Consider the following 52,836-nt stretch of genomic DNA (forward strand, 5'->3'; position numbering starts at 1 on the left):
TATTGAGTTCTCAAACATCATCGCTACACAACTCATACCCAAGTCCAAAGACTAGGTACTCGTTATGAGTAAAATTATTGTGTTCAGGGCCGTTTTCTTCTCGCCGCTTCAGCCAGAATCAAGTGATTCTGTGGGGCGCTGTCGGTCGCTCTGACTCACATAAAGTTACACAGCACGCCGAACAATTACAAATCCGCACGTCATACGATGTTTTGGATGCACTTGTTCTGACCCTGTTTTCGCAGCTTTCTGCAGGCTTTTAAAGGCGCTATTTCATCAGGCCCATCCAGCCAGCGATTCCTTTGCCAAAGGCATCTGCCTGGCGGATGTAGAGGGGCAGCAGCAAGGCCCAGCACCCATAGAGCACGACCAGCCCTGCCACGGCGATCCACGCTGCCAGCGTTCCGACTATCCAGGACCAGGTAACTAGACCGGCTCCTACAAGGAAGAGAATGACTACATACACGTTGCGCCAACGCATGAACTCAAGAAGAGTAACCGCGCAGGGAAGCAACAGGGCGAACGCAATCAGCGACATACCTAGGTCATTGTTCGCTAGGGCGAATAGCGCACTCGCCACCAATGCAACGATTATCCCCACTGCGCTATTTAGGATCGTCGCTTGCGCCCACGCTGCACGCGTGCCGCCGAGTATGACGTATTCACGCAAAGAGTCGCGCATAGTTCCAAAGCCGAAGACTAAAACCCAAGGCGCAGTCACCACGAAAGCTATTAGCACCTGTTCCGCCCGCGACGCACCTGTCAGTGCGGTCCCTGCGGTAACCAGACAGTATGCCACCCAGGTCCAGGCCCACATTTTAAGCTGCGGTCGATAGACAGCCTGGGCTAGCGGCCGTGGAGAAAATCGCCCGAGACTGCTGTCCCCGTCGCTTCCGACCAGCAACTCGGAGAGCGTTGTCCTTTGCGGACGGGGACTAATAACAAGGCGGATGATTAGCCCCACTGCAGCAATAGCCAAGGGCCACCACTGCGAGTGCAAGGCAGCTGAGGCGCCGAAGGCCAGAAAGCGCAGGCAAGCAATGATCTTCTGGTCGCGATTCCACACCGTGCTGCTCAGGCTGATCGCACCGTACTGCGCAAAGCCATTGCGATTGCCGGCGATGAGGCTGGCTGCAAGGAATGCGGATACTAAACCCCACAGTGTGGACTTGTCCGCGACTAGTTCCGGTAAGAGAGCTAAGAATACGAGCACACCCCCTTCGATAAGGGGAGAGTGGAGCTGCCAAAAGAGTCTCATTCTTTGTCCCCCAGTGCCAGAATCGCCTTCTCGAGGGTGACTTCCTGGGCCCGCAGTCCCAATTGGACTGCCTGATCAAAGACGCTATCGGCGAGGTTGGGACGCGCATCGACCACCGCGCGAGCTCCCAGCTGCGTGGACTCGCGGCTTAAGACGGGAACCTTTAGGCGCCCGAGTGCCCTGTCCAGCTTTTCAGCTGGCCCTGACAGCTCCACTATTGACTCCACGAAGTCATCCACTGGGCCTGTGATCGGCGTCGAATCAAGGAGACTGACCGTATCGAGCAGCCCTGCCACCTCGTTGAGATGATGCACTGAGACGATGATGGTACGGCCGTGCTCTTCGCGGAGAACCTCATAAAATACTTCGCGGCGCTGGGGATCGAGGCCGAGATAGGGTTCGTCGAGAAGCATGATCGTCGCCCCAGAGGCCACGGCGAAGATGAAGCCCACCGCAGACTTTTGGCCACGTGAAAGCCCGGAGTAGTTCCCCTGGGGTAGAGCAAACTTTGTCACCAACTCATCGGCACGGTCTTGGTTCCATTGCGGCCAGCGCGTTTTGCCGACAGCGAAGATCTTCTTGACGTTCCAGCCTTCCGGCAGGGGATTGTCAATTCCCATGAGTACCACGCGGTCTAGGACGTCCTGATTATCAAAGGGAAGATCGCCGTCCACGCGGATATCAGGGGCGGGGATCTGCCCAGCAATCTGGCGCAGCAGGGTGGTTTTACCACGCCCATTGGGGCCCACGAGGCCATGGGTGAGGCTGTGAGCGAAGGAGAAGTGGGGGGTCATAATCATGAGTAGAGTCCTCTGCTTTCCGCTACGCGTTCTAGTAGCTCGTGGAGCTGGGGTTTGGAGTAATTCAGGCGGACGGCCTCATCGACCAAGGGGGCGAGATATTCCGCCGCGAAGTCCTGCCGCCGACGCTGCCGGATAAGCTCGCGGGCCTTTGTGGCAACAAACATTCCGATGCCACGACGCTTTTCAAGGATGCCTTGGCTGGCCAGCAGTGCCAGGCCCTTGCGGGCGGTAGCCGGATTGATGCTGTGGAAGGCAGCCAATTCATTCGTGGAGGGCGCTTGCGCCCCCTCTGCTAAAGACCCATCGACGATGGCGTCTTCGATGAGGGAGGCAATCTGCCGAAAGAGCGGCTGTGCTGAGCTATCCACGCCCCTGGCCTTCCTTTGCTGAATTCTGCATTGCGCAGGTTAGTTAGTTGCGTAACCAACCGTATAACATGCCCAGGGGTTCCGCAATGGTCAAGAGAGGTTTCTCTCTGGCTCTGAGCAGCGTGTTTTCGCAAGGAGATCGAAGTTTTGTGACTAATGAGGCACACTGGAGATGTAAAAAATTACTTAGAACAATTAGGAACGGAACTTAGGAGCCATGCTTGAGCGCACAATTGTCTTTGTTGACACCTCTTATTTACTAGCCAGCTTTTATAACTCATGGGAGACAGGAGCCCGAGCACAATTAGAAATTGACCTGCCCGAGGTCGTAGCCACCTTGGACAACATGATTGTCAATCAACTCGACAACAGTGTCCACCGTCAGTATTGGTATGACGGCATCCCCGATAGCGGGCCACACCGCTATCAACGTGCGCTGCGGACGTGCAACGGCGTACAGCTGCGCACCGGTCAGCTCATTGAATGGGGCGAGCGCCGCGCCCAGAAGGCAGTAGATACCCGCCTCGTCGCCGACATGGTGGTCTCCGCGATGCGGGCGCAGGTCACCGATTTCGTCCTCGTTTCCGGGGACGCGGATATGATTCCGGGGGTTGAAGAGGCCGTCGATAATGGCGTGCGCGTTCACCTCTACGGTTTCGGCTGGGATTCCATGTCCTCAGCGCTGCGCCACGCCTGCGACACCACCACGATTTTGGATCCGCGGGAGGACTTCGCCGACTGTATGGAGCTACAGGTTCTGGAAGGTCCCGTACCTCCCATCGTGCCGGAACACATTGCCTCCCAGGAACCTGTCTCTGAGACCGATTCGGAAGAAGCTTCCGAGGTAGAGGCGGCTTTCGCGGCGGAGACCGAAGCCGAGGCCCGCGTGGAGGCGCAGATCGAGGTTGAGGCAGAAATCAGCGGCGCAGTTAGCGAGCCTAGCGCTGCGCCGGCGCCGAGCCCTGCAGATCTCGCGGCAGGCCGAACTGATGCGCAGCCAGATGGGACTGGATTCCCCCTCGAGTCTGAAGCTGCGGATCCTGCCGAAGAATCAACCAGCACCGAAGAAGGCCCCGGCGAGGAAAAGTCTGCCGCGCCGAAGCCCTCCATGATGGCGCCCCGCCGCAAGCTAAGGTCAAAGTACGTGCCGCTGCCGGAGGAAGTGTGGTCCTCGGCGGGCTTTCAATCGCCCTTCGACGTGGGGCAGCAGTACGCCTCGTGGTGGTTTGAAAACGCAGCAAACGCCGAGCAACGCGATCAAGCGCACATGCTTTCTGGCGGCGGACTCCCCCCGGAGATCGATCGCCCGCTGCTGCAATTTGCCTGCGAAACACTGCACGAATACACGCTGACGGAATCCCAGCGCGTTAATCTGCGCGATGGATTCCACTCCGGAATCCGCGGCGTGCTGATTAACGTCCACCGCGAACTCTAGGGCTTACTACCCGGGGACCTACTACCCCGGGGCTTCTTAGCCCTAAGACTCTTTGGAGGCCTCCTCGGAGCCAGGCTCGATCTCTTTCTTCTTTGCCATCTCCGCACGGATGGCATCGAGGCGAGCGCTGGCCTTGAAGTCATTGCCGGCGGCGGCGATCTCATGAATACGGTCCCCGCCGGTGGCCTCGTGCAGCTCCTGGGCGCCTAGCGCGTCCGTATAGCGCTTTTCAATCTTCGCGCGCACCGCGTCCAAGGTCGGCGTGGACTCATCCGGCTTTAGCTCGTTGAGGGAGTCCATGGCCTTGGCGCTTTGCTCCTGCATGGATGCCTGATCAGCCTGCGCGAGGAGCTGATCCACCTCAGTCAGCTGCTCTTTCAGGCGCGCCTCCGACTCCTGCTGCTGACGCTTGGCTTGCTCCGCGGCGTGTTGGGCGGCAGCGTGCTGGGTCTTGAGACCCTCGAGCTCCTGCTCTACCGCTACTAGCTGGGAGGCCACTACCTCGGCAGCTTGGTTGTACTCGGTGGCCTTCTGGGGGTCCTCTGCCTTATCTGCCAGCTCGAGCGCGCGCTGGGTCTGGGCCTGATAATCCTGCTGCGACTTGAGCAGGCGGTTAATCTGCATCTCCAGCTGGGACTTGCGGCCAATGATCTCTGCGGCATGCTCAGAGATCTGCTGATGCTGCTTCTTGGCGCCTTCTACTGCCTGTTGAATTTGGACCTTGGGATCAGCGTTCTCATCGATCTTCTGATCGAAAGAACTCATCATGTACTTCCAACCCTTGCTGAATGGGTTTGCCATGAATAACACTCCTTGAAAGTAAAGAAAGACGCTTTCTAGCGAGTTTAGCGGGACTCGCTAGAAAGCGCCGTGCACTTTCGCGGAACTGGCGGGGCAGAACTTAGAGCTTGTGAGCCCTAGGACTGCTAGGACTCAGAGTTTTGCTCGGCGACCTGGCGGCGCACCTCTTCCATATCCAGGCCCTTGACCTGCCCAATGAGATCCTCGAGCGCTGCGGGCGGCAGTGCGCCGGCCTCGCGGAACACCAAGATTCCGTCGCGGAAGATCATCAGGGTAGGAATGGACTGGATCTCAAGCGCGGCCGCAATGCCCTGGTTGGCCTCGGTATCGAGCTTGGCAAAGGTGGCATCCGGGTGGTTCTCGGAGGCCTGCTCGTAGACCGGCGCGAAGCGCTTGCAGGGCCCGCACCAATCTGCCCACGCATCGACCAAGGTAATGCCCTCGGCGGTGACGGTCTTCTCAAAGGTCTGTTCAGTGATGTCAACGGTTGCCATGTTATGTGCTCCTTAATTCTCTTTCTTCGTTTTCTTCTTCTTTCTAGTCAACGGTACAGGATTCGTTTTTAATCCTTTCCCACCCTTGTCGGATACCCCTATGGGGTATAGGATCGGATCTTGCAAACGAGAATCACAAGTGAAGCAATATGGAAGAGAAAGAGAAGAAGATGTCACTCAAGAACTACACAGTCAAAGGAATGACCTGCGGGCATTGCGAGATGTCGGTCAAGGAAGAAGTCGGCGAGATCCCCGGGGTCACCGCAGTCACCGCAGACCACAACACCGGTGCCGTCACCGTGGACGGTGAGGGCTTCAGCGATCAGCAGGTCGCCGCCGCCGTCGCCGAGGCCGGTTACACGCTCGAGCAATAACTCCGAGCAACAGCCTGGAAATGGCCGGCACCGTACAACATCTAAAAGGAGCAAGCCCCATGAGCAATCTTGTCCATCTTGATCTCGGAGTCACGGGGATGACCTGCGCTTCCTGCTCATCACGCATCGAGCGCAAGCTCAACAAGGTTGATGGTGTCAAGGCCTCGGTCAACTACGCAACGGAATCAGCTTCCGTGGACTATGACCCCGCCGCCACCAACCCAGACTCCCTTGTCGAGGTCGTGCGCGGCGCCGGCTATGATGCCTTCCCCGTCGCAGATAACACAGCCACGGAGCATAACGCGGAGGTGGACGCCGAGCCCTCCGCCGCCGAAAAGGTGGACGCTGCACGCACCGCCGAGTCCCGCGACTTAGGCAGGCGCACCGTGGTCTCAGCTCTCCTATCTGTGCCCGTCATGGCCGTCTCCATGATCCCGGCCTGGCAGTTTATGAACTGGCAGTGGGCCGCAACGATTCTGGCCACCATCGTCTTCGTCTTTGGCGGTGCACCCTTCCACAAGGCCACGTGGGCAAACTTGCGCCACGGCGCTTTCACCATGGACACGCTCATCACCATGGGCACCTCGGCGGCCTACTTTTGGTCGCTCTACGCACTGTTCTTCGGGCATGCGGGCATGCCGGGCATGAAGATGCACATGAGCTTTGCCTCCAATGACGCCCACATGGATCATATTTATCTCGAGTCCGTGGGCATGATCATCACTTTCCTGCTGCTAGGGCGGTGGTTTGAACTCAAGGCCAAGGGTCAATCCTCCGCGGCTCTGCGCTCCCTGCTCGACCTAGGGGCCAAGGATGCCTCACTGCTGCGCGGGGGCTCAGAAGTCCGCGTCCCCATATCGCAGCTCCAGGTCGGGGATGTCTTTGTGGTGCGGCCGGGGGAAAAGATTGCCACGGACGGAATCGTGCTGGCCGGTGCCTCCGCCGTGGATGAATCCATGCTCACGGGCGAATCCGTGCCCGTCGAGGTCAAGGAGGGCGACAAGGTCACCGGCGCCACGCTCAATACTTCAGGCCGCCTTGAGGTCCGGGCTACCCAGGTCGGATCAGATACCACCTTGGCCCATATAGCCAAGCTCGTCACCGCGGCCCAGTCCGGCAAGGCACCGGTGCAGAAACTGGTAGACCGCATCGCGCAGGTCTTCGTGCCCATCGTCATTGCGGTTTCTGCTTTGACGCTTGTGGTTCACCTCTTCTTCGGCGGTCTCGCACCGGCTTTCGTGGCGGCGGTGGCGGTACTCATCATCGCTTGCCCCTGTGCCATGGGGCTAGCCACCCCCACCGCCATCCTGGTGGGTACCGGGCGCGGCGCCCAGCTGGGGCTGCTCATCAAGGGCCCGGAGATCCTCGAATCTACCAAGAGGGTAGACACCATCGTCATGGATAAATCGGGAACCGTCACCGAAGGGACGATGTCCGTGGCCGCCGTGCATGGCCCAGTCCTTGAGGCCGCAGCTGCGGTGGAGGCAGGATCAGAGCATCCCATCGCCAAGGCGATCGTCGCCGCCTGCCCCGAGGCCGCCCGGCCAGGCCACGCCGCACAGGACTTCACTTCCCGGGCAGGCACAGGCGTCGAGGCCACGGTCAACGGCCAGCGCGTGCGGGTGGGACGTGCTGAAGGCACGCTGGATGGTTTCCAGCAGGCCTTCTCCGCCACCGAAGCTGCAGGTGGCACCGCCGTGGCCGTCTACATCGATGACAAGCTCGCCGGCATTATTGATGTCCGAGATACCGTCAAAGACACTTCCGCCGACGCGGTTGCCCAGCTGCGCGAGTTGGGCCTCGATCCTTACCTTCTCACCGGGGATAACGCCGGCGCCGCCCAGGCCGTGGCCAGCGCGGTGGGAATTGATGCCTCACATGTCGCGGCGGGTGTGCTGCCGCAGGATAAGGTCGACTTCATCAAGCACCTGCAGGCCTCGGGCAAGAACGTTGCGATGGTAGGAGATGGCATTAATGACGCCGCCGCGCTCGCGCAGGCCGACCTCGGCCTGGCCATGGGCGCGGGCACCGACGTAGCCATCGAGGCCTCCGACATCACGCTGATGAATAACGATCTGCGCTCGGCTGGCGACGCCATTCGCCTCTCGCGCCGCACCCTGCGCACCATCAAAGGAAATCTATTCTGGGCCTTTGCCTACAACGTTGTCCTCATCCCCGTGGCCGCCATTGGGCTGCTCAATCCGCTTTTTGCCGGGCTGGCCATGGCGCTAAGTTCGGTATTCGTGGTGAGCAACTCACTGCGGCTGCGCGGCTTCCGCCCGCGCAGTTAGCACAAGTCGCGGTTTATTGTGCCCAAACCCCTCCCCTTGTGGGGGTGCTTCGGGCTACGGTATAGGGCATGCTCTCTCGCAGTGAACGCCTCGACCGGCTGCCCGTAACCGCAAAACACAAGAAACTCCTCGTCGGCTCCGGCCTTGGCTGGGCCCTTGATGCCATGGATGTGGGACTCGTCTCCTTCATCATCGCCGCTCTCGCGGTGCATTGGGATTTGGGTGCCCAACAAACCTCATGGATTGCCTCGGCAGGTTTCGTCGGCATGGCCATCGGCGCCACCTTCGGCGGGCTGCTGGCTGATAAGTTCGGCCGCCGCCACGTCTTTGCCATCACCCTCCTTGTCTACGGCCTCGCCACGGGTGCCTCCGGTTTGGCCACAGGGCTCGTCGCACTCATCGTCTTGCGCTTTATCGTCGGCCTCGGCCTCGGTGCGGAGCTACCAGTGGCCTCCACTCTCATCTCTGAATTTGCCCCACGGCGGGTACGTGGCCGCCTCGTAGTGATTCTGGAGGCCTTCTGGGCACTGGGCTGGCTGCTAGCCGCTCTGATCGGCACCTTCGTCGTCAGCGCCGGGGAAAATGGCTGGCGCTGGGCGCTGGCGATAGGCATGGTCCCGGCCTTCTACTCCGTCTACGTGCGCTCCAAACTGCCGGAATCGGTACGTTTCCTAGAAAGCCGCGGCAAGGATGCCGAGGCCGAGGCGGTGGTGCGGTCCTTTGAGGAGGGCGTCGACAAGTATGACGATCTGCCACCGGTACCGCCAGAGGATATCTCCGCCCGCTCCATCTGGAGCAAGGCCGTGCGCGGGCGTACTGCGGCCCTGTGGGTGATCTGGTTCTGCGTGAATCTCTCCTACTATGGCGCCTTCATCTGGATCCCCTCGCTGCTGGTGGCGGATGGCTTCTCCCTGGTGAAATCCTTTACCTTCACGCTCATCATCACGCTCGCGCAGCTGCCGGGATACGCGGCGGCGGCCTGGCTCATTGAGGTCTGGGGCAGGCGCATTACGCTCGCGGTGTTCTTGATTGGTTCCGCGGTGGCCGCCGGCTGCTACGGCTTTGCCTCCTCCGACGCCACCATCATCGCCGCCGGCTGCCTGCTCTCCTTCTTCAACCTCGGCGCGTGGGGCGCCCTCTACGCCATCGGGCCGGAGCTCTACCCCACCTCCTTGCGCGGGTCCGGTACGGGCGCGGCGGCCGGCTTTGGGCGGATTGCCTCCATCATCGCGCCGCTTATCGTGCCGCTCATCTTCGCCTCTTTCGGCATAGGCTGGCTCTTCGCTCTCTTCGCGCTCGCCTTCCTCATCGCGGCACTGGCAGCCTTCGCGCTTCCAGAGCAAAAGGACAAGGCCCTTGCTAGCTAGGGGTGCACTGGTAGCGTGGATTGCGGTGATGATCGCGCTGACCACCCTGAAACCCTTCTATCGCATTGGCTACCTATGGGTGCCAGAAAAGCAGCGCGTGCGCCAGCTCGAGCTTGTTCCCCTCGATGAGTTCTCTAGCGGCAGTTGGTTCGCCCCGCTATTTGAGTACGCGGGTAACACCGCATTCTTTCTCCCCTTCGGGCTGCTCGTTTTTGGGCTCACCCAATCCGTACGCAAGACCGTCGCGGCGGGCTTTGCGCTCAGCGCCGTGCTCGAGGCCGCCCAATACGCCTTAGCGTTGGGCCGCAGCGACATAGATGATCTCCTCTTCAACACCTTAGGCGCGCTGCTAGGCGCAGTTCTGGCCCGTTGGGCAGGCCCGCGCTGGCAACGTATATGGCAGTGGCTTAGCCTTGGCGCCGCGGCCGTGTTCGCCGTGTTAGTCATCCTCGGCCCCAGGCTGGGGGATCCCGACCAGGTCAAAGAACTATCCGTGGGCCATGTTGACGAACTTGGAGTAGTGCAGCTGGTGGGCCACCTGCACGGTGTCGATAGGGCCGCCGCGGTGCTTGGCTAGGATGATGTCGGCCTCGCCCGCACGCTCGTTGTCACGGTCTTGAGAGTCTGGGCGGTAGAGCAGCATAACCATGTCCGCGTCCTGCTCAAGCGAGCCGGACTCACGCAGGTCAGCCAACTGCGGCTTCTTATCGGTGCGGGATTCCGGTCCACGGTTGAGCTGCGAAATCGCGATGAGTGGAACCTCTAGCTCCTTGGCCAACAACTTCAGCTGACGCGAGAACTCCGAGACCTCCTGCTGCCTGGATTCCACTTTCTTACCCGAGGACATCAGCTGCAGGTAGTCGAGCACGACGAGGTCCAGGCCGTGCTGCTGTTTCAGGCGGCGGGCCTTGGAACGAATCTCCATCATCGTCAGGTTCGGCGAATCATCGATGTAGAGGGGCGCATCCTGGATGCGGTTGAGCGTGTCATCGATCTTGGCCCAGTCCTCCGTGGATACCCGGCCGCCGCGCATATCCGCGAGCTTGACCTCGGACTCCGCAGAGAGCAGGCGCATGACTATCTCCGAGGCCGACATTTCCAGCGAAAAGATCGCCGAGGCCTTGCCGTGCGCCAGCGAACAGGAACGCATGAAGTCCAGCGCCAGCGTGGACTTACCCACACCAGGACGGGCGGCCACAATGACCATCTGCCCGGCGTGCAGGCCATTGGTGAGTTTGTCTAGGTCAATAAAGCCCGTGGGCACGCCGGATTCGATGCCACCGGTCTGTTGCAAGGCAGCGAGCTGATCAATGGTGGGATCGATGAGATCACCCAGGATCTGATAGTCCTCGGCGGTCTTACGCTGGGCGACGGCGAATACCTCCTGCTGGGCGCGGTCTAATACGGATTCGATCTCCGCATCCTCGGCGCCCTCAAAACCCAGCTGTACCACGCGCGTTCCCGCATCCACGAGCCGGCGCAGGACTGCCTTCTCCGCGACAATCTCCGCGTAATAGCGGGCATTCGCTGCCGTGGGCACCGTGGCCAATAGCGTGTGGAGATAGGGCGCCCCGCCTACTCTCTCAAGATTGTTGAAGCGATCGAGGCGCGAGGCTACGATGACCGCATCGATGTCGGTTCCGGAGGCATACAGGTCCAACATGGCCTTGTAGATGAGCGCGTGCGCTGGGTAATAGAAGTCCTCCGGCTCGAGCTCCTCGATGACCTCCATCACCGTATTCGGGCTCAGCAGCATCGCCCCCAGCACACCCTGCTCGGCCTCACGGTCTGAGGGCGGCTGGCGGAACTCGCCATAGGGTTTGGGCTCTGCCTGGTGATTGCGACGCGGGCGCGCCTGCGCGGAAGCAGACTCCGGCAGGACTGCCTCCGAGTCATCGAAACTGGCGTTCGTCATGACTATGGTCCCTTCTTCCTAGCGAAAGCGATGTATCTCCCCCACCCAAATACGTTCAGTGTAGCCACCGCACCGACAATCCTCCGCCTTTGGGTTCAACTGAGGTTTTTCATCTCACCGACATGGCACTCTCATTCGGTGTTTCCTCTTGAGCCGTTGCCCGTTTTCGTGCCAGACTCTTTCGCACCAGCGGCCAAAACACTACTAGTACGGCGGTGGCTATCAGGCTAGTCCAGGCCTGTGTGCGTCCGCTTTCTGAAGCCAGCATAACCAGGAGTATGGCAGCGACTCCGGCGATCAGGAGGATATTGAGCCACGGATGCAACCACACCTTCAACTTTAGGCCGGCGACTTGCTCAGGGCTCATCTTTTGCCGCATCCGCATCTGAGTCAGCGCGATGAATACATAGACGAATAATGCGACCAGGCCGGCCGAGTTCATAATGAAGTCGAATACTCCTGATTGGGGGGCGACGTAATTTGCAATGGTGGCAATAATGGCACCGCTAATGGAAGCTAGCAGCGCGTATACCGGCACGTTGCTCTTAGAACGACGGGCAACTATTTGCGGAGCTAAACCTTGATCACCGAGCGAGGCTAGCATCCTCGATGCGGAATAGAGCCCAGAATTCAAAACCGAGACTACCGCAGTAAAGATAACCATCTGCATGATCGCTGACGCCCCAGGCATCCCCAGCAGAGCGAATACGTAAGTGAAGGGGGCGGTTGCCACGCTAGTCGGTTCTGGGAGCTCGTTCCAGGGAACCACTGCACAGATCACCACAATAGATCCGACAAAGAATAGTAGGATACGCCAGATTACGGTGGATGTGGCGCGACGTACCCCCGTCGCCGGGTCTTCCGATTCTGCGGATGCCATAACCGCGATTTCGGTGCCGAAATAGGAAAAAATAACAATGGCTACACCGCTAAAAGCTACGCCTAGCCCGTTGGGGGCGAAGCCCCCATGCGCCCACAAATTGGATAGGGAAAACTCTGAGTCAGGCCATAGACCTAGGGCATAGAGGGTACCGCCGCCGAGGAATACCACGATGGCTGCGACTTTGATGCTTGCGAGCCAAAACTCGACTTCGCCGAAGAATCGCACCGAAAAGAGGTTGATTCCGACGAAGAACGCAATGAGAAGCATCGACCAGCCTATGGAGGGAATTATTGGCAACCATTCATGCAGTGTTTCGCCGCCGAGGATCGCCTCGTAGGCCAAGACCCCTACCCAAAAGTACCAATACAACCAGCCCACCAGGTATGCGGCCCAGTCGCCAAGGCCTTCGCGGGCATACTCCATAAATGAGCCGATCGCCGGCCGTGCAGCCGCCATTTCACCCAGCATTCGCATCGCGAGGAAAACTAAGACACCGCCTAGAGCATAGGAAACCACAGCGGCCGGACCCGCATTGCGAATCATGTTTCCCGAGCCAACAAATAGGCTGGCGCCGATGATTCCACCGAGCGTGATCATTGTGACATGCCGCGAGCGTAGTGCTTGCTTGGATGCTTGTGTCCGGATGTTTGTGTGAGAAGGTGAAGCATCTTTCTTCGTCATATTAAAAGTCCTTTGGAGGTCTAGGGAGATACTTAAGACAGCACGTAACGGATGTCGAGGTATTCTTCGATGCCTTCGATACCTCCTTCGCGGCCGAAGCCTGATTGCTTGATGCCGCCGAAGGGCGCTGTTGTTTCGGAGACAGCTGCTCGATTGATTCCCACCATTCCGGCCTCCAGGTGCTCAGCTAGGTAGCGCGCAGTAGACACGCTATTGCTAAATCCATAACTTGCCAGGCCGAATTCGGTGGAGTTGGCAACAGCAACGCCTTCTTCAATGCCGTCAAAGGTAGTAACGGTAAATACCGGACCGAAGATCTCTTCGCGGATGATTCTCGAGGTAGCCGGGACATCGACTAGCACTGTGGGCGGATAGAATGCTCCTGGGCCTTCAGGACAGTGCCCTCCGCACCTTAAGATGCTGCCATCGGCAATCGCCTCGGAGACGAGGTCGGCCACCCTATTGCGCTGGGCAACACTGACCAACGGCCCCACAGTTGTCTCCGGATCCAGACCATTGCCAAGGCGAACGGCACGGAGGCCTACTAGGAGCTTGTCGACGAATTCTTCAGCAATGCTGGAATCTACCAAAAACCGGTTCGCGGCAACGCATACCTGCCCACAATTTCGCAGCTTAGCTTGTAAAGCCGAAGCGACCGCGAGGTCAATATCTGCATCTTCTGCAACCACAAATGGTGCATTTCCACCGAGTTCCATCGAGGTACGCTGCAGGTTTTCAGCAGCTTGGCGTACAAGCTGCCGCCCCACTGGGGTAGAACCAGTAAATGTAATCTTGCGCAGGCGGGGATCTGACATCAATGTCCTCGCCAGCGCCTGCGCGTCGCTGGTCGGGAGGATGGATACCAAACCGTCTGTCACCCCGTGTTCCGGAAACACTTTGGCCAGTACTTCACCTAGTAGAAGTAAGGTCAGCGGCGTATCAGGGGCTGGCTTCGCAATGACTGGACAGCCGGCAGCGAGCGCGGGCGCAATCTTGCGAGCTGACATGGCCAAGGGGAAATTCCAGGGGGTTATCGCCAAGACGGGTCCGACCGCCAAGCGGGAGACTTTAAATTGGGATTCGCCACTAGGGCTATAAGCAAAGCGTCCGGGGATACGCACCGCTTCTTCAGCAAACCAGGAAAAATACTCGCAAGCGTTCGCCACTTCTGCGTGAGCTTGCTCTAATGGCTTTCCCATTTCCAAAGTAATGGTGCGCGCGAATTCTTCACTACGCTCAGCCAGCGCCTCAGAAACAGCATGCAAGACTGCGGCCCTATCCCGTGGCGAAGTCACTCTCCAGCTTTCCTGGGCTGCCACAGCCAAGTCGAGGGCGCGCTGAGCGTCTTCGACGCTGGCATCCGCGACATTGGCGATGATTGATCCAGTAGCTGGGTCTTGTACCTCAAAAGTGCTCCGTGTGGAGGATTCCTGGGCGTTTGTCCCCATCCACAAGCCAGTTGGAAAGTCGGAGGAAAAATAGGTCCGATAATCAGGCATGGTTCTTTACCTCTTTCCTGCGGGCTCGCCCGCATAGGCTGCGGCGGGCTGCGTGTCGAACTCATCCTGCAACGCTTGGGCCAGGACTCGCAGACCATCGCGCAATATGTCCTCGCTGATAACCAGAGGTGGCAAAAGGCGAATGACATTGCCATCTAGTCCGCAGACCAGTACCAGCACACCTGCCCGCTGGCAGACGGCGGCAACCTTCTTGGTTGTCATCGCGTCAGGGAGACCGTCGGAATTAACCAGCTCCACCGCCATCATGGCCCCGCTACCCCGAAGCTCTGCCACTTGTTGATACTGGGTCAACAGTGCCAGCTCCTCGCGAATGATGCCTTCAATCTGGCGCGCCCGACCAGCCAAATCAAGCTCTTCCATTTGAGAGATCGCTGCTAGGGCAGCCGCACATGCAACAGGGTTCCCGCCATAGGTTCCACCGAGTGCACCCGCTATTGGGGCATCCATAATCTCAGCCCGCCCAGTAACCGCAGACAAAGGTAGCCCACCGGCGATGCCCTTGGCCATGGTCATCAAATCCGGAACGACGCCTTCTCGCTCGATCGCGAACCACTGGCCGGTACGGCACATTCCTGCTTGAATCTCATCAGCGATGAAGACCACAGAATTGTCTTTACACCAATTAAATAGCGTCGGAATAAAACCTTGTGCCGGCACTACAAAGCCGCCTTCTCCCTGAATCGGTTCGATGACTATGCACGCTAGGTTCTCAGCTCCTACTTCCCGTTCGATGTGAGATATGGTGCGCTCCGCAGCTGTGACTCCATCTAGCCCATCGCGCAGCGGATAGGACATCGGGGCTCGGTAGACGTCTTCACTAAACGGGCCGAAGCCAGTCTTATAAGGAACGCTCTTCGCGGTCATCGCCAAGGTGAGGTTGGTACGTCCGTGAAAGGCACGGTCGAAGACCACAACGCCGCTGCGTCCGGTGTAGTTGCGGGCAATCTTCACCGCGTTTTCCACTGCCTCTGCTCCTGTGCTTAGAAGCAGAGAGCGTTTATCGTGGTCGCCGGGCGTTATATCGGCAAGCTTCTCAGTTACCGCCACGTATGATTCATATGGCGCAGACAAGAAGCACGTGTGGGTTAGATGACCTACCGATTCGCGGACGGCCTCGACCACTGCTGCATTAGAGGCACCTACCGATGTCACAGCAATCCCTGAGGCGAAATCGATGATTGAGTTACCGTCGGCGTCCACCAGAATCCCGCCATCGCCTTCCACGATATAGGCCGGCAGCCCCGGTGTCGCCGCCCGTGCGACACTGCCGTCGCGCCGCTGGGCTAGTGAGACACTAGCCGGCCCCGGTATCGAAGTCTTCAACTGGCGTTTTTGCGGGAGACGGTATTTTAGATCGTGCATAGAGAGTTCCTTTCTTGATGTGTCATCTCGTGCTACATCAAGCAGTATGCACGCACCTATAGGGGTACCGATATGACAATACCGGTAGACTTATAGAAAATGTTTGTACATGTCTGGCAGGTGACCCATGAAGGTATCTAAAAACTTGGAAGTCTCCCTCCCTGTCTCCCAACAACGACTATCGCTCAGCTGGTTACTCTCCGATGAGCGGCTAGGGCTTCGGCTCATCGTCACAGGTCAGCCTTGGTTCTGGTCTATCCAAAGCATCGAACTTCCAGACCCTGGAGAGTACATCGATGAAGGGGCAATCATCCTACTCACCGGCTTAGGATTCGCCGACGAACCTGAGCTCTTCTCCGGCTACGCCGAGATTCTTGCCAACAAAGGCGCGGTTGGAATTGGGTTCGGTACTGGGCTGCGTTTTGATCACGTCCCCCCTGAGCTGATCCGTGCAGCCCAGAGCAAGGGCCTAACGCTATTCGAGGTACCCTTACCCACTCCGTTCATCTCCCTTACAAAAAAGGTGCAGGACGAACGGGTACGACTGGCACGTCTCCAGCAAGAATCCTTACTCGCCGCGCAAGAGGAGCTTAACGTCGCCGGAGGGCTAGGCGTTCGCAAACTCATCCAGCAAGCAAGCTCCCAATTGCAGGCTTCGCTGTGCATCGTCGATAGCGATGGTAGGTTAATTAGCTCCCATGGAATAATGGCTCCGCAGGCCCTCAAGGTTGCCAAATGCTGCCTAGCCACCAAAAAGACAACCAGCAGTGCAGGAAACTACGAAGACTCCAATTATCTGATTCACCGCTTAGACGCCCATGGAGACCGGTTTCATCTACTTGTCATCTTGGCTGCCCGCCAATTCAGTTCCTATGACCGAAGCATTGTCAAACATTGTGCGGGCTTAGCCGATATCCTCGTCCAGCGTCCGGCTTCCCTGCGCAAAGCTCGAAGCGAACTCCACACCCTAGCGTTGGCGACGCTATTAGGAGAAAACTCCAGCAGCGAGATTCTGGCGCGGGTGTTCGAATCTGCCGCAGATACCACTGGGCGCGTGCGCGCTGCGGTTGTGTGCGGCGATAGCGAACACTTCCTGAATAGGGCCTTGACTCACTTCGATGCAGAATTGGCCGCAGCAAACCGATATCTCTTTAGCCTCGAGGTTGGTTCGGCATCGACACTGCTGTTATTCCGAGGAACACGAACCCCGGCGGAAATTCGAGAGTTCTTCGGCCCGAACGCCAAATCTTTACGCATCGCGGTTGGTGCTCCAATGCACTGGAGCACCTTGAACCTGAAGATAGTAGAAGATCTCACGGTCGCGGCTCGCACCCTTGAGTTGGGCACGCTTATCGGACCGCAATACGTCGGAACAAACTGGATCGCCCAAGCCCCAGTGCGCAAGGCCCTCGATGCACGGTCCAGACAAACCATAGACCGCCTCATCGAGCACGATACCGTCCATGACACGGAACTAGTAGCGACGCTCGAAGCTTATTTGCGCGCAGCGGGATCCTTAAGTGCTACAGCCAGTGCCACCCGAGTACACCGCCATACCATCCGCTCAAGAATTGAACTTATCGCAGAGATCTGTGAAGTCGACTTAAGAGATCCTTTCACCCGGGCAGAACTACTACTAATAATCCTCAGCAGAAGCGCTTAAGCGGCCACGGAGGGGGAGAGAAGCACTCACAGAGCTCGGGGACGACTTTATCCACAGCTTCAGGCTGGGTAAAACGAGCTTTAGGGTCCAAGCCCTCAGCCACCTCACATGGCTGGGAGTCCTGGACCCTAAAGCAGTGCTGTTGTCTATGGGTCTATATGACCGTCGCGTTATGCCTTACTTGGCAGCTGCGACCGAGAAGTTCACCTTGCCGAGAACGTCAGCGTGCAGCTTAAGCTCAACTTGGTAATTGCCGGTCTTCTTGACCAGGCCCTTCGGAAGATCTACGACGCGCTTGTCGAGCTTGGGGCCTCCGGCCTTTTCGACTGCATCGACGATATCGTGTGCCGAGACAGAACCGAAGAGCTTACCCTTCTCAGAGGTCTTGACCTCCACGGTAACGCCTTCGAGCTGTTCGAGCTGGTTGCGGACCTCACGAGCGTGGTCGAGGTCGCGGATTGCGCGAGACTCCTGAGCACGCTTGATGCCCTCGATCTGCTTTTCTGCGCCGCGGGTGGCTACGATAGCCAAACCACGAGGAAGCAGGTAGTTACGTCCGTAGCCGTCCTTGACCTCAACGACTTCGCCTGGGGCGCCGAGGTTCTCAACGGCAGCGGTGAGGATCAGCTTCATGATCCCTGCCTTTCAATTGAGTTAGTTATTCAGTGAATAATAAATGCGTGACAGATTTAGAACGGGGGTTCAGAATCAGCGCCTCCGAAGCCGCCGGCAGGCGGTGCGGAGTTCCACGGATCATTCGAAGGAGCAGACTGCTGCGGGGCGGACTGGTTTCCACCAAACCCACCTTGGTTGCCGCCACCGTAGTTATTGCCACCTTGCTGCGGCTGCTGGCCACCGCCATAGTTTCCGCCACCCTCACGAGGGTTCCGATTAACCTGGGCGGAAGCATAACGCAGGGAAGGACCGACCTCATCGACGTCAATCTCGAATACGGTGCGGTTTTCTCCCTCACGGCTCTGGAAAGAGCGCTGCTTAAGGCGACCAGTCACGATGACGCGCATGCCCTTGGTTAGGGTCTCTGCGACGTTTTCTGCCGCAGTACGCCACACATTGCAGGTCAAGAACATGGCCTCGCCGTCTTCCCACTGATTCGTCTGCTTGTTAAAGAAACGAGGGGTCGAAGCTACGCGGAAGTTGGCCACCGCTGCACCCGCCGGGGTGAAACGGAGCTCTGGGTCGGCGACAACGTTGCCGACCACCGTGATATTGGTATCTCCCTGTGCCATGTCTTTTTACTCCTTATCGGTTACGTGGTTTCTGTTGAACCCAGTATCCGCTATTTGCTGTCGGTGCGCAGAACCTTGGTACGCAGGATGGTGTCGTTCAGGTTCAGACGGCGATCGAGCTCGAGAACAGAAGCGGACTCGCACTCAAGGTTAACGACGGCGTAGATGCCCTCTTCCTTCTTATCGATCGGGTAGGCAAGACGACGCTTGCTCCACACATCGACGTTTTCGACTTTGCCGCCTTCTTTGCGAACACCTTCGAGGAACTTGTCTAGGGACGGGGTTACGGTGCGTTCATCCTGGTTAGGATCCAGAATGATCATGACTTCGTAGTGACGCACGGACCTCATCACCTCCTATGGTCTAGTAATTGTTTTCGGCCACATCACCTTTGCGGACATGGCAGGAGGGTACGTTGCGTCAAGCAACTTTTCCACAATAGCGCACGTGAGGGGCGAAAAGAAATCTAAGTGTTCGAGGTCGCGGCGAAAAAGATGGCGGCGGCGACGGGAATCACCGTGAGGAAGATCAGGGCCGCTATCCCCAACACGAGAGCCGACTTCTTATCACCGTGTTGCTGGAAGCGATAATAGGCCGCCAGCACGCAGAAGAAGCCAAGCGTGATGGAGACGATTCCGATGATAGTGGTTAGCATCGTTGAAACTTTCTTTCTAAGAGAGGATCAGCGCCACGATGAGCCGCGGCCACCTTATCTGAACTTAGCCCCAGCATCTGCCGGATGATGCAGACAGCGATGGCAATGATGAGGCCGTCGCGGCCAAGGACTGCCAAGTCCAACAGCTCGTGCGGAACCCCGTTGTTTCCGGCGCCCAGCATATGCCACATGAGTATTGGCCACACCGCGGCGTCGACAAGCATCCAGCTCAACAGGAGGCGCCACCTGGGCAGTGCCAAGACCGCCGGAATGACCAGCCACAGCGAGTATTGCGGGGACCATACCTTGTTGACCAGGAGAAAGCCGGCGACGATGAGATAGGCCAGCTCCGCTACGCGCGGCTGGCGTGGCACGAGGATGCCGAAGGCGGCAATGGCGGCACATACCGCAAGGAAAAGGACAATGCCCACTGCATTGAGAACGCTGGGAGGAAGCTCCACCCCCAGGTTCCGGCTCAGGATGGCGTAGATGGTGGTCCACTCCGCACCGCGGGTTTCGTTGAGGCGATAGAACTCGCGCCACGCTGCGGGATAAGCCAGCGCCACCGGCAGGTTGACAGCAAGCCAGGTGAAGGCACAGCTCAAGGCCATCTTTATAAACTCCACCCAGCGCCGATTGCGCCAGGCCACGACGAAGAAGGCGCCGAGCAAGAACAGTGGCCAGAGCTTGAAGGCCGTGCCTAGACCCAGGAGTGCGCCCGCCCACACGTAGCGGCCGCGCGAGGCGGCAAGCAAGCCGGCAACCGCGAGAGCAATGGAGGGAATATCCCAGTTGGTGAAGGCGTGAATGATGACCAAGGGGCTCGCGGCAACCAAGATGGTGTCCCAGGCCCTGTTCCCGGTGAGACGGTAGACCATGGCCAGGACGCCGACCCAGATGCAGGAAAGCACCGCGGCGGTCACCGCGAAGTACCAACCGGCGGCGGGAATGGCGAAAAGCTCCGCCACGGGATAGGTCGCGCGAGAAATCCAGCCCATCAGACCTTGGAAGAGCCCGGCTAAAACGGGGTACTCCATGTAGCGGGTGACATCGCCCTCTTGCCAGGAAAAGGCATAAGGGAAGCCGCCTTGATCCATGCCGCGCCCGCCGTAGAGCGGGATGATATCGCTGTAGCAAAAGGAGGTGTAGTTGCGGTTTCCGTCCCAGTTGAGCAGGATGGCACCGTCCTCGCCACGGCGGCCCCCTGCGCAATTGGCTTTGCTTAGGAATCCGAGGGCGAGAAAGCTCCAGCCCACCGCGATGATGACGCGCAGGGGCGTCCACCACCGCGCCCGGCCCACGCGTGCGTGGGTGCCCATCCTTCCCCCGAGAAACTCGATGACCCCGCGGGCGATGGGTTCCGCTGCGGCCGGCACCCGGTTAGCTGGGCTAATGCTGGCGGGCGACGGCTTGGTCACGAGGTTGCGCTCCTATCAGAAGAGATCTTGCAAGTTTCCCTGGGGTATGAGGTCCTCGATCGAGGGCGCCTCCGGAGCCGGGGGCAGCGGGTTCTCCGGCAGCTCGGGGAGGGGATTCTCCGCCGGCGGGGCACTCTCTTCCGCAGGAGGCTCCGCGGGAGGCTCCGCGGGAGTGCTCTCTGCGGGGGTCTGGGCGCCGGCATTGCCACCGGTGGAGGGGCTCGAAGGCGTAGGCGTGTAGTAGTAGCCGCTGCCCGGGCTTCCCTTGCCGTAGCGAACCGGATAGGCCTGCGGGAAGGTCTCGAAGTCCGAGTTAGCCAGGGAGTTATCGAGAACGTACTTCCAGATCTGGGTGGGCGAGTTGGAGCCGTACATGATTCCGCCCGAAGAGTTGAAGATGGCGGAGGTGTTATCGGCGGTGCCGACCCATACCGCGCTGGCAAGCTGCGGGGTGGCACCAATCATCCAGGCATCCTTGTTGTTGCCGGTGTTGCCTAGCTGCGTGGTGCCGGTCTTAGCAGCAGACTGCCTTCCGCCCGCCAGGGCACCATTAGACCAAGCGGCGATAGGCTCCATGGCGGAGATGACATTGTTGGCAACGTTGGCCGAGACGCGGCGCTCACCATCATCGTTGGGGTGCTCGTAGAGCACCTCTCCGAAGTTATTCTCTACCTTCTGCACGAAGTGCGGACTGTGCCAGACACCCTGGTTAGCCAAGGTGGCCATTGCCGTTGCCATATCCAGAGGGCGGGACTGGTACTGGCCCAGCACGATTCCCTCGAAAGGAGTCTGGCCATGCTCGGTCAGGGTGTCATCGATGCCGGGCAGGGACTTGGCAATGCCGAGTGCGTGCGCCATGTCGGCGGTGTCTTGGGTCTTGTTCTCCAAATCATCCTGGAGACGCAGGAAGGAAGTGTTGTAGGACTTCTTCAAAGCCTCCGCAATGGAGCAGCTACCGCAGCCCGTATCCACGTTGGTGACAACCTGAGAACCGGGCAGTTGATAAGGCTCAGAGGAATAAGGCGTATCAAGGCTAATTCCCTGCTGCAACGCCGCGGCCAAGGTCATCACCTTGAATATCGAACCGGTCTGCAGCGGCGAGTTGGCGTAGTCCCAGCCCGTTGCGTCATTCCCGCCGAAGTAGCCGCGCACAGCGCCGGTGCGTGGATCGATGGTCACGGAGGCCGCACGGGCATCATCCTGCAGGGAATTAAGCTGCGCATCGACCGCGTCGATGGTGGACTGCTGGACGTTCATGTCGATCGTCGTAGTGATCTTCAGACCGCCGGTTGCGACCTGATCCTCGGTAATACCGACGCTGGCCAGCTCGTTGATGACCTGGTTCTTAATGTGCCCATTGGCACCAGGTGCCTCGGAATAGGCGGAGTACTCGGCAGGATCACGCGTTTCCGGGAACACCATGGCGTTGCGCTGCGCGGGATCCAGTACTCCGGTCTCCACCAGCCCGTCGAGCACGTAGTTCCAGCGCGCTTCGGAGCTCTCCCTGTCTACCCAAGGATCAAGCACCGACGGGGACTGGATGACCCCGGCGAGCAAGGCACCTTCCTCCACCGTGAGGTCCTTGGCATCCTTGTTGAAGTAGGCATTCGATGCCGCCTGGATGCCGTAGGCATTGCGTCCAAAGTAGACCGTGTTGAGGTAGGCGTTGAGGATGTCTTCCTTAGACCATTCGTGAGTCATCTTGATGGAATAGATAAGCTCGCGAACCTTGCGCACGTAGGAGTACTCATCACCCACGAGGGTGTTCTTGACGTACTGCTGCGTGATGGTCGAGCCACCGCCGGCGCTGGAATCACCGGTGAGCTTGCCCAACACAGCGCGGCCGAGACCAGTGAAGGAGAAACCGGAGTTGGTCCAAAACTCACGGTCCTCTGCCGCCAGGACGGAGCTTTCCACGTAGTCCGGAATATCTTGGAGACCGACCTGGGTACGGTTGCCCTCCGGCGGGACGAGGCGCGCCAGCTGCGTGGTGCCATCACCCGCGTAGATGGTGGAAACCTGGTTGCTGACCAGGTCCTTAGGCTCGGGCACCTGGTACTGGGAATAGGCATAAGCAAAAAGGCCACCCGGTATGGCCACGAGTGCCAAAACGATCACCAGGAGGATGATCGGCCACCGTCGCTTCTTCCGTGCCTTAGACTTCGTGCTCTTGCGCCGCGATTGCGCCGCTGCTTCCTTTTCGGTCACTGTTTCGTGTCCTCATTCATTAACGGAACAAACTTAAATACCTGCAGCTTACTTCCTCCACCAGCATGGGAGAAACTAACACGCAGCATAGGCGGTGGCTGCGGTGAGCAAATGGTTCCAGTGACAGGCCGGGCAGACCTCTACCTCGTGCACCGTGAACTCGATTCCCTCCGCGACCATCCCGGCGATTTCTTCCTCGCTGCGCGCGCTGCCCGCACGCCGGCCCAGGGAGGAACCATAAACCCACAGCGTCAGCCGCAAGGGCTGCCCGCACACGGGACAGGCCCTATCCATGGTCACCCCGTGGTGACGAGCGGCTGCGCGCAACAAGAAATCGGCATCACACACATCCTCACGCTGCAATTGGCCTAGGCGCAGCTGCCGCAGGTGTTGCGCACGTTCCCATTCGTAGGAGACAACGTGCTTATAGGCAACAGAATTCATCGTGCCGAGTCTATCGAGTCCTTCTTTATCGATCCACCTTGCTCCTTTGGCCCCAGCCCATCATTTTTTGCTTAACCTCGTGCTTTGGGGCAGGTGACGCCGCATCAAGTACGGCACCTGCCACAGAGTTTTAAGAAAGCCAATCTAAGGAGCTTGAGCGTTGTCAGGAAAAGTAAAAGTAGCGATCGTAGGCGTGGGTAACTGCGCCACCTCCCTCATCCAGGGCGTGGAGTTCTACCGCGACGCCGATGCCAGCGCGCGCATCCCCGGCCTCATGCACGCCACCTTCGGCGACTACCACGTTGGCGATGTCGAGTTCGTCGCGGCTTTCGACGTCGACGCAGACAAGGTGGGCAAGGATCTGGGTGAGGCCACCCGTTCCTCCCGCAACTGCACCATCACCATCGCCGAGGTCCCCGAGCTGGGCGTGGAAGTCCAGCGCGGCCCCACAAAGGACGGACTAGGTTCCTACTATCGCGATTCGATTGAGGAATCGGATGCCGCGCCGGTCGATGTCGCCGCTGCCCTGCGCGCGGCGGGCGCCGAGGTCGTTGTCTCCTACCTCCCGGTGGGCTCGGAGGAGGCCGATAAGTTCTACGCCCAGGCCGCCATCGACGCCGGCTGCGCCTTCGTCAACGCTCTCCCCGTGTTCATCGCCTCCGATCCCGAGTGGGCGCAGAAGTTTGTCGACGCCGGGCTACCCATTGTGGGCGACGACATCAAGTCCCAGGTGGGAGCCACCATCACCCACCGCGTCCTAGCCAAGCTCTTCGAGGATCGCGGCGTCCGCCTCGACCGCACGATGCAGCTCAACGTGGGCGGCAACATGGACTTCAAGAACATGCTCGAGCGCAACCGCCTGGAGTCGAAGAAGATCTCCAAGACCCAGGCTGTGACCTCTAACCTGCATGACTCTCCGCTGGCTGGCAAGATCCAAGACCGCAACGTGCACATCGGCCCCTCCGATTATGTGCCCTGGCTCGATGACCGCAAGTGGGCCTATGTGCGCTTGGAGGGCTCCGCCTTCGGCGAGGTGCCGCTTAACCTCGAGTACAAGCTGGAGGTCTGGGACTCCCCTAACTCCGCCGGCATTATTATCGACGCCGTTCGGGCCGCCAAGATTGCACTCGACCGCGGTCTGGCAGGACCGATCCTGCCGGCTAGCGCCTACCTGATGAAGTCCCCACCGGTCCAGATGGCCGATGAGGACGCCCGCGCGGAGCTCGAGCGCTTCATCTTGGGTTCCTAAGAAGCACCTACGCACCCCCATGGAAAGATTATTTGCCTCTCAAAAGGAAAATTTTTAATAACCTAACTACCCATGGGGGCCTGTGCCCGTTAAACTGCAGTGCATGAGTGAACGAGCTGCGGATTCCCCCTCCAATTATGATGACGCCCTCGACGTCGCGCGCCATATCCAGCCTGCACTTAATAAGCTGCTGCTGATTTTCCAACGCACGGCTGAGGGCACCTCGCTGACCACCTCGCAGGTCTCTATCATGAATCAATTGCGTCTGCGCGGCCCATCCCGGGTGAGCACCATCGCCGCCGCGGAGCTCATCCGCATGCCCACCGCATCGAACGCGCTGTACCAATTGGAGCGCCAAGGATTTGTTGAGCGCCATCGTGACAAGAAAGACCGCCGCGGCGTACTGGTCGCCTTGACCGAGCGCGGGGAATCCGAGCTCGATGTGGTCTCCCGGCAGCGCGCGGAAGCGTTGGCGTCGATTTTGCGGTGGTTGGAACCCGCAGAGCTTGAGGAGGCCCGCGAGGTCGGTGGACTGATTTCGAAGCTGGCGGAGGTCTACCGCCCCAACATGACCAAGGAATAGGTTTCACGCCGAAATAGCCGCGGTAGGCACTGTGGGCACAGCCTCCGCCGGAGATTAACCGCAGCTTATAAGTCGGAATTTCTTTCTTTTTCACCCTAATGCGATAATGAGGCAAGAAATTTCTTTACTTTCCTCGTTCATCTTCCCCACCTCTTCTTCACCTCTTTATAGGTGCTTGCATTAATGGCAAAGAAAAACTCCGACACCGCCTCCGCATTTCTCCTCCAGATGGATCCCAGCGCTCCCATCAGGATTCTCGTCTCGTGGAGCCCGCACTCCACCGGGAATGAGGCGATAGAATTCGCCGCGTGGTTGGGGCGAACCATGCCCATCCAGGTCCGCGTGGTCTCCACGCTCTTCCAGCCCTGGGGCTCTACCTCCCTTTCAAAACTCGGCGGGAAGTATAAGAAGTGGTTCAAAGCGGAAGCCGCCGCCTGCGCCGAGACGGTGCGTCATGAACTCACCGCAGCCGGTATCGACAAGAAGTTCTGGGATAAGAAACCCTCCGTTTTGGTGGATGGGCCTTCGCGCCCGAACCTCCTCACGGAGATGGCCGCGGACTTCGGAGCAGATGCCATTTTGCTCGGCCCCAACCAGGCCGCCCCCAAGGGCCGCTTCTTCGCGGGTTCTACCGCAGATTCCCTCCTACACTATTCTCCCGTCCCGCTCGGGCTAGTCCCACGCGGTATCAAGCTCTCCAAGCACGGCGTAACTCGGGTTAACTTCGCCCTCACAGATCGCAGCGGGCTCGGTGGCATGGGCGATCGCGCCGATACCGAAAAGAACTCCCTCCTAGCCGCAGCCCATCTTGCAGATAGTTGGAATACCCCGCTGCGCATTCTGGCCTTCTCTGCCGATGGGCTCTTTCAAACCCCGCTCCACGACAAGATTGACATTTCCAAGCTGGCTTCGGAGTGGCGGGAGGATTCACTGTCTATGCTCGATCGTGCGCGCGATTATGTCCTCGATGCTTTCCCACAACTAGAGGTCACCTCCGCCATCGGCACCGGCAGCGGCTGGGCCGGTGCCGTCGATGCCCTGAAGTGGAAGAAGGGGGATCTAGTCTGCTTGGCCTCGGTACCCCAAGGAGCACTGGCCCGCGTATTCCTGGGATCTACCGCCACCGCACTCCTCCCACACATGCGGGTGCCGGTTCTCGTTCGTCCGTGTTATAGCTAAGTTATGGCTAACATCTATTCCATGACTCCGAAGCGCAATCGGGAACACCCCGAAAACGATCTGACCTCAGACGCAGACTATGCCAACCTGCGTCGGCCAGAGCCGCATAGTTTCGATGAACTAGCTGATCAGCCAGATCCTTTGCAGATAGCAGAGGCCAACCGTCGATCTACCCGCCAGGCCATTGCGTTCATGGTCATCTCCCTTGTCGCTTCCGCCGTCTTTGCCTTTGTCCTAGCCCTTATCATGCGGCTCATGGGCGGCCCGCTGTGTGAGAGTGGGGAAGCCACCTGGTTGTGCTCCCCCACTCAGCGCACCATCTGGGGTCTTTTGACCTTGATCATCCCGCTAAGCGCCATGATCGGTGACGCGGTAATCATGGTGATCAAGCTGCGGCGCTACCTGCGTTGGCGCGCCTGGATGGGAATCTTCTGGATCCTCGCCTTCAACTTCATGATCTGGACCATCAACAACATTCAGCTGATTCTCACTCCCGGCAGCTAGAACCCAGGCGGCCCTTCACCCTGCTAGGCCGGGCCAGCGGCGGCGCGTGCTACTTCCACGCAATCGGCCCGCCCGCAATGCTGAGTTGCCACGTGAGAGGCGCAATCGGCGCAGATGAGCACCTGACGGCGGCACGTATCCTCATTGATGCAGTTGTGAAAGGAGTTCGTGCCCTTCCCACAGTGCACGCAGTGTCCCAGCTGGATAAAGCCGGGATCCTGCACACCCTGCCCAAACTCGTGATGCATGCGCTTGTCGAAGACGTAGAGGGAACCCTCCCAGAGCCCCTCATTGCCGTACTTTTCGCCGTAACGCACAATCCCGCCGTCTATCTGATAGACCTCGTTAAAGCCGCGGTTTATCATCAGCGCCGAGAGAATCTCGCAGCGGATTCCACCCGTGCAATAGGAAACCACGGGTTTGTCCTTCATCCAGTCATACTTGCCGGATTCTATCTCCGCGATGAAGTCATGCGTGGTCTTTACATCGGGCACGACGGCGTTTTTGAACTTGCCTATCTCAGCCTCCATGGCATTGCGGCCGTCGAAGAACACAACATCCTCGCCGCGCTGAGCCACCAGCTCGTTGACCTGCTCGGGTTTAAGGTGCACTCCGCCGCCGACGATGCCGTCTGCATCGACTTTGATCTCCTCTGGAGAACCGAAGGCCACGATCTCCTCGCGCACCTTCACCGACAAGCGCGGGAAGTCCGCGGCGCTGCCCTCAGACCACTTGAATTCCATCTTCTTGAACCCGGGGTATTCGCGGGTGGCACGCACGTAGCGCTTGCAGGCCTCCATATCCCCGCCCACGGTGCCGTTAATACCGTGGGAGGAGATGAGGATGCGACCGTTGAGCCCTAAGGACTCGCAGAGGGTACGCTGCCACAGCATAACCGCCTCAGGGTCCTTGAGCGGGGTGAAGCAGTAATAGAGAAGAATTTTGCCGATACTCACGGCTAGATTCTAAATCGGCTCACGGCCCCCGACCAACTAGTGCCGAACACTTAGCGCTTCTGATAGAGCGCCTGCTTGCGGGCGAAGGCGGGATCGGAGGTGACAAGCACGCCGAGGTTGCGGAAGATTCCCTCATCCACTGAGCCCAGGATAGTGGTGGTATGGACGTCGCAGCCGGCTAGTTCCCGTAGCTGCTCCAAGGCCCGGCGCGCATTGTCATCCGTGGCGGCTGAGACCGAGAGCGCAATGAGCACCTCGTCGGTGTGCAGGCGCGGGTTGCGGGAGCCTAGGTGGCGGGTCTTGAGCGTCTGAATAGGCTCGATTGCCCCTGGGGAGAGCAGGTGCACGCCGTCGTCGATTCCGGCTAAGTGCTTGAGCGCGTTGAGCACCATCGCCGCGGAACAACCAAGCAGTTCGGAGGTGCGGCCGGTGATGATAGTGCCATCGCCAAGCGCAATAGCCGCCGCCGGTTCCCCTGTCTCCTCAGCCCGGGCGCGGGCAGGGGCGACGACTAGGCGATCCTCGACCTTGATCTTCGCCTTGGCCATGACCACGGCCGCGCGATCTGACTTGGTGGAATCGCTGCCGGTGCGCGCCTCCTCAACCAAGGCCTGGAAGTAGCGGCGGATGATTTCCTGGTTGGCGGCGGCGCGACAAACCTCATCATCGATGATGCTAAACCCAGCCATGTTCACGCCCATGTCTGTCGGGGACTGATAAGGCGTGGAACCAGTCAACTTCTCCAGCAACACCTTGAGCAGCGGAAAAGCCTCGACGTCGCGGTTGTAGTTGACGGTGGACTCGCCATAGGCGGAAAGGTGGAAGTGGTCGATGACATTGGCATCATTGAGATCGACCGTGGCGGCCTCATAAGCAAGATTGACCGGGTGCTCTAGCGGCAGGTTCCAGATGGGGAAGGTCTCAAACTTGGCATAACCAGCCCGGTTGCCGCGCCGAAACTCGTGATAGACCTGCGAGAGCGCGGTGGCCAGCTTGCCTGAACCCGGCCCCGGCGCGGTGACCACGACAACGTCGCGCGAGGTCTCGACGAACTCGTTGCGCCCGAGCCCATCCTCGGAGACGATGAGCTCCGTATTCGCCGGATAGCCGGGGATGACCCGGTGGCGCGCGACTTTAAGCCCCAGCCTTTGCACGCGCTCGATAGTAGCCTCGGCCTGCACGTTGCCTTCCTCCAGCTGCGTCATCACCACGGTATTGACCAAGAATCCACGCTGGCGGAAGACGTCAACCAAGCGCAGCAGGTCTTCCTCGTAGGAGATTCCCAGATCCGCGCGCACCTTGTGCCTGGCAATGTCCTTGGCGTTGATGCACACTAGGATCTCCACGTCTTCCTTGATGCGCTCGAGCATCGCAATCTTGTTATCCGGGCTAAAGCCGGGCAGCACCCGGGAGGCGTGCATGTCATCGAAGAGCTTGCCGCCCATTTCCAGGTAGAGCTTGCCGCCTATCTCCTTGCGCCGGGCTGCGATGTGCTCCGACTGCATCTCGATGTACTTCTCGCGGTCAAAACCTAATGTGCGCGCCACGCCTCGGTGCCTTTCTACGTAGAGAATTTCCCCCGCCAATCGGTTCCCAACTCTACTGCACGGTCCTCTCCCCGCCCTAAGCCTGCGCTATCACCGGCACCTCAACCGCAGGGTTCTAGAGTAGGTCTATGCCCGAAGGTCACGTCATCCACCGTCTCGCCCGCTCCCTCAACGCCGACTTCCGCGGCCGGACACTGCGCGTCACCAGCCCCCAAGGCCGCTTTTCTGCGGAGGCAGCCCTGGTCACAGGCTCCCGTCTCACCCGGGCTGAGGCCTTTGGCAAGCATCTCTTCTTGCACTTCGATGCTCCCCACCCGGCGCATATCATCTACATTCACTTAGGGCTCATCGGGCAGCTGCGCTTCGAGGAACCCAGCGATCTCCACGGCCAGATTCGCCTGCATTTGGCAACCGAAACCCGCGCGGCGAACCTCCGCGGACCGCAGTGGTGCCGCCTTATCACCGAGGAGGATTACCGCGCGGCCCTGGCCAAGATCGGCCAGGATCCGCTGCGCGCGGACGCCGATCCGGAGGCCGTCTGGGCCAAGGTTCATCGCTCGCCGCGCGCTATCGGCTCCTTGCTCATGGATCAACACCTTTTTGCCGGGGTGGGCAGTATCTACCGCGCGGAGGTGCTCTTTCGCCAGGGCATCTCGCCCTTCCGGCCCGGCAATCAGCTAACTGCAGCCGAGTTCGACGCCCTCTGGCAAGACTTGCTCGAGCTCATGCCCCAAGGCGTGGAAGCTGGGCGCATCGATACCGTGCGGCCCGCCCACACCCCGGAGGCCATGAGCCGCGACCCGCGCCGCGACGATCACGGCGGCGAAGTCTACGTCTACCGCCGCGCCGGCCTCGCCTGCTACGTGTGCGGTGGCCCCATCAGCGAAAAAGTCATGGACGGGCGCAATCTGTTTTGGTGTCCGCACTGCCAGGCCGGTTAAAATCATCTACTTCGCAGTTGGGGAAAGCCTAGACTCGGTGACATGCGTAAAGCCTTCACTGTCGAATCCGTCCGCGCCGCCGAATCCGCGCTCCTGGCGCAGCAACGCTTCCCCGACGAACTCATGCGCCTGGCTGCACGTGGGGTCGCCGCTACTGCCACCGCCATGCTCGATGCCCACGCCGGGCGGCGCGTGCTCGTCCTTGTCGGCCCTGGCGGCAATGGAGGGGACGGCCTTTATGCCGGGGCTTTCCTCGCCGCACAGGGATATGCGGTGGATGCCTATCCCATAGCAGGGACCTCACACCACAGCGCGGGCGCGGCGTTTAGCGCGGCCGGCGGCCGCTTCCTCGCGCCGGAGGACGCACAGCTGGCAGACTCCACTGCCTTGCTTATCGATGCCGTGGCGGGACTGGCCTCCGCCCGGGGGCTGGCCGGTGTGGGCCTTGAGCTCTACCGCCAGGTGCTCTCTCGCGGCGTGCCAGTGCTGGCCATCGACATGCCCACCGGCATTGATGCCGATACCGGCTTTGCCGCCGCCGATGCCGTCCACGCCACGGTCACCGTCAGTTTCGGCCTGGCGCGCGCCGGGCAGATAGCAGCCTCCGAGTGTGGCGAGGTGGTTTTATGTGATCTGCAGCTGCCCGGCGCGGCGCGCAGCTTCGCCGAGGAGCTCGAACAAGGCGGAGTACAAGGCATGAACTCGGCGGGCGCGCCCGTCGGAGCGATAGCTTATGAACCCACGCTGCCCGCCACCTATACCTGGCCCACGGCGACGATCCGCGATACCCACGGCGGGTGGACAACTGCGCCACGTCCGGTGGGCTGCACCGGCCCGATAATCGATCCCACACCGGGTGCATCGAGCGACAAGTACAGCGGCGGGGTCGCCGCCATCTGTGCAGGTAGTAGTCGCTATCCAGGCGCGGGCATCCTCGCCGCCACAGGCGCGGTGCGTGCCACGCCCTCGATGGTGCGGGTGGTAGGCAACGCGGAAACCGTCCAGCACCTGCCCGAGGTGGTCCTCCACGCCGATGCCACGGATGTCCACGCCCAGTGTTGGGTTGTGGGCCCGGGGCGTGGCACTGACGAGGCGGCGCGCGCGGAGCTCGAATATCTCCTCACCCACTACTCTCAGCCGCTGCTTGTCGACGCCGACGCGATCACCCTCCTTGCCCTCCACCCCAGTCTGCGCCGGTTGGTTAAGGCCCACGGGCTGGTCATTCTCAGCCCGCATGCCGGGGAGTTCGCCCGCATCTATGGGGCCGCTTTCGAACGCGACCTCGATCCGCGGCGCGGGGTCGCCGCCAACGTGCGCGACCTGGCCACGGAGCTTAGATGTTTCGTGCTGCATAAGGGCCGCAATACTGTCGTAGCGGGGCCACATACCGGGGCTTTCGCCTTCAACGCAGGCCATTCCTATGCGGCGACGCCCGGTTCCGGTGATGTGCTCTCCGGGATCATTGGTGCCGTGCTAGCGCAGCTTCACCTCGAAGAGCACCTCTGCGACCGATGGGCCGAGGCAGATCCAGAAGATCCGGCGCACGAGGATGCCGGGGCGCTCACCACCGCGGATGAGCTGAACGTCGTCGACGAGTTACTGCACGCCGCCGCCATCCACCAGCACGCCGCCGCCATCGCCGCACAGACGCCGGAGGGCATGGGTATCTGCTCGGCCTCCCAGATTGCCGCGGCCGTACCCCAAGCCATCGCGCGGCTGCTGCGCGCTCAGCGCTAAGCGGCCTGTGAACTCACTGGGGCGGATCTCAATTGGACCCTACCGAGCCATATAGACTAAACGCCATGTCAAAAACCCTGTGGGCGGTCAGTGATCTCCACACCACTTTCGCGGAAAACCAGCAGGTGGTGGAGGAATTTGCTCCGCACAATCCTGGCGATTGGCTCATCGTGGCCGGTGACGTGGCCGAGCGCATCCCCGACGTGGTGCGCACGCTGCGGCTGCTCAGCGAGCGTTTTGCCACAGTGATCTGGGTGCCGGGAAACCACGAGCTTTTCAACCGCAAGTCTGATCGCTTCAACGGCAAGGCTCGCTACCGCATGCTGGTGGGTCAGCTAAGGGTCCTCGGGGTGTTCACACCCGAGGACCCTTTCCCGCGCTTTGGTGATGTCACGGTCTGCCCGCTCTTTACCCTCTACGACTATTCTTTCCGGCCCGCCGGGCTTAGCGCGCGTCAGGCTATCGATGCCGCCACGGTCAAGCTGGATGATGAGCTGGCTATTGCTCCCTACGTGGATATCCCGCAGTGGTGTGCGGAGCGAATCGCATACTCTGAGGCACGGCTGGAGGAAACTCCTGGTCCGAAGATACTGGTCAACCACTGGCCGCTGGTGGAGGAAGCAACGCACCGCTTGCAGCACAGGGAAATCGCGTTGTGGTGCGGCACGCGCGCCACTCGGGAATGGGCCAAGCGCTATAATGCCCGGCTGGCCATCCACGGGCACCTACACATCCCCGCCGAGACGCGGGTGGACGGCATCAGCCATGTTGAGGTCTCCCTGGGCTACCCTTTCGAGACCTACCGCGAGGAGCTGCGCCGGCCGTGGCCCTTCCCAGTCATGCGAATTCCTTAGAGTGCGCTCTATGAGTGCACGCTGTCAGCTCAGTGAAAAAAACGTAGGTTAATCCGCGCCTGCCCTCTAGCATGATTCTTGCGCGCCTAGACTGGTGCAGATTCACTAAGAGGCGGAGGATAAGCAGATGTCAGCATGGGACCTATATGACGAGCTCATTGACGCAATTCCGCGCGATATTACCGTAGTACGTGCCGCTCAGGGCCCGCGGTGGACGCGCATCTACACCAACAACCCCAGCTGCGGCATCGCGCTGACCATGAGTGCTTCCTCGCGCCCAGCGCAGATGATGGATGATTATGTGGGGATTCCGGTGCGCGCCATAGCCCAGCTTTCCAAAAGCTGGAACTTTTCAGAGGCTTCCTTTGGGCTGGCGGCTCTGAACTCCTATTATTCCACCGCGGCCGTGGCCGCAGAGCACGGCTTTGCCGAAGATTCAGCTCAAGGAGGCAACGTGGGAGCAGGGGTATCTTGGGACCGAGTGTTTAGCCCCTTTAGCGAGCGCGTGACGGGCAAGAAGGTTGCGGTCATTGGCCACTTCCCCTTTGCGCCGAAGGCTCTGCATTCCGCCGCCGAGTTCTATATGCTCGAGCGCCAGCTCAATGAGGGTGATTACCCAGATTCCGCTGCCGAATACCTCTTGCCAGAATGTGACTTCGTCTTCATCTCCGGCTCGGCCTTTGTCAACAAGACGGCCCCGCGCCTAATCGAGCTCTCACGGCAGGCGCAGACCACCTTGCTGGGGCCTTCTACTCCGCTGGCCCCCGTCCTCCTCGAGGAGTACGGGGTGGATCAGATAAATGGGGTGGTCTCAGATAAACCGCTAGCTACATTTGAGGCGCTGGGTGCGGAATACACCTCCTCAAGCTGGGCGAATGGCCATATAGTGGAACGCGGAGCAGGGGTAGCCCTTAGCCGATGATTCCGGCGAGGTTCGCCCCGACTACGGCAAGGAGCAGGCCGCAGCCCACGGCTGTGATGGCACGCAACGCCGTGAGGCGGCCGCCCTTATCCAGGTGCGCATAGATTCCGGCACCCACAGCGGTGCCGAGTGTGTTGAAGATGACATCGTCGATATCACTATAGCCGATGGCAAAAACATACTGCGATACCTCAATGGCTAGGCTGAGCAGGAAGCCCAAGAAAACCGCCCCCCTCACACCGAAGGCAAGGCGCCGGATGCTGGGACGTGCGGCCTTGCCCAAGGTCTTGCCCACCGCCAGAGCAGTGGCACCAAAAGGCAGAAAGAGCAGCAGGTTTCCGATTGTATTTAGCCACGGCGCGTACCACAGCGAGGAGCGGCGGAACCCGCCTAGTGGCCAGAGGTTGAGATCACGGGTGGCGTGCGCCGAGGCGTCGACAATGCCGGGAATGTGCAGGAGTGTCCGGGCCAGCGTCACCACCGCAATAACTGCAAGAACCACGATCGCGACTACTCCCAAGCGCCACCCCACCGAGTGCGGGCGGCGCTTGGAACGCGCGGGTCGGTCCGCGGCGAGCCTATTGCGTGGGTGAATCTGCATTGTGTCTAAGAAAACCATAGTGGGTGAATTTTACTAGGCTCACCACGCCACGGACTGTCCTGCAGCTGAGAAAACACTGCGCCGCTAAGTGCGTAGGATGGTGCTTATGAGCACACTTTTGGTTAGCCGTAATGCAGACAACACCATCACGCATTCTTTCGGGGAGGAATCTTATCTCAATGAGGGTGACGTTCTCATTGACGTCACCCATTCTTCACTCAACTACAAGGACGCTATGGCCTTGGATGGAAACAAGGGCGTGATGCGGATAAACCCCTTGGTGCCTGGCATCGACATCGTGGGAACCGTGGCACGCTCCGCCGTGGAGCGCCTGCCCGTGGGGTCGCTCGTCGCCTCCTTCGGCGACGGCTTGGGCGAGTTTCGCCACGGCGGCTATACGGATTCCCAGCGGGTGAATTCCTATGCCACCGTCGCTATCCCCGCGCAATTCACCGCTGAGCAGGCTGCCGCCATTGGCACCGCCGGCTATACCGCCGCGCTCTGCGTCAACGCACTGAGCACCCACGAGATGCCTGAGGGGCCGGTCCTGGTTACCGGAGCCACCGGCGGAGTCGGTTCAGTGACCGTCAATATCCTGGCCAACAAGGGCTATGAGGTGCATGCTTTGACTGGTCGCGTGCAGGAATACGGCGACTATCTGCACCGCATCGGTGCCGCGGAGGTCATCGACCGCGCTGAGTTTGCCCAGCCAGGGCGCCCGCTGCAAAAGGCCCACTACGCCGGCGCAGTGGACACGTCCGGCTCGACGGTTTTGGCCAACGTCCTAGCGCAGATGCAATGGGGCGGCGTCGTCGCTGCAACGGGCATGGCCGCCGGTGCAGACTTGTCCTCCTCCGTCATGCCCTTCATCTTGCGCAACGTCACCCTCACCGGAGTCAACTCCGTCGATGCGCCCTTGGACTACCGCAACGAGGCCTGGCGCCTGCTGGCATCCAAGCTCGACATGGCAGTCCTTGATTCCTTCACGGAGACCATCGCCTTACCCCAGGTCATCGATGCAGGCAAGGAGCTACTCGCTGGTTCGCGCCACGGACGCACCGTGGTCACCATCAACTAGTTTGAACCAGCTCTTCCGATTTTAGAGTGCCTGGTGGGAGTGACAGTTAAAAGCGGGTCCCTTGCCGGTAAATGGCTTAGGTATCGAAGCTGGCACCGTCAACTACGCTGGCCGGTGCCCTACCTGCGTTGATGTTGTTGTTTTCCCACCGCGCATCGACCCAATGGGCATGTCGGCCACGGCGGAAGCACTCTGGCTCGGCTGGTTTTGGGGTTTGCTAAGCCGCCGTTAGGCTTGTTGTCCTAACGGCTGGTGTGCGGGGGCTGCCAGACTATTGTCCCGCGCTTGCGGGTAAGGCGCCCGCGGCGTGGTGGCGCATTCGGATCATCCTCATTAACCCCATTGTGATAGCTGCACAAAGTCACCAGATTGGAAACGTTAGTCTCCCCACCATGCTTCCAGGGGGTGAGATGATGAAACTGCCCCCGTTCTGCCGGGGTGTTACAGCCCGGCCACGCGCAGGTAGGATGCTCTGCTGCCAGCATCGTGCGCTGCTTGAGTGATGCGAAGCGCTCAAAGCGGNNGCGTACGGCTTATCACCGTAATGAGTCCTTCGTTAGCACAGGCGCGTTCAACAAGCTGCGCGCCGGTGACAACAGCCCCACTAGTCGTGCGCACTAACACATCGTCGCCCTTACGGCGCAGAATCTTCCCGTAGTCCTCCAACTGGAGGACAGCCATGGTAGTCACACGGGTACGCGCAGCCGGGGCTGCGCCTGTCTTGCCGAGCATGCGGGCAACAAAACTTGCCCCTGGTCGTTGTTGGTCAATGGTCCGGAAAGCATCTGCCATATCCAACGCATTGCCGGTCACGGTAAGCGTGGCTAGACCGTTGGGGTGCTGGCGCAACAGTGCACGCTCACGGTACTTGTGAGGGACTCGTAATTCACGCACCCTGCGCTTGGCTACCGCGCTAACCTGCTCACCTGGTGTGGCACATAACTCTAGACGTAGGTTCCAGGCGGCTCGTTGTTCTTTGACGCGGCGGGTAAAAGACTCAATCAAGCGCAGGGTGCTTAAACAATGCCCATTGCGCCTGGCCGCGTCAACAGCTAGGCGTTGCTTGCCGGTGTAGGGGGTGGTGCCGAAGTAGATGGTGTGCAGGCTTATAAGCTCGGCGGCATCGTGTGTGCTGGCCCCCATCTTCTCAAGGTCTGGGGCAGACAGCCCCGAGCACTCGGCCACGAGGTCGATGCCTTGGCCGAGTTGTGCGAAATACTCCTGTAAGCCCATGACCGTCACGCTAAGGCACCGCCAAGCGGTGCGACAATCCCCAACCCGCACCGTATAAGGACAACTGTGGATAACCCACCCACACCGCCCCAGTTATCCACAGCCATGCCGGCTAGCCAGAACTAGGCAGTGCGGTGGCAAGGCCAACCGAGTTACCCTGAACGGTTAGGCTCATGCTGAATCAAGGAGATCTCGGTATTCAGAACAACTGACCAAGAGAACCAATGCACTCAAAAACCGAAGGGACCGTTAAACAACGCAACAAGCCCGGCGGCCGAAGAGATAGAGTCATCCCCTCGACAGCCGGGCTTGTTTTGCCTTGCAATGCCACGCGCTAGACGTGCAGGTCACGGTCCTGAATGCCCTTGGGGATAAGGGCCACGCCGATAAGAGAGACACAGGTTATGCCGATGGCGTAGGCGGCAATGGCCATGGAGGTCTGGAACTGCGTATAGAGCATCTCGGCGATCATGGGGGCGAAGGCGCCGCCGATGATGGAGCCGAAGGCGTAGCCAATGGATACGCCGGACAGGCGCACCCTCACCGGGAACATCTCGGCATAAAGTGCGGACTGCGGGCCATAGGTCGCACCCAGCAAAAGGCCCAGGATAACCACCGCGCCGCCGAAGATCACAAGGTTGGCGGAATCCACCGCGAGCCAGACCGGCACGGCCCAGGCTGCGAGGGCGATGTAGCCGATGATGAACATCTTTTTGCGTCCCACACGGTCGGAGAGGTGGCCGAAGTACAAGGTGCCGATGAACCAGCCCACCGAGGCAACGAGAGCGACGGCAAGAGCATCGGTGCGGGTGTAGCCCACCACCTTGGTTCCATAGGAAGTGAAGTAGGCAATGACGAAGTAGCCCACCGCATTATTGGCCGCGAAGATAAGCGCGCACTTGACCACGGTGCCGAAGTGCTCCTTGAATAGCACAGCCAGCGGAGCCGAGGACTTCTCCTTGAGCTGCTCGAGTTCGACGAAGGCGGGGGACTCCTCAACCACGCGCCGAATGAAGTAGCCCACCACGATGAGGACAACCGAGGAGAGGAAGGGAATACGCCAGCCCCAAGCCACGAATTGCTCGGTGCTCAGCACTGCAGAGAGGATGAGCATGAAAATGGTGGCCAAGAACATGCCCAGGGGCACGCCGACCTGCGGGAAGGCGCCGAAGAGGCCGCGCTTCTTATAAGGAGCGTGCTCGACGGCGAGCATCGCGGCGCCTCCCCATTCGCCGCCGGCGGAGAGTCCCTGCAGGATGCGCAGGCCCACAAGCAGGATGGGGGCAGCCATGCCGATGGCGGCATAGTTGGGCAAAAGGCCCATGAGCATCGTAGCTAGGCCCATGCCGATGAGCGTGATGACCAGGACCGGCTTGCGACCGATGCGATCTCCCAGGTGGCCGGCGATAATCGCGCCGAGGGGCCGGAAGAGGAAGGAGATTCCCAGCGAGGCCCAGGAAATTATCTGGGCCAGCGAGGCATTAGCGTTGGATACAGGATCGAAGTATTGGGAAGCAAAGATGAGGCCGGCGGCCTGGGCGTAGATGAAGAAGTCGAACCACTCGATGGTGGTGCCGACCATGGAGCCAGCGAGCACGCGCTTGTGCTCTGAAGTAATGCCAGGCTCGTCTTTCTTGGAGCTGATGACTGGTGCAGACACAGGGTTTCTTCTCTCTATGGGTGCATGAATGGGACGGAATGGAAGGAAATGGTCACTAAAAATGCCGCGTGACTATTCGCCGCGCTTGTCGACGATGCGTTTGGCTTTGCCCTCGCCAGAGTCGACAGAGTCCACCACATCCACGCCAACCGTGATGCCGATGCGGTTTTTGATCTGGGCCCGTAGCCACAGACTGGAATCCTCGATCTCGGCCAGCGAGAGCTCAGGCTTGTGCTCAACAATAATCTCTAGGTGATCCATACGTCCTCGCTTAGACAAAATACATTGATAGCGCGGACGCAGGGAGGGGTGTTCGGTGATGATTTCCTCGAATTGCGAGGGGAAGCAGTTGACGCCGCGCAAGATGATCATGTCATCGTTGCGTGCGGTGATGCGGTCGAGGCGCCGCATGGAACGAGCAGTGCCCGGCAGAATGCGGGTGAGATCATGCGTGCGATAGCGAATGATGGGAAAAGCCTCCTTGGTCAGCGAGGAGATAACAAGCTCTCCAAACTGTCCATCGGGGACCGGCTGTAGCGTCTGCGGATCAACAATCTCCGGGTAGAAGTGGTCCTCCCACACGGTGAGTCCATCCTTAGTTTCCACGCACTCTTGGGCCACGCCTGGTCCCATGACCTCGGAGAGGCCATAGATGTCCGTGGCGGTGATTCCGAAGCCCGCTTCTAGCTCGCGGCGCATTCCTTCGCTCCAGGGCTCCGCGCCGAAGACACCGGCCCGCAGCGAGCTCTCGCGCGGATCGATTCCTTCCTTGCGCATGCGATCAAGCAGATTGAGCATGTAAGAAGGCGTTCCAAGGATCGCATCTGGCTGGAAATCCCGCATGATCTGGATCTGCCGCTCGGTTTGTCCGCCGGAAGTAGGAATCGCGGTGGCGCCAAGTTGCTCAACGCCGTAGTGCCCGCCGAGCCCTCCGGTAAAGAGACCATAGCCAAAGGTGATCTGGACTTTATCGCTGGGACGAAGGCCGCCGGCGCGCAAGGAGCGGGCGACTAATTCGGATCAGATTTTCACGTCATTTTGGGTGTATCCCACCACGGTCGGTCGGCCGGTAGTGCCGGAGGAGGCGTGGATGCGTGCAACCTGGCCTTGATCCACCGCGAACATTCCGAAGGGGTACTCCGCACGCAGGGTCTCTTTATCCGTAAACGGATAGTTGGCAAAGTCCGCCAGCTCCCGGAAGTCATCTGGGTGGACGCCCACCTCGTCGAATGCCCTCTTGTAGTGGGGGACGTTGTAGTACGCATGGCGCAGCTCGTTCTTGGCGCGTTGCGTCTGCAGGGCGATGATCTCATCGCGGGAGGCGTACTCGATGCCCATTTGTGGGCCGTGATGATCAGAAAAAATATCAAAGACTGCGGTCACGGTGTTGCCTTTCGGTACGGGAGAAGTTAGGTCCACACCCTCATTCCCTCGAAAGGGTGCTGTTGCAAAGTTGGGGCAGTAGGAAGACCGGCGTGGAATAATCAGGTCCATGGGCATCTTCTCCGGTCGGCAGTTCCCTCGTGAAATCATCCTGTGGGCGGTGCGGTGGTACTGCCGCTACGGCGTGAGCTACCGCGACCTCGAAGAGATGATGACCGAGCGGGGAGTGCCGGTCGATCACACCACGATCTACCGCTGGGTCCAGAAATATGCTCCTGAGCTGGATAAGAAGACCCGGTGGTATCGGCAAGTTCCTGACTGGCAGGCCAGGTCCTGGCGGGTGGATGAGACCTATATCCGGGTCGGGGGAAAGTAGTGCTACCTCTATCGGGCAATCACCGCCGGTGGCCAGACCCTGGACTTCTACCTCTCACCAAAACGCAACGTCGCGGCAGCGAAGCGTTTCCTGGCGAAGACGCTGCGGTCGAATAAATCGGCAGGCTATCCGCGGGTGATCAGCACCGACAAGGCCCCCTCACTCGCCAGGGCAATCTCTGAGCTGAAGGCGGAAGGCGTCTGTCCATCGACGGTCGAGCATCGTCGGGTGAAATACCTCAACAACGTCATTGAAGGCGATCATGACCGGTTAAAGCGGATCCTGAGGCCGAAAGGAGCGTTCAAAAACCGGACTTCCGCCTACCGGACTCTGAAAGGGATGGAAGCGATGCACTCATTGCGGAAAGGGCAGGGCACGATGTTTGCCTATGGTCACCCGAATCCGGATGCAGTGATTGTTAGCCGGGTATTCGAGACGGCCTGACAACACAGGCACATAGCGTTGATCACACAATAAAAACGGAGCTTTCTTGGCTCCCGCCCCAAGTTGCAACAGCACCATCCGCGTCGAGCTCACCGCCAAGCGGATCACACCCCGTCTAACCGATGACTACGGCGAGGTGTGCTGGGATGCAGCACTCTACAATCAGGACGATGAGCTCGTCGCCAGCTATGACGTGCTCACCCTCGTGGAGAAAAACGCCAGCCTTTATGTGAGCTAGCGATGCGGGGATGAGTATTAGATTCGACGTTAGGTTCTCCGCGGGTTTCTCTACAATGGTGCGACATGGACAAGCTCTTTCACACCCTCGCCCTGGACTTCCCCGATCTGGAGGACCTCGTCGACGAGGTTCATGACTGCGCCCAGTTGGCGCTCGAGGATGTTCCGGCATTCGAGGCAGTCCTCCGCTATCAGGATCCCTCCGGCCCGCAGCTAAGTATCTTCAGCTTTGAAACCGAGTGGACGGCGCTGCCCTCCTTGCGCTCGGCGAAGCCCACCGAGGTAGCGGCATACCGGATAACGCCCTATATCGCGCTGGTGGAGATTTCCGGGCTAGGTGCTGGGGCAGACAGCCCCGACTCAGGTCCCCACAACCTGCGCTTTTCCGCGCTGAGTGATTCCGCCTTTGCCCTGCCCGCAGGCAATCCGGCCGGTGGCGAACGCCGCGCCGAGGCCATGGACATCGCCGCGGTAGCTCTCGATGTCACGCTGTCCCAAGCAGATGCCGAATCGGATAGAGACTCGGGTGGAAAAGATGTAGGCGCTGAGTTTTTGTTGCGGGCGCCGAGCACCGAGGAGTTCTACCGCAGCTACAAGCCGCGGTGGGTAACCCCCCACGCGCACATTGAGGGCGTGATTAAGTCCGTGGAACAGCGCCATGTCGAGCTCACTGACCAGGACTTCTACTTCTGCACTGTTCCAACGCCTTTCGGCGACCTCGCCCTGGCACTGCCCGCCGATGCCGCGCCCAAGGTTGGACAAAGGTGTAGCGGCGAGGTCATCATGGTGGCCAGCACCCATCACTGGCCCCCGCGCTATTAACGCGCGTATTGCTCACGCCCGCGCGGGCGCCACCCTAGGTCCACGGCGAGGCGGAATAGTCCCGCCCACTGGGCGGGATCGAGATCCTTGGGCAAAACTGCTGGACGCAGGCCTTCAACTTCCATCCAGCGCCTTATCTCGCTCGTGGCTGTTCTGCTGCGCAGGAGTCTGCCTACAATCTCGCGCATTCCCCTTCCGCGGCCTGTATAGACCGCATGCACGAAGGAGCGATACTGCCCTGCCTGGGCAGTTAGCAACAGTGGAAAGCCGCGTCTTGCAATAACCATGAGGCCACCATCGACGCCGGGACTAGGCTCAAAGGCGCTGCTAGACACGCGGCTGTGCAGCCGGAACTCAAACCACGGCCACCACTGAGCAGTCATCATCGTGGCACCACCCACCCCGGCGCGGCGGCGGGCCACCTCCCATTGCACCAGCAGAACTGCGTGGCTCCAGCCGGGTGCGTGCAGCAGCTTGCGCAGAACCGCCGTGGTGATGTGGAAGGGCAGGTTTCCCACGATGACATGGGGTGATGTGGGCAGAGGGTAACGCAGGAAGTCTTGGTTGATAACTGCGACATCGGGAAGCTTTTTCTGCACGCGTCGGGCCTGCTTGGGGTCGATGTCGATCGCTGTTACTTTCCTGCCGAGGCAGGATAGCGGCTCGGTGATGGCTCCCCCGCCGGGGCCGATCTCAACTATCGGCCCGGAAGTTTTCTTAACTAGATCTATGATGTCTGCAATGACTTTCTGGTCAACGAGAAAGTTTTGGCCGTATTCGTGTCGGCCGCCGCGATAGGTCGGCATAGTGTGTGCATCTCCGGATTGGCTCAAAGAATCCGGGCAGGCTAAAGACGCCACCCGGCTGATTCTGCGGAGCGGCGGAGGGCCTGAAGTGTCAAGACCGCGCCGCTAGAGGGCGCGGATCCTGGTTACTGCTATACCTGCGGAACACATGGGACAGACCTTAACAAAGCACTGCTAAAGATGCCAGCGTGGTTGCTATTTCACCACGAGGTTGACCATGCGGCCAGGCACGAAGATCTCCTTGATGAGGTTCTTGCCCTCCAGAAGCTCCGCGATCTTGGGCTCGGCCTTGGCGGCTGCAAGGACGGTGTCCTTGGCGGCGTCGACAGGCACGGAGATGCGCGCCTTGACCTTGCCATTGACCTGGATGGGAACCTCGACCTCATCATCGACCATGTACTTCTCATCGAAGGTGGGGAAGGGCTCATAGGTAATGGTCTGGCTATGGCCAAAGTGGCGCCACAGCTCCTCGGCGATGTGCGGCGCGATGGGGGAGACCAGCTGCACCACGGGCTCAACGGCAGCGCGCGGCGCACCGGATTTATAGGCCTTGGTCAGGTAGTTGACGTACTCGATGAGCTTGGCCACCACGGTGTTAAGCCGCAGGTTCTCATAGTCATCGCGCACACCGGCGATGGTGCGGTGCAGGGCCTTGAGATCTTCTTGGCTCAGATCGCGGTCATGGGTTAACAACTCGCCGGTGGTCTCATCGACCACGAGGCGCCACAGGCGCTGCAGGAAGCGCTGCGAGCCCACGACATCCTTGGTGGCCCAGGGGCGTGAGGTATCCAGCGGGCCCATCGACATCTCATAGACGCGCAGGGTGTCGGCGCCGAAGTCGCGGCAAATGTCATCCGGGGCCACGGCGTTCTTGAGGGACTTGCCCATCTTGCCGTACTCCTGAGTGACCTCCTCGCCGTTGTAGTAGAACTTGCCGTCCTTCTCCTCCACCTCGGCGGCCGGAACGTAGACGCCGCGGGAATCGGTGTAGGCAAAGGCCTGGATATAGCCCTGGTTATAGAGGCGGCGGTAGGGCTCGCGGGAGGTGACATAGCCTAAGTCAAAGAGCACCTTGTGCCAAAAACGCGAGTAGAGCAGGTGCAACACCGCATGCTCGACGCCGCCGACGTAGAGGTCCACGCCGCCGGGATCGTTGGCGCCGTGCTCCGCCGGGCGCGGGCCGGTCCAATAGCGCTCATTCTCGATATCGCAGAAAGCCTGATCATTGGTGGGATCGATATAACGCAGCTGGTACCACGACGAGCCCGCCCACTGCGGCATGACGTTAGTATCGCGGAAGTACTTCTTCTTGCCTTCACCCAGGTCGAGCTCAACCTCGACCCACTCGCGCGCCTTAGCCAGCGGCGGCTGTGGGCTGGAGTCGGCATCGTCGGGGTCAAAAGACACCGGCTTATAGTCGGCGACCTCGGGCAGTTCGACCGGCAGCATCGAGCTCGGCAGGGGATAGGCTTGGCCCTTTTCGTCATAGACAATGGGGAAGGGCTCGCCCCAGTAACGCTGGCGGGCAAAGAGCCAGTCACGCAACTTGTACTGAATCTTCTCCGCACCCTTGCCCTGCTCGGTGAGCCAGTCAATGGTCTTGGCAATGGCCTCAGCCTTATCCAGACCATTGAGATTCAGACCACCCGGGGCGGCCGAATTAACCAGGGTGCCGTCCCCGGTCCACGCCTCAGTGGCAACGTCTCCGCCGGAGACTACCTCGGTAATCGGCAGGCCCAGCACGGTGGCGAACTCATAGTCACGGGTATCGTGCGCGGGCACCGCCATAATCGCACCCGTACCGTAGCCGGTGAGCACATAATCGGCGATGAAGATCGGCACCTGCTTGCCGTTGACGGGGTTGGTGGCATAAGTACCCAGGAATACGCCGGTCTTCTCCTTGTTTTCCTGGCGCTCCAGGTCCGACTTCGCGGCTATGGCTGCGCGGTAGGCCTCCACGGCCTCCTTCGGATCATCGTGGCCATAGGTCCAGCGCTTGTCGACGTCGTCCTCATAAGGAATGGGTGAAAGCAGGGCGTCGACAAGCTCGTGCTCAGGCGCCAGAACCACGTATTCCGCGCCGAAGAGGGTATCCGGACGGGTGGTGAACACGGCGATGTCATGGCCCTCCGCACGGAAGTTGACCTCCGCACCGCGGGAGCGCCCAATCCAGTGCCGCTGCATGGACTTGACCTTCTCCGGCCAATCCAGGTCCTCCAGATCATCCAAGAGGCGATCCGCATAAGCGGTAATGCGCATCATCCACTGCGAGAGATTCTTGCGGAAGACGGGGAAGTTGCCACGCTCGGAACGCCCGTCGTGCGTGACCTCCTCATTCGCCAGCACCGTACCCAGGCCCGGGCACCAGTTCACCATGGAATTAGAAAGGTAGACCAAGCGGAACTCGTCGACGGCGTGACGCTTTTCCTCCTCGCTAAGATCCTCGTAGTAGCGCCCATCCTTGGTGGTGCGCTTATTGGCTTCGAGCTCGGCAATCAGCTCGGCGATGGGGCGGGCCTTGCCCTGCTCCTCATCGAACCAAGAGTTATAAATCTGCAGGAAGATCCACTGCGTCCACTTGTAGTACTCCGGATCCGTCGAGGCCACCGAACGCCGCGGATCATGGCCCAAGCCCAGCGCGCCGAGCTGGCGGCGCATGTTTTTAATATTGGCCATCGTGGTCGTGCGCGGGTGCGTGCCCGTCTGGATGGCGTACTGCTCCGCCGGCAGACCAAAAGCGTCATAGCCCAGCGTATGCAGCACGTTCTTGCCCAGCATGCGATTAAAGCGCGCATAGGTATCGGTGGCGATATAACCCAGCGGGTGGCCCACGTGCAGGCCCGCGCCCGAGGGATAGGGGAACATGTCCTGGACATTGAGCTTATCTGCAGGCAACGGCTTGCCATCATGCGCCGAGAGATCCCCGACGGGGTTCGGGGCATTGAAAGTGCCGTGGTCTTTCCAGTACTGCTGCCAGTTCTGTTCAATCTGGTTGGCGAGTTCCGGCGTGTAGCGGTGCGCTGTGGATTCACTCGGGTTAGTCATGGTTAAACAGTGTAGTAGGAAGGGCAACACTTCCTGCGACTGCTCCCCGGGTGGGGGCTTAGAGTCTGTGCAGCCCTAGAAACTCGAGGAACCACCTGCGCCGGAGAAGCCAGAACTAAAACTGGTGTTGGCGCTACTGCCGGAGGAGGAGGATTGCGCGCTGGCGTTGCTGGAATGCCACGAGCTCATCACCCAGAAGGGGACAAAGCTGTTGTAGCCATAACCCACCCGGTAATCCGGCGAAGTGATTCCCGGCGCGACCAGCGCGGTGTTCTTCGCTTCCTCGAGATCATCGAACTTCTGCTGACGCAGCTGCTCCAGGGCAGTGCGGTAATCACCAAGCAGCAGAACGTAATCATCCAAGAAGCCAGGGTGTTGGGTCTTGGCCATCATTGAGTCTGCTCGCTCGCGCAGGTTCTGCAGTTCGCGGTACAGGCCTGATTCGGCATCGTCGAGGGAAACCTGGGCCTCTACGACATCGTCCCGCAGCGCCTGCAACTCAGTGCGGCGCACGAGCTCATCGCCGTGCTCCAAAGAATAAAGCTTGTCGATGTTGTCTTCCGCGTAGCTAACCTCGCGCGTAGTCACTGCGGCTTGATGGATAGCATCGGCCTGCTCCAGATACTTCTCATCCGGCGCTTTCGATGTGAGATTACCCAAGGCATCTACTTGGCCGTGAATATTGAAGAATCGATCACGGACTTCTTCCCACTGCTTGCGCATGGTCTCATTCGCAAACGGTGAGGCAAGCGAGTGCGCACGGATATCAATCTGATCTAGCCGCGTGGCAAGTTCACCGTACTCCTTGCCCACCAGAGACATCTCCGCACGTGCCTGGGCTACCTTCTTAGCTTTATTGCGGCGATACGCACCAACGCCCATGCCAATGCCAAAGATTGCTCCACCGCCGCCAATCCCGGCTCCGGCCATCGCGCCGATGCGATCTCCTACGGCATCGTTATATCGATCCTCCGCGAGTTGTGATACATCTGTTGCCTCATCCGCCCCAGCGAAAAGACCGGCTGGTATGTTGTTGTCCTCTACGCCCGGCTTAATAGCATCAAGTGAATCATCGAGGTGAGAACTATCGCGCAGGTCGAGCGTGTCTGCCACGTCTTCACCAGCGAAGATGAAAGCCTGACGCGGATCAAGCCCCACCCCAACGATAAGAACGCCATCTGCAAACTTGTCATCCCCTATCAGCTCAGGGTGGTTATCACGCAGGTAGTTCTCAACGGTGTCATTAACATTGTCATCATTGTCCGCAAAGACAATGTAGTTGAGCTGCTTCACTACTGCCGGAACCTCAAGACGCTCGGCGTCACGCTCCATGCGAGCCTCATCATCTGCGCTGAGCACACCGTCAGGGTTATCAATCTGGGTGCTAAACGTATTGGTGATTTGTGTGTCTGCCGAGTTGGAAATCTCATAGTCCGCGCGCTGCGGAACATCCATGGCCGCCCCGACGCCGCCGACGAGCGCGCCACCACCAATGGCACCCAAAATCAGCGAGACACCCATCATTTTTCCGATGCCCGGACGCGCCTGCTTATTGATCTCCTTGAGCTCAGCCTCAGTCAACGCCTGTGGCTTCTCGGCCTCAGGTGCCTTCTGGGCTACGTACTTCTTGGCGGACTTCATGGGCTTCTTTTTCGCGCTCATGTCCTCCACGGTAGTTGAGTAAGCCATAACCGGGCGCGCACAGCTCAGCCCTGCGGCCGCGCATCGGCAGCAACTTCCGGCGTATAGACCTTAATCTTGCACTCGGTGACCTCGAGCGCAAGCAGGAGTTCGCGCAGCTGGCGCTCGATTCTGGCACGCTGTGCCATCATGATCTCGCGGCGCTCGGGGTAGCTCGATTCCCCTTGCTCCACGAGCGCGACATGAACTCAAGCGAGTCGGTGTTTTCTTGGCCGATAATTCATCGAAAGCTTCATTCAGAGCTAACGCAGCAACTTCCTCCTCTAGAGTTCTGTTTCTAATCAGCTTCATCGGCCACAACGAGGACGGGAGTGAGTGGAATTAGCCTGCGCCAGCGTTCTGGTAGAGCGTCGTAGTTGTCCATGACTAGTGTGACGATGTCTTCACCGGACAGTAGCCTTAGGCCTGGCCGCTGTCTTTCGATGCTGAGTGCATCGCGGCTATAGGTGCCGAGGGTGAAGAACAAGCACAGCTCGCCATCGCCTTGGGTTCCCGCGAGTTGTTGGACTTCGGGGGCACCAATGGTGGAAACACGCTGCTTACACTGCGCCTTAATCTGTGGTGGTTCAACGCCAAGCGGATCTTTGTGGGCGATAATGTCCACGCCGCCGTCTTGGGAATACTGTGTCACGCGTGCCTGGTAGCCAATGACGCGCAATAGGGCTGCGGAAAGCTCCTCGAATTCCTGCGGGCTAATGCGGCTAGAAAGGACTTCCAGGATGAAGTCTCTGGTGTGGCGCAAGATGCGTGAAGCTCGTGGTTGCTCCGGGGATTGATCGTCTGCAGGATCCTCGTTGGTAGTTGAGGGGTGGAGCGCATCGACGGTTTCCGCGATTTTCTCTGCGTCATCGGTGGAGCTATTCAACACGGTAAGGACTTCTTGGGTGTGCCGCGTTATCTGGAAGAGTGTGAGGAAGGAGCCAAACTCATAGAGGGCTGACTGGGTAAATACCGTTCGCGGCAAGCCAATCTTTACCCACCGTACTGGTCGCCGGTGGCGATGGGTCGGTGCATCCGCTTGATAGAAGTACTCGCCGGAGACAATGCCGAGGTTGATGGTGCTATCGGGCTTATACGGTGCAACGACGATATCGCCGACAGCTAGCTCATGGGAGAAGCGGAAGAGAACTCCGGCTTGGCCGGCAATACTGCGAGGCTTCGCATCGGGTTCACGTTCAAGGAGAGCACGCTTGATTCCCTCGCGGCCGCCCGGCATGTTGTGGAGATCGCCAACGTTGTCCCAGCCGATGCTAATGAAGCTTTGGTCGATTAGCTCGTCACTCAACGTGTCGTAAACCGGCCTGGGCTAATCAACTCATCCCAAAAGACTTGCCAAATCAAGTTAGGCAGTCACGAGTTTCCTGAGGCACATCTGCGAAGAAGCTGCGAACATCCAACGACCTGCTGTTTTCGCAGGTAAGGGAAGCCTTTTCAAGGTGGCGGGGCCGAATAATCGCGCTTAATTTCGACATAGTGAATTTCAATATTGGCGGGATACCCGCTCACCCATTATTTGTCCACGGCGCCGTTGTCCTGATTCCTCTCACCGCACTAGTTCTCATCGCGTGGGTCTTCGTGCCACGGTGGAAACAATCATTTGCCATCCCGACTTTGCTCGGTGGCATTGTCAGCTTCGTCGTGCTCATCCTGACTCGCCAGACAGGCGAAGCGCTGCCGAAGGACCCCGGAATTCACGAAACCTATGCAGGTGCCTTCACTATCGCAGTGTTCCTGATGGTCGTCGCAATCATTGCCTTGTTCTGGGCATATAAGAAGGAGAAGTGGACAACCGGACTTGGGTGGACACTGCGTATCGTGGCGGCAGTCTTGGCCGTGGCAGTCCTAGTCACTTCGGTGCTTACCGGGCATTCCGGCGCAGCACTCGTGTGGAACTAGCGAATTGATCAATAGCCGCCCTACATGGATCTCCAACATCCGTGAAGAGCGGTTTTTACATGCTCAAGAAAGTCAGCAATAGGACTGGAACTCGGCGAAGTTCAGAACATGCTCGTTGTACTCGCAGTCGTTTCAAGGCTGACCTAGACATAACTAGAACTCAGCACAAGGACCAACTTGAGGAAGCAGGCTAGCAGTATCAAACAAGCTGGATTCTTAGTTTTGCAAACCTAGGACAGCATAGTCCCACCCCGAAACGGGTAGCTGAGTAATAGGGAACATTGATATAAACCGGCCTGGGTTGGTGAGAGGGCATGATGTAACACAGGAGGAACATCATGGCTATCAGCCCCTACGACCAGGAGACCCGCCAGCGAGCGGTGCGCCTGTACTTCGAGGAGCTCACTGGCGGCGCTTCAACCAAGGCAGCCGCACTACGCGCTGTCGAAGCGGTCATCGGCATCAAAGCATCTACTATCCGTAACTGGGTACGCGCAGAAGAGAAAAAGGTGGACGTTGCTGTCGAGCAATCCGACGCCGAAAAGGACGCGGAACTTGCGACACTGCGCAAAGAAAACGCCCGGCTCAAAGAAGCCAACGAGATCCTGAAACTGGCCTCAGCTTTTTTCGCCCAGGCGGAGCTCGACCGCAAACTGAAGTGATCGTGGACTTCCTCCGCACTCACCGGCACCTGTATTCCATCGAGCGGATGTGCCGCGTGCTCAACGAGCATGAATACGCTATTTCACCGGCAACGTTCTACCGCTTCCAGGCCCGTGGTTTCGGGCCCACCCCTGCCGAGCTGGATGAGGCTTACGCCGCGCACCGCCTGTTTGAGCTGTGGCAGGCCAATCGGCAAGTCTACGGGCGACGAAAACTATGGAAAGCCGCCCACCGGGCAGGCTGGAACATCGGCCGTGACCAGGTGCAACGCCTCATGAAGATCCTTGGAATCGCGGGTGTACTCCGACGCAAGACCACACGCACCACCGTTGCTGATCCCACGGCTGAGCGTTTCCCGGATCGTATTCAACGGGCCTGGTCGCAGGCTCAGCGCCCCGATCAGTGGTGGGTCGCGGATTTCACGTATGTGCACACCAGCTGCGGTTTCAGCTACGTGGCTTTTGTCACCGACGTGTTCACCCGTGAGATCCTGGCGTATGTCGTGGACACCCGAGCCACGAAATCTTTGGTCATCCGTGCGCTGCGACAGGCACTGGCGCTACGCCAGCGCCAGGACCCGTACTTTGAGTCGGCCGGGGTGATCCACCACTCGGACGCTGGCGTACAGTACACCTCCACAGATCTCCGCCGGCTGCTGGCCGTCCACCAGATGGACGGGTCTATCGGCACCGTCGGCGACGCCTACGACAACGGTCTCATGGAGTCAACGATCGGGCTGTACAAGTCTGAGCTCATAGATTTCGAGGCCAGGACGTGGCCGGACTGGGGTGAGGTGGAACGCGCCACAGCCGGATGGGTCCACTGGTATAATCATAAGCGGTTGCATTCCTCGCTCGGGCATATCCCGCCGATCGAGTACTACACCAACTACCAACGAGAAAACTACGCAGGCCTTCACGTCGCGTAACACGCCACTCTCAAAAATTCAGGCCGATTCACTCTCCCCACGTTCCAGCGCCGCCAGTGCCAGCGCCTTCCCCAGCCCGGAGGTCGCCCCCGTGATGAGCCAGGTCCTTTGATCCGAATCCGCAGTGCCAGCCGCACTGCCTGTTGCCATGTTGTTTTCTCTCATGGCACACACGCTAAAGCTTCGAGCGCGCTCGAAGGCAAGCCCGAATCACAACCTCAAGCGCAAACGAAGCCACGGCCTCAGCCACTATCCTATGAAAATGGCCTATGAACTCAGCGATTCCATCACCATCAACGTTTCCCCCGCAGCGGTATTCACCCTATTAAGTGACATCACCCGCACCGGCGAGTGGAGCGCCCAGTGCTACCGCGCGCACTGGAACGATGCCGACGATACCCACGCCACCGACCACACCGCCGCCCCCTCCCACGGCATTGGCTCCACCTTCACCGGCTACAACCGCACCCCGGAACGCGAGTGGTCCACCACCTCCGAAGTCATCACCTACAAACCCAATACCGAGTTCTCCTGGCAAGTCCTCTCCAGCGGCACCATCTGGGGCTACCGGATGGAACCAGCACCCAATACAAACGACGCCACCCTCCTCACCGAATACACCGCCTTCACCCCAGCCGGCGAGGCCTACTTCCGCAGCAAATTCGGCCCCGACGCCACCGCCCAGGAAGCACAACGCCAGCACGCCGCCACCGCCGGCATCACCCAGACGCTCACGCGCATCAAGGAAAGCCTCGAGGGTTAGCAGGAATCTCCTAACACTCCTTTAGAGTTAACCCAAAGGGCTCTCTCGGAGGCTAATTGCTATTTGAACGTATGTTCGCCACTTAGGCTAGAATGAGCGGAAGCGGCGGGATAATTTCGTGAAAAAGGAGGGCGTTGTTGAGCGCTAGTCAGTACCAGAGGCAGCTTGAGAGCAAGCGCAAGCAGCGCGCTGAAGCAGAAACGAAAGCAGGGGCCTTCAGATCGAAGGAGTCCACCAAGCGGGCTGCAGCGGGAAAAGCCCGTCAATCAGCTGCGAAGACCAAGAGTGAGGCTACTTTTAGGTCCAAAATGAAGGAGGCTGAACGTCGGGAAACTGAAGCAATCACCGCCGGAAAAGAGGCCAACCGGTGGGAAACCAAGGCAGCTGATTACAGAAAAGCAGAACGACTACTCCAAGAAAAGCTGACGAGAGCGGAGAAGTCGGAGGCTGCAGCGGCAGATCGCAGGCAGCGCCAAATGGCGCATCAAGCTGCGAAACGAGAAGCAGCTGAACGGTCCGCGGTGAATGAGCGTCTCAGCCGAGCAGAGTCATCCGTCGGTTACGTGTTGAGCAGGCTCCCAGAACCCAAGCCGGAGAAACTGCGTATTCTCATGCTAGGGGCATCGTCTGCCGGAGACCTTCGTATCGGCAGAGAGATGAAACGAATTCAGGACGCGATCCGAACGGCACTGCTCCGTGATGCCATCGAGTTCGATGTGCGGCCGGCAGCAACTCCAGATGATCTTCTCGACGGAATCTCCCAGTTCCGCCCGCACATCATTCACTTCTCGGGACACAGCGATGAGGAGTTCCTTGTACTCGAAGCGGACCGAGACGAAGGGGGTCTGAGTGCCGAAATCAGCGCGAGGGCATTCGCCAGCGCAGTTCGAGCTACTGATACTCCGCCACTGCTTGTCGTACTGAATTCATGCAGCTCCGCAAGTCAAATCGACGCACTGGTTGAGCAAGTTGTGCCGTTCGCAATAGGAATGTCGGACACCATCCTAGACGGGGATGCAATCAACTACGCCGCTCGATTCTACGCGAACATCGCCAACGGGCAGTCTCTGACATCAGCTCATCAGGCTGGAAAGGCACGTCTAGAGATGGACGGAGCTGAGGGGTGCGATCTACCGACCCTTGCGTCGGCAGAACAAGCAGATCCGGTGACCACAATACTGGTCCACCAGACGGACTAGCACAGGTAATAGGAGCAACCCACCAAGTACCGTGGGCCGTCACCTCCTAGAGAGTTCTGGTTCAGCGAGGCTTAGGCCCGACCCCGAGAAGTAGTCCTTCAGCTCTCTGGACGATTGCAAGTTCACTCTGTTTTGTCACGATCTGTCCGCATCTCCTCCAAGGCCAAAGAATCTATCAAAGAACACTCCGAATCGCTGTAGTACGCGTTGCTTCTTTTCCCCCAGGCCACCATTGGGTGCAAAGCGTGACACTGGCGGCATTACCTTCGTTATAGCGGTCCCAGAAGCTGCTATGGCCCCATCGCGAAATGCTGTCTCCATGTCTGGCGTCCTAATTGGAAA

The 52,836-nt window shown here is 59.5% G+C and carries 48 protein-coding genes and 2 pseudogenes; 22 read left to right on the forward strand and 28 right to left on the reverse strand.

Features of this window, described 5'->3' with window-relative positions; all coding sequences use genetic code 11:
- Positions 1–268: 268 nt before the first annotated feature.
- From B2696_RS04190 to B2696_RS04200, 3 genes are read right to left on the reverse strand one after another with little or no spacing between them, the layout of a single operon-like run.
- Positions 269–1,258: a hypothetical protein gene (locus tag B2696_RS04190; RefSeq protein ID WP_286954134.1), complete on the reverse strand. Its 990-nt coding sequence runs from the start codon at positions 1,256–1,258 to the stop codon at positions 269–271.
- On the reverse strand, positions 1,255–2,058 hold the full coding sequence (locus B2696_RS04195; RefSeq protein ID WP_286954136.1) for an ATP-binding cassette domain-containing protein: 804 nt from the start codon (positions 2,056–2,058) through the stop codon (positions 1,255–1,257). Before B2696_RS04195 ends, B2696_RS04190 begins: the two co-directional genes overlap by 4 nt.
- Positions 2,055–2,429 carry a GntR family transcriptional regulator gene (locus B2696_RS04200; protein ID WP_075730742.1) on the reverse strand — a complete coding sequence of 125 codons (375 nt, stop codon included), beginning with the start codon at positions 2,427–2,429 and terminating at the stop codon, positions 2,055–2,057. The genes B2696_RS04195 and B2696_RS04200 overlap by 4 nt, the downstream gene beginning before the upstream one ends.
- Positions 2,430–2,646: 217 nt before the next feature.
- Between B2696_RS04200 and B2696_RS04205 the strand changes: the two genes are divergently transcribed.
- A complete protein-coding gene (locus B2696_RS04205; RefSeq protein WP_286954140.1) occupies positions 2,647–3,864 on the forward strand; it encodes an NYN domain-containing protein in 1,218 nt (405 codons plus the stop codon).
- Between the two features lie 42 nt (positions 3,865–3,906).
- Here B2696_RS04205 and B2696_RS04210 read toward each other — a convergent pair whose 3' ends face one another.
- Both B2696_RS04210 and trxA read right to left on the reverse strand, forming a co-directional pair.
- Positions 3,907–4,665, reverse strand: coding sequence for a PspA/IM30 family protein (locus B2696_RS04210; RefSeq protein WP_075730744.1), 759 nt, complete (start codon positions 4,663–4,665; stop codon positions 3,907–3,909).
- 125 nt (positions 4,666–4,790) lie between these two features.
- Positions 4,791–5,159 (reverse strand): thioredoxin, encoded by a 369-nt coding sequence (trxA, locus tag B2696_RS04215; protein ID WP_075730745.1) that lies wholly within the window; start codon positions 5,157–5,159, stop codon positions 4,791–4,793.
- A 170-nt stretch (positions 5,160–5,329) separates the two neighbouring features.
- Here trxA and B2696_RS04220 point away from each other — a divergent pair, with 170 nt between their 5' ends.
- The 4 genes from B2696_RS04220 (at position 5,330) to B2696_RS04235 (ending at position 9,768) form a co-directional block, all read left to right on the forward strand.
- Entirely contained in the window at positions 5,330–5,533 is a 204-nt protein-coding gene (locus B2696_RS04220; RefSeq protein WP_075731363.1) for a heavy-metal-associated domain-containing protein, read from the forward strand.
- A 59-nt stretch (positions 5,534–5,592) separates the two neighbouring features.
- The gene (locus tag B2696_RS04225) at positions 5,593–7,824 is read left to right on the forward strand and encodes a heavy metal translocating P-type ATPase (protein WP_286954145.1); all 2,232 of its coding nucleotides are present in this window, start codon (positions 5,593–5,595) and stop codon (positions 7,822–7,824) included.
- A 68-nt stretch (positions 7,825–7,892) separates the two neighbouring features.
- Positions 7,893–9,191, forward strand: a complete 1,299-nt coding sequence (locus tag B2696_RS04230; protein WP_276623588.1) for an MFS transporter — start codon at positions 7,893–7,895, stop codon at positions 9,189–9,191.
- On the forward strand, positions 9,181–9,768 hold the full coding sequence (locus tag B2696_RS04235; RefSeq protein ID WP_276623587.1) for a VanZ family protein: 588 nt from the start codon (positions 9,181–9,183) through the stop codon (positions 9,766–9,768). The genes B2696_RS04230 and B2696_RS04235 overlap by 11 nt, the downstream gene beginning before the upstream one ends.
- Here the strand turns inward: B2696_RS04235 and dnaB are convergent.
- The 4 genes from dnaB to gabT all read right to left on the reverse strand — a co-directional run bounded on the left by dnaB (position 9,679) and on the right by gabT (position 15,552).
- Positions 9,679–11,106: a replicative DNA helicase gene (gene dnaB / locus B2696_RS04240; protein ID WP_075730748.1), complete on the reverse strand. Its 1,428-nt coding sequence runs from the start codon at positions 11,104–11,106 to the stop codon at positions 9,679–9,681. The genes B2696_RS04235 and dnaB overlap by 90 nt on opposite strands.
- Before the next feature lie 109 nt (positions 11,107–11,215).
- The gene (locus B2696_RS04245) at positions 11,216–12,670 is read right to left on the reverse strand and encodes an amino acid permease (protein WP_276623585.1); all 1,455 of its coding nucleotides are present in this window, start codon (positions 12,668–12,670) and stop codon (positions 11,216–11,218) included.
- A gap of 32 nt (positions 12,671–12,702) precedes the next feature.
- A complete protein-coding gene (locus B2696_RS04250; RefSeq protein WP_075730750.1) occupies positions 12,703–14,169 on the reverse strand; it encodes an NAD-dependent succinate-semialdehyde dehydrogenase in 1,467 nt (488 codons plus the stop codon).
- Between the two features lie 6 nt (positions 14,170–14,175).
- Positions 14,176–15,552 (reverse strand): 4-aminobutyrate--2-oxoglutarate transaminase, encoded by a 1,377-nt coding sequence (gene gabT, locus B2696_RS04255; protein WP_276623584.1) that lies wholly within the window; start codon positions 15,550–15,552, stop codon positions 14,176–14,178.
- Positions 15,553–15,679: 127 nt separating this feature from the next.
- Here gabT and B2696_RS04260 point away from each other — a divergent pair, with 127 nt between their 5' ends.
- On the forward strand, positions 15,680–17,215 hold the full coding sequence (locus B2696_RS04260) for a PucR family transcriptional regulator (RefSeq protein WP_276623583.1): 1,536 nt from the start codon (positions 15,680–15,682) through the stop codon (positions 17,213–17,215).
- Between the two features lie 177 nt (positions 17,216–17,392).
- Here the strand turns inward: B2696_RS04260 and rplI are convergent, their stop codons facing one another.
- From rplI to B2696_RS04295, 7 genes are all read right to left on the reverse strand, one after another.
- Entirely contained in the window at positions 17,393–17,848 is a 456-nt protein-coding gene (gene rplI / locus B2696_RS04265) for a 50S ribosomal protein L9 (RefSeq protein ID WP_075730753.1), read from the reverse strand.
- A gap of 56 nt (positions 17,849–17,904) precedes the next feature.
- On the reverse strand, positions 17,905–18,462 hold the full coding sequence (locus tag B2696_RS04270) for a single-stranded DNA-binding protein (RefSeq protein ID WP_075730754.1): 558 nt from the start codon (positions 18,460–18,462) through the stop codon (positions 17,905–17,907).
- Positions 18,463–18,512: 50 nt separating this feature from the next.
- Complete coding sequence (rpsF, locus tag B2696_RS04275; protein ID WP_174775533.1) at positions 18,513–18,803, reverse strand: 30S ribosomal protein S6; 291 nt, start codon at positions 18,801–18,803, stop codon at positions 18,513–18,515.
- Between the two features lie 125 nt (positions 18,804–18,928).
- The gene (locus B2696_RS04280; RefSeq protein ID WP_075730756.1) at positions 18,929–19,117 is read right to left on the reverse strand and encodes a hypothetical protein; all 189 of its coding nucleotides are present in this window, start codon (positions 19,115–19,117) and stop codon (positions 18,929–18,931) included.
- On the reverse strand, positions 19,111–20,535 hold the full coding sequence (locus tag B2696_RS04285; RefSeq protein WP_232315935.1) for a glycosyltransferase family 87 protein: 1,425 nt from the start codon (positions 20,533–20,535) through the stop codon (positions 19,111–19,113). The genes B2696_RS04280 and B2696_RS04285 overlap by 7 nt, the downstream gene beginning before the upstream one ends.
- 15 nt (positions 20,536–20,550) lie before the next feature.
- A complete protein-coding gene (locus B2696_RS04290) occupies positions 20,551–22,743 on the reverse strand; it encodes a transglycosylase domain-containing protein (protein WP_286954153.1) in 2,193 nt (730 codons plus the stop codon).
- 75 nt (positions 22,744–22,818) lie between these two features.
- Positions 22,819–23,187, reverse strand: a complete 369-nt coding sequence (locus B2696_RS04295) for a DUF5318 family protein (protein WP_075730758.1) — start codon at positions 23,185–23,187, stop codon at positions 22,819–22,821.
- Positions 23,188–23,347: 160 nt separating this feature from the next.
- Here B2696_RS04295 and B2696_RS04300 point away from each other — a divergent pair, with 160 nt between their 5' ends.
- The 4 genes from B2696_RS04300 to B2696_RS04315 all read left to right on the forward strand — a co-directional run bounded on the left by B2696_RS04300 (position 23,348) and on the right by B2696_RS04315 (position 26,702).
- Complete coding sequence (locus B2696_RS04300; protein ID WP_075730759.1) at positions 23,348–24,436, forward strand: inositol-3-phosphate synthase; 1,089 nt, start codon at positions 23,348–23,350, stop codon at positions 24,434–24,436.
- Positions 24,437–24,539: 103 nt separating this feature from the next.
- Positions 24,540–25,019 (forward strand): MarR family winged helix-turn-helix transcriptional regulator, encoded by a 480-nt coding sequence (locus B2696_RS04305; RefSeq protein ID WP_286954154.1) that lies wholly within the window; start codon positions 24,540–24,542, stop codon positions 25,017–25,019.
- Between the two features lie 183 nt (positions 25,020–25,202).
- The gene (locus B2696_RS04310) at positions 25,203–26,198 is read left to right on the forward strand and encodes a universal stress protein (RefSeq protein WP_286954155.1); all 996 of its coding nucleotides are present in this window, start codon (positions 25,203–25,205) and stop codon (positions 26,196–26,198) included.
- A 21-nt stretch (positions 26,199–26,219) separates the two neighbouring features.
- Complete coding sequence (locus B2696_RS04315; RefSeq protein WP_286954156.1) at positions 26,220–26,702, forward strand: hypothetical protein; 483 nt, start codon at positions 26,220–26,222, stop codon at positions 26,700–26,702.
- A gap of 23 nt (positions 26,703–26,725) precedes the next feature.
- Here B2696_RS04315 and B2696_RS04320 read toward each other — a convergent pair whose 3' ends face one another.
- Both B2696_RS04320 and B2696_RS04325 read right to left on the reverse strand, forming a co-directional pair.
- Positions 26,726–27,658, reverse strand: coding sequence for a rhodanese-related sulfurtransferase (locus B2696_RS04320; protein WP_286954157.1), 933 nt, complete (start codon positions 27,656–27,658; stop codon positions 26,726–26,728).
- Between the two features lie 50 nt (positions 27,659–27,708).
- Positions 27,709–29,205 carry a DUF1846 domain-containing protein gene (locus B2696_RS04325; RefSeq protein WP_286954159.1) on the reverse strand — a complete coding sequence of 499 codons (1,497 nt, stop codon included), beginning with the start codon at positions 29,203–29,205 and terminating at the stop codon, positions 27,709–27,711.
- A gap of 128 nt (positions 29,206–29,333) precedes the next feature.
- Here B2696_RS04325 and B2696_RS04330 point away from each other — a divergent pair, with 128 nt between their 5' ends.
- From B2696_RS04330 to B2696_RS04345, 4 genes are all read left to right on the forward strand, one after another.
- Positions 29,334–30,146 (forward strand): Fpg/Nei family DNA glycosylase, encoded by an 813-nt coding sequence (locus tag B2696_RS04330; RefSeq protein WP_286954160.1) that lies wholly within the window; start codon positions 29,334–29,336, stop codon positions 30,144–30,146.
- Between the two features lie 42 nt (positions 30,147–30,188).
- Entirely contained in the window at positions 30,189–31,883 is a 1,695-nt protein-coding gene (locus B2696_RS04335) for a bifunctional ADP-dependent NAD(P)H-hydrate dehydratase/NAD(P)H-hydrate epimerase (RefSeq protein WP_286954162.1), read from the forward strand.
- 65 nt (positions 31,884–31,948) lie between these two features.
- Positions 31,949–32,737, forward strand: a complete 789-nt coding sequence (locus B2696_RS04340; protein WP_286954163.1) for a metallophosphoesterase family protein — start codon at positions 31,949–31,951, stop codon at positions 32,735–32,737.
- Between the two features lie 127 nt (positions 32,738–32,864).
- The gene (locus B2696_RS04345) at positions 32,865–33,659 is read left to right on the forward strand and encodes a DUF364 domain-containing protein (RefSeq protein ID WP_286954164.1); all 795 of its coding nucleotides are present in this window, start codon (positions 32,865–32,867) and stop codon (positions 33,657–33,659) included.
- Here B2696_RS04345 and B2696_RS04350 read toward each other — a convergent pair.
- A complete protein-coding gene (locus B2696_RS04350) occupies positions 33,649–34,260 on the reverse strand; it encodes a VanZ family protein (RefSeq protein WP_286954165.1) in 612 nt (203 codons plus the stop codon). The genes B2696_RS04345 and B2696_RS04350 overlap by 11 nt on opposite strands.
- A gap of 97 nt (positions 34,261–34,357) precedes the next feature.
- Between B2696_RS04350 and B2696_RS04355 the strand changes: the two genes are divergently transcribed.
- Positions 34,358–35,338: an MDR family oxidoreductase gene (locus B2696_RS04355; RefSeq protein ID WP_376778874.1), complete on the forward strand. Its 981-nt coding sequence runs from the start codon at positions 34,358–34,360 to the stop codon at positions 35,336–35,338.
- 242 nt (positions 35,339–35,580) lie between these two features.
- Here B2696_RS04355 and B2696_RS11520 read toward each other — a convergent pair whose 3' ends face one another.
- The 3 genes and pseudogenes from B2696_RS11520 to B2696_RS04370 form a co-directional block, all read right to left on the reverse strand.
- Complete coding sequence (locus tag B2696_RS11520; RefSeq protein WP_286954168.1) at positions 35,581–35,823, reverse strand: HNH endonuclease signature motif containing protein; 243 nt, start codon at positions 35,821–35,823, stop codon at positions 35,581–35,583.
- A 1,082-nt stretch (positions 35,824–36,905) separates the two neighbouring features.
- On the reverse strand, positions 36,906–38,231 hold the full coding sequence (locus B2696_RS04365) for an MFS transporter (RefSeq protein ID WP_376778872.1): 1,326 nt from the start codon (positions 38,229–38,231) through the stop codon (positions 36,906–36,908).
- A 72-nt stretch (positions 38,232–38,303) separates the two neighbouring features.
- Positions 38,304–39,614 (reverse strand): annotated as a pseudogene (locus B2696_RS04370) (AMP-binding protein).
- Between the two features lie 109 nt (positions 39,615–39,723).
- On the opposite strand from B2696_RS04370, the pseudogene B2696_RS04375 reads away from it, so the two are divergent.
- The 3 genes and pseudogenes from B2696_RS04375 (at position 39,724) to B2696_RS04385 (ending at position 41,493) form a co-directional block, all read left to right on the forward strand.
- A pseudogene (locus B2696_RS04375) lies at positions 39,724–40,434 on the forward strand (IS6-like element IS1628 family transposase).
- 46 nt (positions 40,435–40,480) lie between these two features.
- The gene (locus B2696_RS04380; RefSeq protein WP_286954181.1) at positions 40,481–40,672 is read left to right on the forward strand and encodes a hypothetical protein; all 192 of its coding nucleotides are present in this window, start codon (positions 40,481–40,483) and stop codon (positions 40,670–40,672) included.
- 65 nt (positions 40,673–40,737) lie between these two features.
- Positions 40,738–41,493: a hypothetical protein gene (locus tag B2696_RS04385; protein ID WP_286954169.1), complete on the forward strand. Its 756-nt coding sequence runs from the start codon at positions 40,738–40,740 to the stop codon at positions 41,491–41,493.
- Here B2696_RS04385 and erm read toward each other — a convergent pair.
- The 5 genes from erm to B2696_RS04410 form a co-directional block, all read right to left on the reverse strand.
- Positions 41,490–42,299, reverse strand: a complete 810-nt coding sequence (gene erm, locus B2696_RS04390; protein WP_286954180.1) for a 23S ribosomal RNA methyltransferase Erm — start codon at positions 42,297–42,299, stop codon at positions 41,490–41,492. The two genes, B2696_RS04385 and erm, sit on opposite strands and share 4 nt — an antisense overlap.
- 195 nt (positions 42,300–42,494) lie before the next feature.
- On the reverse strand, positions 42,495–45,344 hold the full coding sequence (gene leuS, locus B2696_RS04395; RefSeq protein ID WP_286954170.1) for a leucine--tRNA ligase: 2,850 nt from the start codon (positions 45,342–45,344) through the stop codon (positions 42,495–42,497).
- Between the two features lie 75 nt (positions 45,345–45,419).
- Positions 45,420–47,006, reverse strand: a complete 1,587-nt coding sequence (locus B2696_RS04400) for a DUF5129 domain-containing protein (protein ID WP_286954171.1) — start codon at positions 47,004–47,006, stop codon at positions 45,420–45,422.
- Positions 47,007–47,050: 44 nt separating this feature from the next.
- Positions 47,051–47,218 carry a hypothetical protein gene (locus B2696_RS04405; protein ID WP_286954172.1) on the reverse strand — a complete coding sequence of 56 codons (168 nt, stop codon included), beginning with the start codon at positions 47,216–47,218 and terminating at the stop codon, positions 47,051–47,053.
- Between the two features lie 104 nt (positions 47,219–47,322).
- Positions 47,323–48,330 (reverse strand): restriction endonuclease, encoded by a 1,008-nt coding sequence (locus tag B2696_RS04410; protein ID WP_286954173.1) that lies wholly within the window; start codon positions 48,328–48,330, stop codon positions 47,323–47,325.
- A gap of 188 nt (positions 48,331–48,518) precedes the next feature.
- Between B2696_RS04410 and B2696_RS04415 the strand changes: the two genes are divergently transcribed.
- Together B2696_RS04415 and B2696_RS04420 are read left to right on the forward strand one after the other, a co-directional pair.
- Positions 48,519–48,941, forward strand: coding sequence for a DUF2231 domain-containing protein (locus B2696_RS04415; protein WP_286954174.1), 423 nt, complete (start codon positions 48,519–48,521; stop codon positions 48,939–48,941).
- Positions 48,942–49,276: 335 nt separating this feature from the next.
- A protein-coding gene (locus B2696_RS04420) for an IS3 family transposase (RefSeq protein WP_376778873.1) occupies positions 49,277–50,532 on the forward strand; the annotation gives its coding sequence in 2 pieces (ribosomal slippage) (positions 49,277–49,562 and positions 49,562–50,532; 1,257 coding nt in all).
- Between the two features lie 18 nt (positions 50,533–50,550).
- Here the strand turns inward: B2696_RS04420 and B2696_RS04425 are convergent.
- Entirely contained in the window at positions 50,551–50,697 is a 147-nt protein-coding gene (locus B2696_RS04425) for a hypothetical protein (RefSeq protein ID WP_286954176.1), read from the reverse strand.
- A gap of 97 nt (positions 50,698–50,794) precedes the next feature.
- On the opposite strand from B2696_RS04425, the gene B2696_RS04430 reads away from it, so the two are divergent.
- Both B2696_RS04430 and B2696_RS04435 read left to right on the forward strand, forming a co-directional pair.
- Positions 50,795–51,295, forward strand: a complete 501-nt coding sequence (locus tag B2696_RS04430; protein WP_286954177.1) for an SRPBCC family protein — start codon at positions 50,795–50,797, stop codon at positions 51,293–51,295.
- Between the two features lie 137 nt (positions 51,296–51,432).
- Entirely contained in the window at positions 51,433–52,494 is a 1,062-nt protein-coding gene (locus B2696_RS04435) for a hypothetical protein (RefSeq protein ID WP_286954178.1), read from the forward strand.
- Positions 52,495–52,836 lie beyond the last annotated feature (342 nt).

The organism is Corynebacterium sp. UBA4397, from assembly GCF_002390965.1.
In the GTDB taxonomy this organism is placed as follows: Bacteria; Actinomycetota; Actinomycetes; order Mycobacteriales; family Mycobacteriaceae; genus Corynebacterium; species Corynebacterium flavescens.

Coding starts and splice junctions, on each gene's coding strand:
- B2696_RS04190 (WP_286954134.1), bottom strand. CDS start 1,258: ATGAGACTCTTTTGGCAGCTCCACTCTCCCCTTATCGAAGGGGGTGTG.
- B2696_RS04195 (WP_286954136.1), bottom strand. CDS start 2,058: ATGATTATGACCCCCCACTTCTCCTTCGCTCACAGCCTCACCCATGGC.
- B2696_RS04205 (WP_286954140.1), top strand. CDS start 2,647: ATGCTTGAGCGCACAATTGTCTTTGTTGACACCTCTTATTTACTAGCC.
- B2696_RS04210 (WP_075730744.1), bottom strand. CDS start 4,665: ATGGCAAACCCATTCAGCAAGGGTTGGAAGTACATGATGAGTTCTTTC.
- trxA (WP_075730745.1), bottom strand. CDS start 5,159: ATGGCAACCGTTGACATCACTGAACAGACCTTTGAGAAGACCGTCACC.
- B2696_RS04220 (WP_075731363.1), top strand. CDS start 5,330: ATGTCACTCAAGAACTACACAGTCAAAGGAATGACCTGCGGGCATTGC.
- B2696_RS04225 (WP_286954145.1), top strand. CDS start 5,593: ATGAGCAATCTTGTCCATCTTGATCTCGGAGTCACGGGGATGACCTGC.
- B2696_RS04230 (WP_276623588.1), top strand. CDS start 7,893: ATGCTCTCTCGCAGTGAACGCCTCGACCGGCTGCCCGTAACCGCAAAA.
- dnaB (WP_075730748.1), bottom strand. CDS start 11,106: ATGACGAACGCCAGTTTCGATGACTCGGAGGCAGTCCTGCCGGAGTCT.
- B2696_RS04245 (WP_276623585.1), bottom strand. CDS start 12,670: ATGACGAAGAAAGATGCTTCACCTTCTCACACAAACATCCGGACACAA.
- B2696_RS04250 (WP_075730750.1), bottom strand. CDS start 14,169: ATGCCTGATTATCGGACCTATTTTTCCTCCGACTTTCCAACTGGCTTG.
- gabT (WP_276623584.1), bottom strand. CDS start 15,552: ATGCACGATCTAAAATACCGTCTCCCGCAAAAACGCCAGTTGAAGACT.
- B2696_RS04260 (WP_276623583.1), top strand. CDS start 15,680: ATGAAGGTATCTAAAAACTTGGAAGTCTCCCTCCCTGTCTCCCAACAA.
- rplI (WP_075730753.1), bottom strand. CDS start 17,848: ATGAAGCTGATCCTCACCGCTGCCGTTGAGAACCTCGGCGCCCCAGGC.
- B2696_RS04270 (WP_075730754.1), bottom strand. CDS start 18,462: ATGGCACAGGGAGATACCAATATCACGGTGGTCGGCAACGTTGTCGCC.
- B2696_RS04280 (WP_075730756.1), bottom strand. CDS start 19,117: ATGCTAACCACTATCATCGGAATCGTCTCCATCACGCTTGGCTTCTTC.
- B2696_RS04295 (WP_075730758.1), bottom strand. CDS start 23,187: ATGAATTCTGTTGCCTATAAGCACGTTGTCTCCTACGAATGGGAACGT.
- B2696_RS04305 (WP_286954154.1), top strand. CDS start 24,540: ATGAGTGAACGAGCTGCGGATTCCCCCTCCAATTATGATGACGCCCTC.
- B2696_RS04310 (WP_286954155.1), top strand. CDS start 25,203: ATGGCAAAGAAAAACTCCGACACCGCCTCCGCATTTCTCCTCCAGATG.
- B2696_RS04315 (WP_286954156.1), top strand. CDS start 26,220: ATGACTCCGAAGCGCAATCGGGAACACCCCGAAAACGATCTGACCTCA.
- B2696_RS04330 (WP_286954160.1), top strand. CDS start 29,334: ATGCCCGAAGGTCACGTCATCCACCGTCTCGCCCGCTCCCTCAACGCC.
- B2696_RS04335 (WP_286954162.1), top strand. CDS start 30,189: ATGCGTAAAGCCTTCACTGTCGAATCCGTCCGCGCCGCCGAATCCGCG.
- B2696_RS04340 (WP_286954163.1), top strand. CDS start 31,949: ATGTCAAAAACCCTGTGGGCGGTCAGTGATCTCCACACCACTTTCGCG.
- B2696_RS04345 (WP_286954164.1), top strand. CDS start 32,865: ATGTCAGCATGGGACCTATATGACGAGCTCATTGACGCAATTCCGCGC.
- B2696_RS04350 (WP_286954165.1), bottom strand. CDS start 34,260: ATGCAGATTCACCCACGCAATAGGCTCGCCGCGGACCGACCCGCGCGT.
- B2696_RS04355 (WP_376778874.1), top strand. CDS start 34,358: ATGGTGCTTATGAGCACACTTTTGGTTAGCCGTAATGCAGACAACACC.
- B2696_RS11520 (WP_286954168.1), bottom strand. CDS start 35,823: ATGCTGGCAGCAGAGCATCCTACCTGCGCGTGGCCGGGCTGTAACACC.
- B2696_RS04385 (WP_286954169.1), top strand. CDS start 40,738: ATGGACAAGCTCTTTCACACCCTCGCCCTGGACTTCCCCGATCTGGAG.
- erm (WP_286954180.1), bottom strand. CDS start 42,299: ATGCCGACCTATCGCGGCGGCCGACACGAATACGGCCAAAACTTTCTC.
- leuS (WP_286954170.1), bottom strand. CDS start 45,344: ATGACTAACCCGAGTGAATCCACAGCGCACCGCTACACGCCGGAACTC.
- B2696_RS04400 (WP_286954171.1), bottom strand. CDS start 47,006: ATGAGCGCGAAAAAGAAGCCCATGAAGTCCGCCAAGAAGTACGTAGCC.
- B2696_RS04425 (WP_286954176.1), bottom strand. CDS start 50,697: ATGAGAGAAAACAACATGGCAACAGGCAGTGCGGCTGGCACTGCGGAT.
- B2696_RS04430 (WP_286954177.1), top strand. CDS start 50,795: ATGGCCTATGAACTCAGCGATTCCATCACCATCAACGTTTCCCCCGCA.